At 47.1% G+C, this 57,671-nt stretch carries 43 protein-coding genes, 2 tRNA genes and 3 pseudogenes (1 of these 48 running past the window's edge); 28 read left to right on the top strand and 20 right to left on the bottom strand.

The window, feature by feature from the left end; all coding sequences use genetic code 11:
• Nucleotides 1-71: 71 nt before the first annotated feature.
• Complete coding sequence (pntB, locus tag ACPXXB_RS10940) at nt 72-1,463, bottom strand: Re/Si-specific NAD(P)(+) transhydrogenase subunit beta (RefSeq protein WP_423911139.1); 1,392 nt, start codon at nt 1,461-1,463, stop codon at nt 72-74.
• 24 nt (nt 1,464-1,487) lie between these two features.
• On the bottom strand, nt 1,488-3,056 hold the full coding sequence (locus tag ACPXXB_RS10935) for a Re/Si-specific NAD(P)(+) transhydrogenase subunit alpha (protein ID WP_423907383.1): 1,569 nt from the start codon (nt 3,054-3,056) through the stop codon (nt 1,488-1,490).
• Between the two features lie 230 nt (nt 3,057-3,286).
• Here ACPXXB_RS10935 and rnr point away from each other — a divergent pair, with 230 nt between their 5' ends.
• Nucleotides 3,287-5,686 carry a ribonuclease R gene (rnr, locus tag ACPXXB_RS10930; RefSeq protein WP_423907381.1) on the top strand — a complete coding sequence of 800 codons (2,400 nt, stop codon included), beginning with the start codon at nt 3,287-3,289 and terminating at the stop codon, nt 5,684-5,686.
• A 9-nt stretch (nt 5,687-5,695) separates the two neighbouring features.
• The gene (gene rlmB, locus ACPXXB_RS10925) at nt 5,696-6,460 is read left to right on the top strand and encodes a 23S rRNA (guanosine(2251)-2'-O)-methyltransferase RlmB (protein WP_423907379.1); all 765 of its coding nucleotides are present in this window, start codon (nt 5,696-5,698) and stop codon (nt 6,458-6,460) included.
• A gap of 66 nt (nt 6,461-6,526) precedes the next feature.
• Here the strand turns inward: rlmB and msrA are convergent, their stop codons facing one another.
• Nucleotides 6,527-7,702 carry a peptide-methionine (S)-S-oxide reductase MsrA gene (msrA, locus tag ACPXXB_RS10920; protein ID WP_423907377.1) on the bottom strand — a complete coding sequence of 392 codons (1,176 nt, stop codon included), beginning with the start codon at nt 7,700-7,702 and terminating at the stop codon, nt 6,527-6,529.
• An 89-nt stretch (nt 7,703-7,791) separates the two neighbouring features.
• Entirely contained in the window at nt 7,792-8,169 is a 378-nt protein-coding gene (locus ACPXXB_RS10915; RefSeq protein WP_423907376.1) for an Mth938-like domain-containing protein, read from the bottom strand.
• Nucleotides 8,170-8,271: 102 nt separating this feature from the next.
• Here ACPXXB_RS10915 and ACPXXB_RS10910 point away from each other — a divergent pair, with 102 nt between their 5' ends.
• The 5 genes from ACPXXB_RS10910 (at nt 8,272) to ACPXXB_RS10890 (ending at nt 13,975) form a co-directional block, all read left to right on the top strand.
• Nucleotides 8,272-9,582 carry a homoserine dehydrogenase gene (locus ACPXXB_RS10910; RefSeq protein WP_423907374.1) on the top strand — a complete coding sequence of 437 codons (1,311 nt, stop codon included), beginning with the start codon at nt 8,272-8,274 and terminating at the stop codon, nt 9,580-9,582.
• Between the two features lie 175 nt (nt 9,583-9,757).
• Entirely contained in the window at nt 9,758-11,512 is a 1,755-nt protein-coding gene (gene recJ, locus ACPXXB_RS10905) for a single-stranded-DNA-specific exonuclease RecJ (RefSeq protein ID WP_423911136.1), read from the top strand.
• A 206-nt stretch (nt 11,513-11,718) separates the two neighbouring features.
• Nucleotides 11,719-12,294: an RNA polymerase sigma factor RpoE gene (gene rpoE, locus ACPXXB_RS10900; RefSeq protein ID WP_423907372.1), complete on the top strand. Its 576-nt coding sequence runs from the start codon at nt 11,719-11,721 to the stop codon at nt 12,292-12,294.
• Nucleotides 12,295-12,418: 124 nt separating this feature from the next.
• Complete coding sequence (locus ACPXXB_RS10895) at nt 12,419-12,976, top strand: sigma-E factor negative regulatory protein (protein WP_423907370.1); 558 nt, start codon at nt 12,419-12,421, stop codon at nt 12,974-12,976.
• Between the two features lie 30 nt (nt 12,977-13,006).
• Nucleotides 13,007-13,975: a MucB/RseB C-terminal domain-containing protein gene (locus ACPXXB_RS10890; RefSeq protein WP_423907369.1), complete on the top strand. Its 969-nt coding sequence runs from the start codon at nt 13,007-13,009 to the stop codon at nt 13,973-13,975.
• On the opposite strand, the gene ACPXXB_RS10885 is transcribed toward ACPXXB_RS10890, so the two are convergent.
• From ACPXXB_RS10885 to ACPXXB_RS10875, 3 genes are all read right to left on the bottom strand, one after another.
• On the bottom strand, nt 13,911-14,315 hold the full coding sequence (locus tag ACPXXB_RS10885; RefSeq protein ID WP_423907367.1) for a GNAT family N-acetyltransferase: 405 nt from the start codon (nt 14,313-14,315) through the stop codon (nt 13,911-13,913). The two genes, ACPXXB_RS10890 and ACPXXB_RS10885, sit on opposite strands and share 65 nt — an antisense overlap.
• Nucleotides 14,316-14,435: 120 nt before the next feature.
• Nucleotides 14,436-15,167, bottom strand: coding sequence for a GNAT family N-acetyltransferase (locus tag ACPXXB_RS10880; RefSeq protein ID WP_423907366.1), 732 nt, complete (start codon nt 15,165-15,167; stop codon nt 14,436-14,438).
• A gap of 55 nt (nt 15,168-15,222) precedes the next feature.
• Nucleotides 15,223-16,422, bottom strand: coding sequence for a trans-sulfuration enzyme family protein (locus ACPXXB_RS10875; protein ID WP_423907364.1), 1,200 nt, complete (start codon nt 16,420-16,422; stop codon nt 15,223-15,225).
• 211 nt (nt 16,423-16,633) lie between these two features.
• On the opposite strand from ACPXXB_RS10875, the gene ACPXXB_RS10870 reads away from it, so the two are divergent.
• The 4 genes from ACPXXB_RS10870 to ACPXXB_RS10855 all read left to right on the top strand — a co-directional run bounded on the left by ACPXXB_RS10870 (nt 16,634) and on the right by ACPXXB_RS10855 (nt 20,320).
• Complete coding sequence (locus ACPXXB_RS10870; protein WP_423907362.1) at nt 16,634-17,449, top strand: cyclase family protein; 816 nt, start codon at nt 16,634-16,636, stop codon at nt 17,447-17,449.
• A gap of 119 nt (nt 17,450-17,568) precedes the next feature.
• The gene (sucC, locus tag ACPXXB_RS10865; RefSeq protein ID WP_423907360.1) at nt 17,569-18,762 is read left to right on the top strand and encodes an ADP-forming succinate--CoA ligase subunit beta; all 1,194 of its coding nucleotides are present in this window, start codon (nt 17,569-17,571) and stop codon (nt 18,760-18,762) included.
• Nucleotides 18,762-19,634: a succinate--CoA ligase subunit alpha gene (gene sucD, locus ACPXXB_RS10860; protein WP_423907358.1), complete on the top strand. Its 873-nt coding sequence runs from the start codon at nt 18,762-18,764 to the stop codon at nt 19,632-19,634. The genes sucC and sucD overlap by 1 nt, the downstream gene beginning before the upstream one ends.
• 155 nt (nt 19,635-19,789) lie before the next feature.
• On the top strand, nt 19,790-20,320 hold the full coding sequence (locus tag ACPXXB_RS10855; protein ID WP_423907357.1) for a hypothetical protein: 531 nt from the start codon (nt 19,790-19,792) through the stop codon (nt 20,318-20,320).
• 178 nt (nt 20,321-20,498) lie between these two features.
• On the opposite strand, the gene ACPXXB_RS10850 is transcribed toward ACPXXB_RS10855, so the two are convergent.
• Nucleotides 20,499-21,014, bottom strand: coding sequence for a CinA family protein (locus ACPXXB_RS10850; protein ID WP_423907355.1), 516 nt, complete (start codon nt 21,012-21,014; stop codon nt 20,499-20,501).
• A 37-nt stretch (nt 21,015-21,051) separates the two neighbouring features.
• Nucleotides 21,052-23,949: an insulinase family protein gene (locus ACPXXB_RS10845; RefSeq protein WP_423907354.1), complete on the bottom strand. Its 2,898-nt coding sequence runs from the start codon at nt 23,947-23,949 to the stop codon at nt 21,052-21,054.
• 160 nt (nt 23,950-24,109) lie between these two features.
• Between ACPXXB_RS10845 and hsdR the strand changes: the two genes are divergently transcribed.
• From hsdR to ACPXXB_RS10815, 6 genes and pseudogenes are all read left to right on the top strand, one after another.
• Nucleotides 24,110-26,494 carry an EcoAI/FtnUII family type I restriction enzme subunit R gene (gene hsdR / locus ACPXXB_RS10840; RefSeq protein WP_423907353.1) on the top strand — a complete coding sequence of 795 codons (2,385 nt, stop codon included), beginning with the start codon at nt 24,110-24,112 and terminating at the stop codon, nt 26,492-26,494.
• The gene (locus ACPXXB_RS10835; protein WP_423907351.1) at nt 26,484-27,533 is read left to right on the top strand and encodes a DNA cytosine methyltransferase; all 1,050 of its coding nucleotides are present in this window, start codon (nt 26,484-26,486) and stop codon (nt 27,531-27,533) included. The genes hsdR and ACPXXB_RS10835 overlap by 11 nt, the downstream gene beginning before the upstream one ends.
• The gene (locus tag ACPXXB_RS10830) at nt 27,530-29,473 is read left to right on the top strand and encodes a BbrUII/HgiDII family restriction enzyme (RefSeq protein ID WP_423907349.1); all 1,944 of its coding nucleotides are present in this window, start codon (nt 27,530-27,532) and stop codon (nt 29,471-29,473) included. Before ACPXXB_RS10835 ends, ACPXXB_RS10830 begins: the two co-directional genes overlap by 4 nt.
• A pseudogene (locus ACPXXB_RS10825) lies at nt 29,470-30,897 on the top strand (N-6 DNA methylase). The gene ACPXXB_RS10830 and the pseudogene ACPXXB_RS10825 overlap by 4 nt, the downstream one beginning before the upstream one ends.
• Nucleotides 30,898-30,978: 81 nt before the next feature.
• Entirely contained in the window at nt 30,979-31,239 is a 261-nt protein-coding gene (locus ACPXXB_RS10820; protein WP_423907347.1) for a type II toxin-antitoxin system VapC family toxin, read from the top strand.
• A 317-nt stretch (nt 31,240-31,556) separates the two neighbouring features.
• Entirely contained in the window at nt 31,557-32,912 is a 1,356-nt protein-coding gene (locus tag ACPXXB_RS10815) for a restriction endonuclease subunit S (RefSeq protein ID WP_423907345.1), read from the top strand.
• A gap of 207 nt (nt 32,913-33,119) precedes the next feature.
• Here ACPXXB_RS10815 and ACPXXB_RS10810 read toward each other — a convergent pair.
• The 6 genes from ACPXXB_RS10810 to ACPXXB_RS10785 form a co-directional block, all read right to left on the bottom strand.
• Nucleotides 33,120-33,196: transfer RNA gene (locus ACPXXB_RS10810), tRNA-Glu, on the bottom strand.
• A gap of 214 nt (nt 33,197-33,410) precedes the next feature.
• Nucleotides 33,411-33,486, bottom strand: a tRNA-Ala gene (locus ACPXXB_RS10805).
• Between the two features lie 51 nt (nt 33,487-33,537).
• Nucleotides 33,538-34,956, bottom strand: coding sequence for a glutamate--tRNA ligase (gene gltX / locus ACPXXB_RS10800; protein ID WP_423907343.1), 1,419 nt, complete (start codon nt 34,954-34,956; stop codon nt 33,538-33,540).
• 84 nt (nt 34,957-35,040) lie between these two features.
• A complete protein-coding gene (locus ACPXXB_RS10795) occupies nt 35,041-35,805 on the bottom strand; it encodes an aspartate/glutamate racemase family protein (protein ID WP_423907342.1) in 765 nt (254 codons plus the stop codon).
• A 94-nt stretch (nt 35,806-35,899) separates the two neighbouring features.
• Entirely contained in the window at nt 35,900-36,043 is a 144-nt protein-coding gene (locus ACPXXB_RS10790; RefSeq protein ID WP_423907340.1) for a hypothetical protein, read from the bottom strand.
• Nucleotides 36,018-36,251, bottom strand: a complete 234-nt coding sequence (locus ACPXXB_RS10785) for an FCD domain-containing protein (RefSeq protein WP_423907338.1) — start codon at nt 36,249-36,251, stop codon at nt 36,018-36,020. Before ACPXXB_RS10785 ends, ACPXXB_RS10790 begins: the two co-directional genes overlap by 26 nt.
• Before the next feature lie 1,039 nt (nt 36,252-37,290).
• On the opposite strand from ACPXXB_RS10785, the pseudogene ACPXXB_RS10780 reads away from it, so the two are divergent.
• The 5 genes and pseudogenes from ACPXXB_RS10780 (at nt 37,291) to ACPXXB_RS10760 (ending at nt 43,225) form a co-directional block, all read left to right on the top strand.
• A pseudogene (locus ACPXXB_RS10780) lies at nt 37,291-38,922 on the top strand (thiamine pyrophosphate-binding protein).
• 59 nt (nt 38,923-38,981) lie between these two features.
• Nucleotides 38,982-40,238, top strand: coding sequence for an NAD(P)/FAD-dependent oxidoreductase (locus ACPXXB_RS10775; protein WP_423907336.1), 1,257 nt, complete (start codon nt 38,982-38,984; stop codon nt 40,236-40,238).
• A gap of 46 nt (nt 40,239-40,284) precedes the next feature.
• Nucleotides 40,285-41,281: pseudogene (locus tag ACPXXB_RS10770) on the top strand (TRAP transporter substrate-binding protein).
• Nucleotides 41,282-41,348: 67 nt separating this feature from the next.
• Entirely contained in the window at nt 41,349-41,897 is a 549-nt protein-coding gene (locus ACPXXB_RS10765; protein ID WP_423907334.1) for a TRAP transporter small permease, read from the top strand.
• Between the two features lie 14 nt (nt 41,898-41,911).
• Nucleotides 41,912-43,225: a TRAP transporter large permease gene (locus ACPXXB_RS10760; RefSeq protein WP_423907332.1), complete on the top strand. Its 1,314-nt coding sequence runs from the start codon at nt 41,912-41,914 to the stop codon at nt 43,223-43,225.
• A gap of 436 nt (nt 43,226-43,661) precedes the next feature.
• Here ACPXXB_RS10760 and ACPXXB_RS10755 read toward each other — a convergent pair whose 3' ends face one another.
• Together ACPXXB_RS10755 and ACPXXB_RS10750 are read right to left on the bottom strand one after the other, a co-directional pair.
• Nucleotides 43,662-43,970, bottom strand: coding sequence for a hypothetical protein (locus ACPXXB_RS10755; RefSeq protein WP_423907330.1), 309 nt, complete (start codon nt 43,968-43,970; stop codon nt 43,662-43,664).
• A 211-nt stretch (nt 43,971-44,181) separates the two neighbouring features.
• Nucleotides 44,182-44,337: a hypothetical protein gene (locus ACPXXB_RS10750; protein ID WP_423907329.1), complete on the bottom strand. Its 156-nt coding sequence runs from the start codon at nt 44,335-44,337 to the stop codon at nt 44,182-44,184.
• Nucleotides 44,338-44,391: 54 nt separating this feature from the next.
• On the opposite strand from ACPXXB_RS10750, the gene ACPXXB_RS10745 reads away from it, so the two are divergent.
• From ACPXXB_RS10745 to ACPXXB_RS10720, 6 genes are all read left to right on the top strand, one after another.
• A complete protein-coding gene (locus ACPXXB_RS10745; RefSeq protein WP_423907327.1) occupies nt 44,392-47,415 on the top strand; it encodes an ABC transporter transmembrane domain-containing protein in 3,024 nt (1,007 codons plus the stop codon).
• Between the two features lie 60 nt (nt 47,416-47,475).
• The gene (locus tag ACPXXB_RS10740; RefSeq protein WP_423907326.1) at nt 47,476-48,444 is read left to right on the top strand and encodes an ArsR/SmtB family transcription factor; all 969 of its coding nucleotides are present in this window, start codon (nt 47,476-47,478) and stop codon (nt 48,442-48,444) included.
• An 87-nt stretch (nt 48,445-48,531) separates the two neighbouring features.
• The gene (locus ACPXXB_RS10735; RefSeq protein WP_423907324.1) at nt 48,532-50,880 is read left to right on the top strand and encodes a carboxy terminal-processing peptidase; all 2,349 of its coding nucleotides are present in this window, start codon (nt 48,532-48,534) and stop codon (nt 50,878-50,880) included.
• A gap of 162 nt (nt 50,881-51,042) precedes the next feature.
• A complete protein-coding gene (locus ACPXXB_RS10730) occupies nt 51,043-52,359 on the top strand; it encodes a valine--pyruvate transaminase (RefSeq protein WP_423907322.1) in 1,317 nt (438 codons plus the stop codon).
• A 35-nt stretch (nt 52,360-52,394) separates the two neighbouring features.
• Nucleotides 52,395-53,603 (top strand): ATP cone domain-containing protein, encoded by a 1,209-nt coding sequence (locus tag ACPXXB_RS10725; protein WP_423907320.1) that lies wholly within the window; start codon nt 52,395-52,397, stop codon nt 53,601-53,603.
• Nucleotides 53,593-54,909: an alkaline phosphatase family protein gene (locus ACPXXB_RS10720; protein WP_423907318.1), complete on the top strand. Its 1,317-nt coding sequence runs from the start codon at nt 53,593-53,595 to the stop codon at nt 54,907-54,909. Before ACPXXB_RS10725 ends, ACPXXB_RS10720 begins: the two co-directional genes overlap by 11 nt.
• A gap of 118 nt (nt 54,910-55,027) precedes the next feature.
• Here ACPXXB_RS10720 and ACPXXB_RS10715 read toward each other — a convergent pair whose 3' ends face one another.
• From ACPXXB_RS10715 to ACPXXB_RS10705, 3 genes are all read right to left on the bottom strand, one after another.
• Nucleotides 55,028-55,654: a hypothetical protein gene (locus ACPXXB_RS10715; RefSeq protein ID WP_423907316.1), complete on the bottom strand. Its 627-nt coding sequence runs from the start codon at nt 55,652-55,654 to the stop codon at nt 55,028-55,030.
• Between the two features lie 258 nt (nt 55,655-55,912).
• Nucleotides 55,913-56,815 carry a DNA-methyltransferase gene (locus ACPXXB_RS10710; RefSeq protein WP_423911133.1) on the bottom strand — a complete coding sequence of 301 codons (903 nt, stop codon included), beginning with the start codon at nt 56,813-56,815 and terminating at the stop codon, nt 55,913-55,915.
• A gap of 169 nt (nt 56,816-56,984) precedes the next feature.
• Nucleotides 56,985-57,671 carry the 3' portion of an arsenite methyltransferase gene (locus tag ACPXXB_RS10705; protein WP_423907314.1) on the bottom strand. The gene runs 117 nt beyond the window's last position, so only the last 687 of its 804 coding nucleotides appear in the window; its start codon lies beyond the right edge, outside the window; it ends in the stop codon at nt 56,985-56,987.

Below are 57,671 nucleotides of genomic sequence, written 5' to 3'. Positions count from 1 at the left end.
AGATCAATCACAGAAAATCAACCACAGAAGCCGCCTCCATGATTTCGGATTTTGCAGCGCTACCCAAAACTTTAAAGCGCCCCAAGCACTTGTTCGATGCTTTCCTTAGCATCTCCAAATAACATTCTGGTATTTTCTTTATAGAATAATGGATTTTCAACCCCGGCATATCCGCTGGCCATACTGCGTTTTAAGACGACAACGTGATGTGCATTCCAAACTTCTATAATCGGCATTCCCGCGATAGGGCTATCCGGTGATTCTATGGCTGAGGGATTGACAATGTCGTTTGCTCCGATTACCAAGACAACATTTGTATCGGCCAGTTGTTTGTTGATTTGATCCATTTCAAAGACGATGTCATAGGGGATTTTGGCTTCTGCAAGCAATACATTCATATGCCCCGGCATTCGGCCCGCCACCGGATGAATGGCGAAGCTTACCTTGACTCCGCGTCCCTCCAGTTTCTTTGTTAATTCGGAAACTACATGTTGGGCATGAGCAACCGCCATGCCGTATCCCGGAACGATTACCAGTGAGTCGATGTTGCTCAATAATTCACCAGTCTCATGGGCATTGATCGCAACCACTTCGCCCTGAACTTCCTGTGCACCGCTGCCGCTGGAGCGGGTAGCGCCAAACCCGCCGATGATGACGCTCAAGAAATCTCGATTCATGGCCCGGCACATGATGTAACTGAGTATGGCGCCGCTTGAGCCGACCAGTGCGCCAGTGACAATTAGCAAATCATTGGAAAGCATAAATCCTGTTGCGGCAGCAGCCCAACCTGAGTAACTGTTTAACATCGATATCACTACCGGCATGTCCGCACCACCAATGGCCATGACCATGTGTATGCCAAATAGACATGCGAGCAGGGTCATAATCAGTAACCGGCTTAGTCCGGCATCGATTTCATCGGCGCGAACAAATTCAAACCCCAAATAGATACAGGCGACCAGAATGAGTAAGTTAATCCAATGTCGAGCGGGCAACATTAACGATTTGCTGCCAATTATTCCTTTTAACTTTCCGAACGCAATGACCGAGCCTGTGAATGTTACTGCGCCAATCAGCACCCCTAAATAAATTTCGATATCATGGATAGTTTTGGCAACACCGGTGTAGTGAACATTGGTATCCAAGTAAGTTGAAAACCCAACAAGCACCGCTGCCAGCCCAACGAAACTGTGCAAAATCGCGACCAGTTCCGGCATCGATGTCATTTGTACTCGCGCAGCCAAAATTCCCCCAATGACTGCGCCTGCCGCCATTGCTGCGGCGATTACCCCGTAACTCTGTGCCACATTGCCCCATAACGTCGCGGCGATTGCCAGACCCATTCCGGCCATGCCATAAAGATTGCCACGTTGCGAGCTTTCCTGACTGCTTAATCCCCCCAGACTAAGGATAAAGAAAATACTGGCAACGATGTATGCTCCAAGGGTAATGCCACTGGCCATGCCGATGCTCATTATCGCGCCTGATTATTTTTTAAACATGTTTAACATGCGTTGAGTGACCAAAAACCCCCCGGCAATATTTATAGAGGCAATGACTACCGCTGCCATTGCCAACATCGATCCAATCGGCGATGAAGAGCCGATTTGCAAAAGCGCGCCAATAACAATGATGCCGCTTATCGCATTGGTCACACTCATCAAAGGCGTATGTAATGCCGAGGTAACATTCCAGACTACCTGCCATCCTACAAAACATGCCAAAACAAAAACAGTAAAGTGATTCATAAATGCTTGGGGAGCCACCGCACCAACGCCAAGAATTGCCAATGCCCCCATTGCAACGCCGACCAACGTCTTAAAAGCCCGGTTTCTTGCTGAGGGTGTTTCCGCAATGGCAGGCGCTTTTTTATCGCCCATATGATCGCTTGCGCGACCGGTTGCGACGCTCAGCACTGGAGCTGGAGGCGGCCAGGTAATCTCTCCGTTATGCACGACCGTTGTTCCTCTGATAACGTCGTCGTCCATATTGATATTCACGACACCGTTTTTTTCAGGCGTTAGATCGCTGAGTAAGTGCCGGATATTTGCGGCATACAATTGGCTCGACTGTGTCGCCATTCGACTGAGCAAATCGGTGTAGCCAATAATGCTGACTCCATTTTGTTTGACCACACCCCCCGGTTCAGTGCACTCACAGTTTCCTCCCTGCTCCGCGGCGAGATCGACGATCACACTTCCTTGCTTCATGGAGTCCACCATACCCTTTGTTATTAATTTCGGGGCAGGTTTACCGGGGATCAATGCGGTAGTAATAATGATGTCAACTTCCCGTGCCTGCTCTGCAAACAGCGCCATTTCGGCTGCAATGAATTCATCGCTCATTACCTTGCCGTAACCGCCTTTGCCAGCGCCTTCTTCCTTGAAGTCGAGTTCAAGAAATTCAGCATTCATGCTTTCAATTTGCTCTTTGACTTCCAGGCGAGTATCAAATGCGCGCACTATCGCGCCGAGATTCACCGCCGTACCGATCGCGGCCAAACCCGCTACGCCAGCGCCAATCACCATAACTTTCGCCGGGGGAATCTTCCCGGCCGCGGTGATTTGGCCGGTGAAGAATCGGCCGAAGTGCTGCCCCGCTTCGATTACCGCGCGGTAGCCCGAAATATGTGACATCGAAGACAAGGCATCCATTTTCTGCGCTCTGGATATTCTTGGAACCGAATCCATGGCCAGGACGGTTGCCTTTGACTGTTCAAGTTGTCGCATCAAAACCGTATTTTGGCCCGGCCAAATAAAGCTGATTAAAGTCTTGTTTGAGGTAAGCCAGTCGGCTTCATGAATGCCAAGCAGTTGATGTTGTTCCGGTGGGCGGACTTTGCAAATTAAATCTGCCTGTTTCCATAGTTCAGGTGTATCATCAACGATTGAAGATCCGGCGGCTTGGTACTCTCTATTCAGGTGCCCCGAAGCTAATCCAGCATCTTTTTCGACTAGAACGTCATAGCCGAGTTTAATTATTTTTTGGGTTTCTTCTGGCGTACAGGCAACCCGACACTCATCGACGTGAATTTCTTTTGGGATGCCTATTTTCATCTTGTTTTATGATTAGTCTCGATTAGTAAAGTTATTTTCTGTTGGAAAATTGGTTTGAGCTTAAAGTGCAGACTGCTGACACACTTCCGGGTTAACCCAAGAATTATATATTAGTTACTCTTACTGCCAGATATATTTTTTAGTGAATAGCATTTAATTATGGTGTTTAATTATGCCTCATATCAACATGTTTGATGGTGCCAGATGTCTCCTGCAGGAATAAAAAAGGAATGAAAGAAAAAGCAGCTCAGGATTCCACTAAATCGGGTTACAGATCAGCAGACTCCAGCGGAGCGCCTGTTGCTTCGAGATTGCAGATACTTGAATATCTTTCCCACAGAAACCAGCCTGCTGCGCTTCAGCCTATTTGTGAACACTTCGATATTTTAAGTCAGGAAGGGGTCAATGCCCTGTCGGGACGGTTAAACAGAATGAGTAAAAATGGGTATCTATTGATTGATCGCAAAAAACGATACGGTCTGCCCGAAAAAATGGATATTGTGGTTGGAAGGGTGGTCGGGCACGCAAAAGGGTTCGGGTTTGTCATTCCTGACCAAGGACCAGACCAAGGCGGTGGCGACCTGTATTTGCATCACAATCAAATGCGAAAAGTATTGCATGGTGATCGAGTGTTGGCGAAAACCAAACGTATTGACAATCGCGGACGAAAAGAGGGGGTGATTGTCGAGGTATTAATGGAGCGGGACCGTGAAATTGTCGGGCATTTTCATTTACAAGGCGGCATTGGATTCGTAGAGCCCGATGACCTGCGCTTTGCGCGAGATATCAGTATTCCTGATAATCGCTTCAATGGCGCAAAAAATGGAGATATTGTGGTCGCTCGAATACGCAAGCATCCGATCGAGCATCAGCATGCCGTTGGAGAGATTATCGAAGTTGTGGGTCGAGATTTAGCTCCGGGCATGGAAATCGAGATCGCGTTGCGAAAACACGAAATACCCCATAGCTGGCCCCGAGCAGTGGATGAGCAACTGGATGCCATGGGTGATTTATTCAAGGATAATGTAAGCGGGGCGAGTCCTGAATCGAACAGAAAGGATATTCGAGATTTACCGCTGGTTACTATCGATGGCAGTGACGCACAGGATTTCGACGATGCGGTTTACTGTGAGCCGCTCACTTCGGGACGGCGGCTGGCAGGATGGCGGCTGGTCGTTGCCATTGCCGATGTGAGTCACTATGTCAAGGCAGACAGTGCGTTGGATAGTGAAGCCTATGCGCGTGGCAATTCGGTGTATTTTCCAAATCGGGTGGTGCCGATGTTGCCGGAAAATCTGTCCAATGGTATTTGTTCCCTTAAGCCTGATGAAGATCGATACTGCATGGTTTGCGATATGCAAATAGCCAATAATGGTGCAGTGAGGCATTTTCAGTTTTATCCCGGATTGATGCGCTCACAGGCCAGATTAACCTATGAACGGGTAAATGCGATTGTTGTTGAAAAAGATCGAAATCAGCGGCGGGCATGGGCATCGATGACCCCACATCTTGATCATCTCTATCAAATGAGTCTGTGTCTTCGGAAAAAACGTGATATTCGAGGCGCCGTTGAGTTTGAATTTCCAGAACCCTACATCGAATTCGATGATAAAAAACGGATTAGCCGGATATCTGTCCGGCAAAGAAATGATGCGCATCGATTGATAGAAGAATGTATGTTGGCAGCCAATGTATGTGCCGCAGAGTTTTTACAAGCCCATGAAGGCGACAATGCAATTTATCGCAACCATGAAGGCCCGGAAATTGATGCGCTGCATAATTTGCGAAAGTTTCTTGGCGGGTTGGGGTTGACCCTGGACGGAGGCGACCGACCCAAAACCAGGGATTATTCCAAACTGGTAGCCAGTGTGGCCCACCGAGGTGATATTGCGGGGGTGGTGCAAGCCGTCTTGTTACGCAGTTTGAGTCAAGCTGTGTATAGCACAGACCAAATCGGTCATTTTGCACTGGCCTTTCCGATTTATTGCCACTTCACTTCCCCCATTCGCCGATATTGCGACTTGGTAGTTCACCGACAAATTAGCCAGGTTTTAAGCCGGGTTTTAAATAAGGGTAAAGCCCGGAAGATTGGACCAGCCGGAATCAGCATCAGTCAAATTGGTGAACATTGTTCGTTTACCGAGCGCAGGGCAGACGATGCCACCCGAGATGTGATTTCCTGGCTGAAGGCGGAATTTATGCAGGAAAAAGTTGGACAGGAATTTGAGGGAATAATTTCCGGGGTAAAAGAGTTCGGAATATTCGTTCAGTTAAACGAAATATTCGTGGACGGTTTGGTGCATGTTACCGGCCTGGGAAATGATTATTACCATTTTGATCCCGCTCGATATCAATTGTTGGGTGAGCGTAGTGGTCGGCGTTTTCGTCTTGGAGACCAGGTAAGAATCCGTGTGGCACGGGTTGATCTCGATGAAGCAAAAATTGATTTCGATTTAATTTCGCACACCGCATCCCTGGATAGCAATGCGATACAAGGCAAGAGTCAGAATAAAAAATCATCGGGTAGAACCGCTAGGCAGGCCCGAAATAAAAAGATTGGCAAAAAAAGTCCCGCGGATTCGGATAATAAGCACAATACCAAAAATACAATTGCACGGGGTCGCAAATAAGGCATGGCAATGAAACGTCATCATCAACGATCAAATATTGCGTACGGTTTTCATGCCGTGGAGGCCATCGTGAAACGCAATCGAGAGAAAGTGGTGGAGGTGATTATCGACCGGCAGAGAACCGACCAACGAACAAAAAATATTGTGGCCCTGCTGGAGAAATCGAAAGTTTCATTTCGATTTTCTAATCATGAAGAATCAAAAATTACCAGTGATGGGGTAAATAATCAAGGAATTGTCGCCATTTTGAAAGATCGGTCACCGGCTAAAGGCGAAAAACTGGAAATTATATTGCATGGGTTGACTCAGGGACTGGTGTTGGTGCTTGATCATATTCAGGATCCCCATAATCTGGGAGCCTGTTTAAGATCGGCTGAATGTGCCGGGGTTGATGCCGTTATCATGCCTCGAGAGGGCGCCAGCCCAGTTAATGATACTGTTCGAAAGGTAGCGTCAGGGGCGGTTGAAAACGTTAACATTGTTTATGTTGCTAATGTGGCTCAAACCCTGAAAAAACTTCAGCAGTTGGAATACTGGATAATCGGGGCGGCCGATCAGGGAAATATGACGCTGTATGATTGCGATTTCACCGGCAACATCGCCATAGTCATGGGTGCGGAAGGCAAGGGGCTTCGTAGATTAACCACAGAGCACTGCGATTATCTGGCCAGGATTCCAATGCTTGGCGCGGTATCCAGCCTGAATGTATCTGTTGCGACCGGCGTTTTTTTATTTGAAGCTATGCGGCAACAGCAACGCGAATCCAACTTTTAAGTGCAACAGTCAAGGTTGTATTTGACAAGGCTGTATTTGAATGAATCATAGTCTCCTTTGAGCTTGTTATTCCGAGAATAACGCCAGGTAGTCGGCGTAGCCCTGGTCTTCCATTTTTTCTTTCTTGACAAATTTCAGTGCGGCAGAATTGATGCAGTAGCGTAGGCCGGTAGGCGCCGGCCCATCATTGAAAATGTGCCCCAGATGGGAGCCGCCATACTTGCTTTTGATTTCTGTTCTTGGTCGCAGCAACTTGTAATCTACGTTTTCTACAATAAAGCTCTTATCAATCGGCTGCCAGAAGCTCGGCCAACCAGTGCCAGATCGAAATTTAGAAGTGGACGAGAAAAGGGGTTCACCGGAAACAACATCGACATATATTCCGTGTTCTTTGTTATTCCAGTATTCGTTCTGAAAAGGGGGTTCCGTGGATTCGAGCTGAGTGACTGCGTACTGCATTTTTGAAAGCATCGTTTTGAGAGCTTCATCGTCAGGTTTTTTATACATTTCATATGCGGGATGCGTTTCGGAGGGTTGACTAACCGCAGAAGTTTTTTCGCCGTATTTCAGATGTAGCTGGTCGCCCCAAATTTTTTCAAGATATTGATCACGACCAGAGCCGTGACGGTAAACCTTATATCGCAAGGGGCTTTTCTTGTAATAATCCTGATGGTAATCTTCGGCATCGTAAAACTTGTCGAATGGTACGATTTCTATAGATATCGGCTTGCTATAGCGCTGGGTTGCTTCCAATTCATCGCGTGCCTTTATCGCAATTTCTTTTTCCATCTCATTGTGATAGAAAATCGCAGGTCGGTATTCGCTTCCCCGATCGACAAATTGGCCGTCGGCATCGGTGGGATCGATATCTTTCCAGAATTGGTGCAGCAACGCTTCGTAAGACACCACTTTCGGGTCGTAGAAAATTTGTACGGATTCAGTATGCCCGGTGTTTCCGCCTCCGACTTCACGGTAGGTTGGGTTGTCCGTATGACCGCCGCTATAGCCGGATACCGCCTCACTAACGCCCTCCAGTTTTTCAAATGTAGACTCAATGCACCAAAAACAGCCGCCAGCAAAGGTCGCTACTGCCAACCCCGAGTGATCGGTGTTTTTTTCTGTAGTGCTGCTATCCGGTTCGGTTATGACCTGGGCGGTGATGGATTCAGATTGACTAGTCGCCAATTTGATCAATGCCAGCGCAGCAACCACGAAAGCGAGTACGATAAAAATTCGTTTCATAATGTATAAGTGTGTGGATTTAATTTGCAATATAGAACACATTTACAACCGAGAGTTCAATTTAATGCGCTAATGGAGTCTGGATCGTTTTAGAGCATCAATCCCGCAACGACGCTACGCCCATCGCTGATGAGAATATTGTAGGTTCGGCAAGCGGCTGCGGTGTCCATTACCTCCATACCAATGCCTTTCTCCATCAATGCCTGGGTAATCACCGGGTCAGGGAAAACCATAGTGTTTCCGGTTCCAAGAATCAGGACTTCGGCGCCAAGATTTGCAAAATGCACAAAATCCTCATTTTTCAAATCAGAAACCTGAGATATTGGCCACATTTCCAGTTTTTCCGATGTTAAAATCATGCTCTCTTGGTAAAGTGTATCGCCAATCCTGATTTGATACCTATGCCCGCTTTTTTCACAGGAGCGGATTATTTGAAATTGATCGGGATTGTTAAGCAGAAGTTTCATTCTAAAATTGGCCTAAAATTTGGACTGAGGGATAAAAAATTAAAGCCACAGTTTACCAACTATTCAATTTAATTCTCCCGCAAGGGGATACTTAAAATAATTGTGAAAGCAGTAAATATCGGCCTGATTGGTTTAGGCACAGTCGGTAGCGGCACGTTATCAGTACTGCAACGAAACGCCGAAGAGATCACCCGACGAGCGGGGCGGCAAATCCACGTAATCGCGGCAGCAGTGCAAGATATCTCAAAGCCACGTGCGGTTGACACATCCGCGCTGCACTTGACCCGGGATCCATTTGAGATTGTCAATCATCCCGATATTGAAATTGTAGTTGAACTTGTCGGCGGGGACAACATGCCTCTGGAAGCGGTGATGACCGCATTAGACAACGGCAAACACATAGTGACCGCGAACAAAGCGTTAATTGCGCTACACGGCAATGACATTTTTGAAAAGGCTCAGAACAAGGGATTGGTAGTGGCTTTTGAAGCCGCAGTGGCGGGCGGTATTCCGATAATAAAATCCATTCGCGAGGGATTGTCGGCAAACCGTATTGAATGGCTTGCGGGCATCATCAACGGCACCTCCAATTACATTCTGACCCAAATGGAAGAGAGCGGTCGGGACTTCAATGATGTTTTAGCTGAAGCGCAAGCATTGGGGTATGCAGAAGCTGATCCTTCATTCGATATTGACGGCACTGATGCGGCCCACAAACTGACCATCCTGGCATCCATCGCATTCGGGATATCCCTGCAATTTGAAAATGTCTATAGGGAGGGCATTACGGAAATTAGCAGCGAAGATATTACCCATGCTCGGGAGCTGGGTTATCGTATCAAGCATCTGGGTATCGCCAGAAAAACGGATAACGGCGTGGAATTGCGCGTGCATCCGACCCTGATACCGCAAAAACGGCTTATCGCCAATGTCGATGGCGTGATGAATGCGATATTGGTTCAATCCGATGCTGTCGGCCCTACATTATATTACGGTGCTGGCGCAGGCTCAGAACCCACTGCATCTGCGGTAGTTGCTGATCTGATAGATGTTGTACGAACGATCACGACAGACCCGGGCAACCGGGTACCGCATTTGGCGTTTCACCCGGATGCGATAATTGATTTGCCCATATTGCCGATGGATGAGATTGAAACGGCGTATTACTTGCGTATGAGCGTAATCAATCAGCCTGGGGTGATGGCATCCATCGCCATGATATTTGGCGACAGCGATATCAGTATTGACACAATTTTACAAAAAGGCAGTGGCCAGCCAAATGAAAATGTAACCATAATCATGCTCACCCAAAATACCCGGGAGCGCAATCTGGTGAAAGCGCTCAAGCAGGTTGAAAGCCTGAATACGGTGAATGGCAGGGTTATGCGAGTCCGAATTGAACAGTTATCCTGACCTGTTATTCCATGAATGTGCGTGTTACCTTTACTCGATAATTTGATTCATAAGCCCTGTATTATTCCCTATACTTTCACGAAAGCACCTAGTTATTTAAATGGATTGGCAGGGTATGAGAAAGATTTGCCGCCGGCAGTTCGATTCCAAGCTAGCCGATTCTAAACAAGAAACCATGCCAGTCGATGAGGCCGACGCTATGTTGTCGCCCTTGCTGAAGCGAATATTCGAAAACCGAAATCTAACCGATCCAGCCGAGTTGACCTATCCACTGGCAAGGATGCTGCCGCCGGATACGTTAAAAAATGGTGACCTGGCAGCGGAATTGCTGTTCTCGGCGTTAAAAAGCCAACAGAGTATTTTAATCATTGGCGACTACGATACCGATGGCGCGACCGCTACGGCACTGGGGTTGATTTGCCTCACAGCAATGGGAGCGGACAATATCAATTACCTTGTGCCCAATCGGTTTGAATTTGGCTACGGCTTATCGCCGGAAATTGCAGAAGTCGCGGTGCAAAAAATGCCTGATCTGGTTATTACGGTGGACAATGGAATTAATAGTGTGCAAGGGGTTTCGGTGCTAAAACAAAGGAACATCTCGGTCATAATCACGGATCATCACCTGGCCGGCCCAATACTCCCCGAGGCCGATGCAATATTAAATCCAAACCAACCCGGCTGCGGTTTTTCGAGCAAAATGCTTGCCGGGGTTGGTGTGATGTTCTATTTGCTTTTGTTGTTGCGCGCAAAATTAAAAGCGGCTAACTGGTTTGAAGACATGAATTTAACCTGCCCCAATCTGGCCGAGTATCTGGATTTGGTGGCGTTGGGTACGGTTGCTGATGTGGTGCCATTGGACTACAACAATAGAATATTGGTTGCTCAGGGTGTCGCCCGAATCAAGGCCGGGAGAGGCCGGCCGGGAATCCTCGCTTTGATGGAAGTTGGCGCGAGGGACTATCGCAATATTGTTTCCTCAGACCTTGGATTCGTTATCGCGCCGAGATTGAATGCGGCCGGCCGACTGGATGACATGTCCATAGGCATTGAATGTTTGTTGACCAATGATAGCGTAAGGGCTCGGGAATATGCTCAGATGCTCAACGAAATTAATCTTGAACGTCGAGCGATTGAGCAAAAGATGCAATCCCAGGCGATGAAGATAGTTCGAGGTATTGTTAATTCCGCCAAGCAAAATGAAGCCAAGCAGAATAAATCTAAGCAAAACAAAAATGAAAACGGATCAAACTTGAATGGATTTTGTCTGTACGAACCCGATTGGCATCAGGGGATAACCGGATTAGTTGCCTCCAGGGTAAAAGACAAAACCGATCAACCGGTGATTGCATTCGCGCATACCCTAAATAACAAACTGTCTGGCTCGGCCCGGTCAATTTCCGGATTGCATATAAAAGATGTGCTGGAAAATATTTCATCCGAATATCCTGAACTCATCGTGAAATTTGGCGGCCATGCGATGGCGGCGGGATTGACCATTGACGCTGCAGATTTTGATGCATTCAAGGTTATCTTCCACAACCACGTAGCCGGTCACTTCGATAGCGCGGGCGCAACGAGTGTTATCCATACCGACGGCGATTTGTCTGAAAATGAAATCACCTTGGATAATGCCGAGCAATTGCGCGTGGCGGCGCCTTGGGGGCAGGGGTTTCCCGCGCCGCTGTTTGATGGCGTATTTATAGTAACGGCGCAAAAAGTGGTAGGGAAACATCACCTTCGTTTTACATTGCAACCACCTGATGGGACTTGCCGCTTTGAAGGAATCGCATTCAGGGCAATCGAGCCGGGACAGCCGATACCGCAATTAGAGCGAATACACGCCGTGTATCAGTTAGACGTTAACGAATTTAGAGGCAGGCGATCATTGCAGTTGATTATTGAGCATTTTCAGCCAACATCGGCGTAGTTTTGACCATGGCAAACTATTATTTTCAGGAAACTTGTACCTGGACACCGCCGTTTTCCAAATGAAATATTTGAACAAAATCAAACAGGAATCCAACCTAGCTATTTTGGATGTTGTTGCTCCGATAACGCCAGGATGGCATTATTCATAACTTCCACAATATTAAAATCCCCGACGCTCTGAACTAGCCTGACACTTTGAATCAGATGGACCAAGACGAAAACGACATTGTGCTGGTAGAGCGCGTTCAAAATGGCGATAAGCAGGCGTTTAACCTGTTAGTCCAAAAATATCAGTTTCGAATTAAACATTTAGTCAGTCGGTTTGTAAAAGATTCGTATGAACAAGAAGATATCGTTCAGGAGTCATTTATCAGGGCGTACCGGGCAATATCACGGTTTCGTGGTGATAGCGCGTTTTATACCTGGCTCTATCGAATTGCCGTGAATACCTCTAAAAATTATTTGGTGGCCATGGGTAGGCGGCCACCGGCTCAGGATGTGATTGCAGATGAGATGGTACACACCCGTGGCGCCGAACGGTTGGTAGAGTCAAATTCGCCGGAACAAATTGCACAAAATGACCAGTTGGTAGAGGCGATTAAGCAATCAATAAGCGCACTGCCCGAAGAGCTTAAACAGGCGATCCAGCTCAGGGAGTTTGATGGTTTAAGCTATGAAGATATCGCGGTTGCGATGAATTGTCCAATTGGAACGGTGCGCTCACGAATTTTCAGGGCCAGGGAAGCGATTGAACAAGCGATAGCCGATTTGGTGGAATAATTAACATACTTCGCACCCCTAAAAAATTATCACGAAAAGATTAAAAAACGCGCTTTTTTGTGAACTATCATTAATATTTTAACACTAAACCCATAGCAAATTAATACCCTGTCGGAAACCAACAATGAATGAAAAAATCTCACAACTAATAGACCAGGAGCTGAGCCCGGAGCAGCGGAATGCGCTACTTGAATGGCTCATAAACAATGACGCGAGCAACAATGACACAGCAAGGAAGTCCTGGAAGCGCTATCACTTGATTGGCAATGTGATTCGCGATGAGGTGTCCAGTACGGGCAAGGATTTATCCGCGCTGGTTCGGGATAAACTGGAAAAAGAACCGACCGTGTTAGCGCCGTTAAGTATCAAGAAACCGGTTTCCAATGACAGAAAAAATGAGAGAAAACATGAGAGCAAAGATGTTTGGAAGTCGATTGGATTATTTGCGATTGCGGCATCGTTGGCCGTTGTTGCTGTGGTGACTTTAACGCCGGTGAAATTCGATGGCATAGCGGGTCAATTAACCGCAAGCGGCAAAGCATTTAACTCAAGTCAGGCGACCCAATTTTCCCATGAGTTTGATGAAATGCTGGTTGGGCATGCAGAGTTTACCGCTTCGCCCGGAATGAATGGCTTGATTGCCTATGCCAAGTTAGTCAGCGCCGAGCAACTACAACAATAATTACAATTTGGTATCCGGCTGATTAAAATAATGGCTACTTCATCTATTACTCCAAGGTTAATTACATTTCTGCTGATTGCATTGCTATCCGAAAATGTTGCGGCAGATGCGACTGACTGGTTGATGAAAATTAATTCAGCCGCTGCCGAGGTGAATTTTGCCGGCACATTCGTTTATATCCATGATGGAGAAATTGAAGCGATGGAAGTTGCCCGCCGCGTTAAAGATGGAATGATGCAAGAGCGTCTGTATTCACTGAACGGCGCGCCGCGGGAAGTGATTCGAGGGATGGACAAGGTTTGGTGTTATATTCCTGACCAAAATGTCGTAGTGTACGATTATCGACAGATATCCCAGAGCGGGTTTCCGAAAATACTTCCTGGTGATTTTGAACAACTGAAACGTAACTATCACTTTGTGGAAGGTTCTGGTGGCCGAATTGCCGATCGCCCGGCACACCAAATTAATGTCATACCCAACGATGCCTACCGCTATGGATACAGTCTTTGGGCGGATAAGGCCACGGGATTGTTATTGAGGTCAGATTTAATCAATCAACAGGATGAGATTTTAGAACAGTATTTATTTATCGATGTCGAAATTGGAGGCGATATTACCGATGAGCAGCTAGTCGCGGTGAGCGACCAGGATGAACTTCAGTTGTTCGGAAACAATACGCCAATTACGGCTTCGGTAGATTCTTCTGATTGGCTGCTCACGCAAATGCCCGACGGTTATACATTGAGTAAACATATTCGAAGAATGTCGCCCATGAATGCCGGGGAAGTTGAGCATCTGGTGTACACCGATGGGTTATCTTCGGTGTCCGTTTTCATCAAGGAAATACGCGAAGGGCAAAGCAAAATGAGCGGTTTAAGTCGAATGGGCGCGGTACACGCCTACCGCAAAACCTTAAATAATCACAGAATCACGGTTATGGGCGAGGTGCCCGCCGAAACTGTGGAATATCTTGCTCTGGGCGTGGAATATTCCAACTAGATTTCCATCTCGTATGTATTCCACATCGTCTTAACGGATAGTTTGTCGTACAAGCTGCGGGCGCGGTAATCCATCGAATTTTTGGCCAGCCTTTTTGTTTTGCATGGTTGTTCAGCGCTTTAAATAATGCTTCACCTATATTGTTGCCACGCGCCTGCGGAGCAACGAACAGGTCATCAAGGAAGCCGATATCGGCGCCGCGCAATGGACTTGGCATACGCCGTACATGGGCCAGTCCGCAGGGTTTGGATTGTCCTTTGATGAAGGCCAGAAATCCTTCGACCTCATGATCTTTATCCAAAATCCAGTGCCATAAATTTCCGAGAATCTCTTCATTCATCGGCACTTTATAGAATTCCGCATACCCTCGGTATAAGTTGCACCAATCGTCATGGTTTTCAGGTTGCGTTGGTTTTACGATTATCTGAATTGAATTGGTCATATTCTAAATTCCGGTTGTCTATTGGAGTGCCGCCAAGGCATCTCTGGTCAAAGCAGATAAAGCAATTTTTTGCTGGGCCTGATCATCAAAATTATCCGCACAGAGCCATTGCTGGAAAGCTTTTTCGATTACCGGCCACTCTCGGTCGAGCAGGGAATACCACGCAGAATCCCGGTTTCGGCCTTTCACAACCAGCATCTGTCGAAATGTGCCTTCATAAGTGAAACCAAGGCGTTTGGCTGCATTGCAGGATTCTTTGTTTAAGGCATTACATTTCCATTCATAACGTCGGTATCCCATATCAAATGCATTCTTCATCATTAAATACATTGCCTCTGTGGCAGCAATGGTACTCTGGCATTGTGGGGAATAGTTGATGTGCCCAACTTCAATCGAGCCCTGGATCGGTTTGATTCTCAGGTAACTGGCCACACCGATCGCCTGCTTGGTAACATTATCCACAACGGCATAAAATTTGGGGTCGCCGTTAAAGCAGGTTGTATTCATCCAATCGCGATAGCTGCCGATGTTGTCAAAGGGTCCGTAGGGCAGATATACCCATACACGATTTTCCAGATCCTGTTTATAAGCGTTGAATAGCTGATCGCTGTGGCGTTCCAGGTTTAATGGTTCGCAACAACAATACTTGCCCTGTAGAACATTATCGTTCGGTGTTTGAGCGCAGTCCCAATCTTTTACGTCAAAGCCAATGGCCAAGCCAAGCTCATTGGTTTGGTTTTCAGGTTGCACTATTTATGGAAGTCGCAAAATTATCTCAGGATAAATTAAAGAACCGAGGGATGAATCAAAGCACATTGTCGAGATCGGCGATCAGGTCTTCTGCATCCTCCAGCCCAACCGAGCATCGGAATAACCCTTCGCCCGCACTCGATTTGTACTTTTCCAGTTCCGCGCCTTCCAGTCGATAGGATGATTCGATCAGGTCTTTAGTATCCATAAGAAAAATCAAACTGCGATGATGACCAACAGAGACTGCGTAGTGAATGACTTTCAGTTGTTTCATCATCTTCTCGGCAACCGTGGCAGGATTTTTCACTTTGAAAGACAGTATGCCTGAATAGTTGTCCATTTGTTTTTTCGCAACATCATGCTGCGGATGGGACGAGTGGCCCGGATACAAAACGTGTTCAACCCGAGCGTCCTGATGCAGGAAGTTCGCGATTGCCATAGCGTTTTCCTGATGCGCGCGCATACGCAGCGGTAGCGTCGCCGCGCCTCTCATAATAAGCCAGGCGTTGAACGGGCTGAGGGTGCCGCCGTAGTGCAACACCCCTGATTCTCTTAATCGGCTTACAAGCGCCACGCTACCCAGCACCGCGCCGCCCAATGCATCGCCATGCCCACCGATATACTTGGTGAGGGAATGCACCACCAGATCAGCGCCCAATTCCAGCGGGCGCGTCGCTATCGGGCTGGCAAACGTGGAATCGACCACCAGCAGCGCATTATGCGCATGAGCGATTTCCGCAACTTTTGCGATATCTATAATATGAAGCAACGGATTCGAGGGCGTTTCAATCCATATCATTCGCGTTTTTGGCAGCATCGCTTGTTCGATCAGTTTCAACTCGGTGGTATCCACCGGACTGACATCAATGCCTTTTTTGGGTAGCTGGTCTCTTGCGATTTCCGCTGTGCCTGGATAATTGGTATTGCTCATTATCAGGTGATCGCCGCTGTTTAATTGGCTGAACAAAATTGCCGAGGACGCCGCCATACCGGAAGCAAAAGCAAGGCATTGATCGGCATGTTCCAGCAGCGCCAGTTTGATTTCCAGTTGGCGGGTGGTGGGATTCGACCAGCGCGTATACATGTACGGCGTGTTTTCGTCGACGTTGGTTACGGAAAAACTGATCGGCTCATCAACCACGAATGTGCTGGACATCACAATATTGGGCGCAGTCGCACCGGTTTTCTGGTCGGGGGACTCGCCGCCATGTATCGCGGTGGTTTGAATGCCTGTTGATGTTGATTTTTTATTCATGGCGGTTTTTACAGAGTGACAGAAATACACTAAATCCAGAGTGCATGGAAGTAAATTGTATAGAAAAAAGTATAGATGGGGTGATAAATATGCAGTTTGCCGTATTCATAACAAAGGATTTATAGCCCGGATTTACAACAAAACGTGACTTTGCAACGTCGTTTCAAGTTATCATTGAATGTAATCGTGGCAACAAACAGGAGAAAGTCAAATGAAACATCCAATCAATTTGTCGAAGTCGCTGGCGCTTGGCATGGCCCGGGCAATGGCATTGGCAATGGCGTTGGCAATGGTACTCAGTGCCGCCACTGCCCAAGCGATAAGCCCCATTCAACCGTTCACGGCCAGCAAGACAATCGACCTGACCCAGCCAATGCACGATGATATGGTTTTCTGGCCCGGCGGGGTGCCGTTCAAGAAAGAGCGGTTGGTGGACTACGACACTGGCGGCTACCAGTTGCACAAGTTCATCATGGGCGAGAATACCGGCACCCATGTCGATGCCCCGTTGCACTTCATCAAAGGCAATAAACCGATCGATCAGCTGGCGCTTGAGCATCTGATTCTTCCGATTGTCGTGCTCGACGCGCAACATGCGGTCGCTAAGAATAACGACTATGAACTGACCCCGGCGGATATTAAAAACTGGGAGGCGGAGCACGGCAAAGTGCCAGCCAATTCGCTGTTTGTCATGAACACTGGCTGGCACAAGCGCTTCGACAGTCCGCAAAAATATATCAATATGGACGGCGATAATGTGATGCGTTTTCCCGGCTTCTCGGTTGCCGCCGCCAAGTTGTTGGTGCGGGATGTGGCGGGGATTGGCATCGATACATTGAGCATCGACCACGGGTCTTCCAAAACCTTTGCCGCGCATGTGGTGATGCTTGCCGCCAACAAATACCAAGTGGAGAATATGGCGTCGCTTGATGCGCTGCCGGCGACCGGTGCTACCGCCGTCATCGGCGTGCTGCCGGTGCGCGGCGGCTCCCAAGCGCAGGCGCGAATCTTTGCATTGTTGCCATAGCGCGCCATAAGGCTGTTTCAGCGCCCCATAAGGGGGAGCATAACTGAATAATAAAGCCGGGCGGCGCATGGCTTTGTTTGATATATTATGCCCAACCCTAAAAAGATGAAAAAACAATCATGAACATCCATGAATCTCAGGCCAAGTCATTGTTGGCACAATATGGCGTCACGGTACCGAAGGGTAAGGTGGCATTTAATGTGGACCAAGCGATGGCGGCGGCTAGGGATTTGGGCGGTCCGGTATGGGTGGTCAAGGCGCAGATTCATGCCGGTGGAAGAGGCAAGGGCGGCGGGGTCAAAGTGGTGGACTCGCTGGAAAAAGTGGAACAGGCTGCCAGCGATATTCTGGGGATGCAGTTGGTTACTCACCAGACCGGACCCGCGGGCAAGGAAGTCAAGCGCATTTATATCGAGGACGGTTGCGATATTGTGCGCGAGCTTTATTTGGGCATGCTGGTTGACCGCGCCAGCAGCCGTGTAACGGTGATTGCTTCTACCGAAGGCGGCATGGAAATTGAGGAAGTCGCCGCCAGCACTCCGGAAAAAATCATCAAGGTGGCCATAGACCCGGCCATTGGTCTGCAGCCTTTCCATGCTCGAAAACTGGCTTTTGGACTTGGGCTCACGGGCAATCAGGTGCGCTCGGCGGTTGCCTTTCTCAGTGCCATGTACAAGGCGTTCACTGAGTTGGATGCGAGTATGGTTGAAATTAATCCATTGGTGGTGACCGGAGACGGTGAATTACTGGCACTGGATGCGAAGATGAATTTTGACAGCAACGGATTATTTCGCCATCCGCAAGTAGAGGAATTGCGCGATCTGGATGAGGAAGACCCGGCCGAAATGGAGGCCAGCGAACATGAGTTGAACTACATCAAACTGGATGGTTCGATTGGCTGCATGGTCAATGGCGCCGGCTTGGCCATGGCGACCATGGATATTATCGAGTTATACGGCAGCTCGCCGGCGAATTTTCTCGATGTCGGCGGCGGCGCCACCGCCGAGCGGGTAACCGTGGCATTCAAGATAATTTTGTCCGACCCCAATGTTAAAGGCATACTGGTCAACATATTCGGCGGTATTATGCGTTGTGATGTTATCGCTGAAGGGATCGTGGTTGCGGCAAAGGAAGTGGTGCTCAATGTGCCGCTGGTGGTGCGGCTGGAGGGCACCAATGTCGAACAGGGAAAAGCCATTCTGGCGGATTCCGGTCTGCCGATAGTGTCGGCGGATAATCTTGGGGATGCCGCCGAAAAGGTGGTAAAAATCGTCAAATCCGGCAAATCTATTTTTGGCGGGGAGGCCGCATAATGTCCGTACTAATAGATAAAAACACACGATTACTCTGTCAGGGTTTCACCGGCGCCACGGCCACGTTTCACAGCCAACAGGCAATCGAATATGGCACTAATCTGGTCGGCGGAGTCACCCCTGGAAAAGGCGGCCAAACGCACCTTGATTTACCCGTATTCGACACGGTCACGGAAGCGGTCGAAAAAACCGGCGCCAATGCCTCGGTGATTTATGTGCCGCCGCCATTTGCCGCCGATGCTATCCTCGAAGCCATTGATGCCGAAATCCCGCTGGTGGTGTGCATAACCGAAGGCGTGCCGGTGATGGATATGATCAAGGTGAAAAGAATGTTGGAAAATTCGGCGACCCGCCTGATCGGGCCAAATTGCCCAGGGGTAATCACCCCAGGAGAATGCAAAATCGGAATCATGCCCGGCCATATACATATGAAGGGGTCGGTGGGTATTGTTTCCCGCTCGGGCACCTTGACTTACGAGGCAGTGGCGCAAACGACGGCGGAAGCAATCGGGCAAAGCACCTGCATCGGCATTGGCGGCGATCCGATAAACGGCACGAATTTCATCGACTGTTTGGAGATGTTTCTGGCCGACCCAGCGACCGAATCAATGGTCATGATTGGAGAGATTGGCGGCAGCGCCGAAGAAGAGGCTGCGGAATTTATTAGCCGTAACAAAGTGAAGAAACCCACCTGTGGTTTCATCGCCGGATTAACCGCACCACCGGGCCGACGAATGGGTCACGCCGGCGCGATCATCGCCGGTGGCAAAGGCAGTGCCGAAGACAAGATCGAAGCCTTCAAACAAGCCGGTATCGCAGTGGCAGATTCGCCGGCATCGCTGGGCAGCACCTTGAAAAAAGCGCTCGGTTAATTTATTTGTATTTGGTTGTAAGTGTGTTAACAAGGCATTTTTCCGTGATTTTACTGAATTTTGTTAATATTTACAATTTAATTTACAAATTAACTTTATTTTACATAAGTTATATGTTAACCTATTTACTCTTTAACAATTTAGGGTAAATGACAATGAATGATTCAGTCGAAATTTTTATTTCCACGCGTACCTACGCCCGTTTAGAGAAGCATGTAAAGGGGTTTGAATCACCCGACAATGTGGTAGAGAGATTGCTAGACCACTACGAAGGTGTAGATGCAACAAGACGCTCTGGACGGGATTTTGAATCTGGACCACAATCTCGACCAACGAGGAGGTACGACTACACCAAGTACATTTTCAATGATACACGATATGGGAAAAGCAGACTTGTTTTAGCAGTGGTTAAAAAATATGTGGAAGAAAATCCGGGTATATCGTTTTCCAAACTACTCGAGATATTTCCCTGCCGCCTTCAAGGTTCGCTTGGTGTTTTTGTAAAGTTACCATGCGCCCAAGAAATCTATGAACGAACAAGTCACAAAAGACATTTTATAGAGCATGATGAAACCATTAAATTACCGGACAGCGTTATTGCAGTATGCAGTCAATGGGGCAGGTCAAATATTATTGGATTTCTCAAACTAGCAGAAGAAATCGGCCATACAATAACACCCGTATAAAAATGAAATGGCTTGCGCCGTGGGTCTTCACGGGATTATCGGGTCAAACCCGATAACGACGGCCGGGGGCAGTGCTATTCGTATCATTTCTGATACGCACAATCCGGACTGCCGCCAAGTAAATCAAAGGTAAATCAAAACCGTGCGGCATTAGTCCATTATCCGCACTTGTTATTTATCATTGATTATTTGCGGATTGTGCGTTCTCCAGAATTTTTAACAGCCCGGCAAGGGAATGCACTATGGTTTGGCAACGCACATCATTCCGGTCCCCTCGAAATATTATCTTTTCCGCCTGAACATAGTTGTCTGGCCCTGCCCAACCGAAACAAACTGTGCCCACCGGTTTATCTTTAGTGCCGCCATCTGGACCGGCAATGCCCGTAACCGACAATGCATAATCAGCATCGGCATGTTTCAGTCCACCCAAAGCCATCGCTTGCGCGACTTCGTTGCTAACCGCGCCATATTTTTCGAGTAACGCTTCAGGTACGCCAACCATTTCAGTTTTTGCGGCGTTGCTATAAGTCACATAGCCACGCTCGAACCAGTTTGAGCTTCCCGAAATCGCCGTTAAGGAATGAGCGATCCCGCCGCCGGTGCACGATTCAACCGTGGTCACTGAACGGCCCAGTTGAACCAGCCTTTTGCCAATAATGGCGACTAACTTATTTGGAATATTTGCATTGTTCATAGACATAAATTCCCGATATAAATTTCATGCGTCAATGTCACTGAATCGATTGTCTGAATCGGGTGGCATCCGCAGTTTCGACATAGCCTTGCGATGGAATGCGGCCCATGCCAATATCGACATCTAGGCCCCACGATTGAACCAACAACTCACCTGCGCGATTCACAATATGATTTTTGTAATATGTCTGCATGTCTTGCAAGGTTAATGTGGTTACCGCATCAGCAAACTGCTGTCGGCTATCAAATTGATATTCCTCAAGATCGATTTCACGCCAATAGCGTTGCGATCTTGCGCTTAAATTTTTGTCCTTGCGTAGTATCTTGGCTGCCAATCCAGATTTTAATTGATCGAATTGTGGTTCGCTCATTTCATCCAGGGTTTCACTGAAGTCACCAATAAAGGCATCGTACAGTTTGTTGATTTCTACTGGCGAATGGCTTGGACTCTGAACTGAAAATAACAACCCCGGAGTCTGGTCTATTTTTAATGTGCTGGCATGAACGAGGTAGCCGACACGGTTAACAGTGCGAAGTTGGTTATAAAAAGAAGGCTCCAGCAAGTGCTTGAGCAACGAAACTTTTGCCCGTTCAATTCTGGAATCATCGTTACCCTGAAAATAGGCGGCCAATGCTGAATCGGAATGGTCTATATCGAGACTACGCAAATAGCGTTTTGCGCGATCCAGCTTGCGTATTTTTGGCTTCTCTATCGGGTCAATGAACACACTGTTTTTCAGCAATTTATTGAGCATCTCGCTACGCGCTATGGAATCCTCCAGGCTAACATCCCCATGCGACAATACATTTACAGTAACTTGATTGAATAATTCAGGCACAAATTTTGCGACATCGTCTATGGTTACAGAATCAAGCGCCGCAATCCTTTCTTGTTCAGTCCAATACGGCCGCATTAAAAGTCGATATATTTCATGCACAACCTGAGTGGATGGAGAATCTTTTGAAATATTGCCTAACTCACGAAGCAACCCGGCTTTTATGACATTGAATCTGTCTTCATCGTACTCGGGATTTTCCAACGCATCAATGATGATGCTGAGGAATTCCGATTGCTTATCCTCAAACCCACTAATACGTACCGAAATGCCGCGTGCGTGGCGATACAGGCTATAGTTCAAATCTGCCAGATAGGCGGGATAAATTATTTTATTTAACTGGCTATTGACTAGCCGAACATAAAGTTCCGTCAGCACCAAATTTTCCGCGCTACTATTCGCTAGGGGCGACATAATGTTGAAATAAAAATTGGCCCGCGGCGTTGCGAATTGATTGTCTGGTTGATACCAGAGGGTAACCCCGGCTGCTGTTGAAAGTTGTGCCGCTGAAATTTCCTCAGGCGCTTTTTGTTCTGAATCAATTTCAAGCAAATCCAGCCGCTCCGGTATAAACGGATTTTCTGCAGGCAATTGCAGACTTTCGTGAGCTATTTTAGTTTTCCATAGATTCAGGGTTTCAGGTTCAATGGGAGTCAACGAATACGCTACATCGTAGTACTCGGAAATTTTATCTGTCCCCAGAGACTGCGCTAAAGACTGTGAAGAGACGTGCAAATTAACGTTATCCGGGCGCAAATAATCCAACAGTGTTTTGGTTCGGTTTGGCGTAAACGATTCCATCAGATATGGTCCCTGCAATACATCTTTTGCCGGATAACGCTGAAGCCTGAACGCCAGCGACTGCACTAATCGCCCTGGGTCACGCTCCTGCTCAAATCGAAAGGCAATTTTTGCCAACTTGCTTTGTTCCTGAAAACGCCATTCATCAATTTCTTTTTGTTTTATTAAGTTGATTGTCTGGAAAACCAGATTACCGATGTCTTCAATATGATTCATTCCCGCTTTTGTCAGGTTTATGCGGATGCTAAATTCACCCTGCGTTTGATCCATATATCCTTCTCCAGCACTCAAACTCTCAACCCAACCACGATCTTTTAAAAGAGAGTGCAAAGATCCAGTACCTTCGTGGCCGAGCAAATTTGCAATATAATCCAGCGGCTTTGACCGGTACTCTTCATATGTAGAGGGAATGGGAAACACAAAGCGTGCAGAATTTTGCTGTTTCTCCGGGATGGAATTCAAACGCACTGGCATTAATTCAGCGTCCATATATTGCTGGGTAAATAACGGTGGCGCCACACCGCGATCCGGGATTTGCGAAAACCGATCAGATACCATTTGCTCAAGCTGATCCAGAGACTCCTTGCCCAAAACGGTCAACGCCATTATATTCGCTGAATAATATTGGTTATAAAATTTGATTAATGTTTCTCTGGCGCTGGCCTCCTCCCTATCGCGCAGGGTCTCCATTGAGCCTACCGCGAATCTGGAAAAAGGATGGTCTTTATTCAACCACTGCTTTTGCACATCCCAGAGTCTGCGATGTTCATCTTTTTTCCTCGCTTGATACTCCGAGTGAATGATTGATCTCTCCCGAGCGACATAGACTTCATCGAAAGTGGGGTCGATGAAGAATCGCGAAAATCGGTCCAGTGCGGGTTCGAAATGATCGGCGGCAATACTGAAATAGTAATTGGTGTGGCTAAACGATGTGAAAGCATTATTGTTGCCGCCATTGTTTTTTATGAACGCTTGGTATTCACCGGTGGTCGGATACTTTTTAGTTCCAAGAAAAAGCATATGTTCAAGAAAATGCGCCAGCCCCGGCCAGCCCTTGGGGTCAGATCCGCTGCCGACATAAACGTCGAGCGCGGCCGCCGACTTATCGGTTTCGCTATCAGAAATAAGCAATACCTTTAAGCGATTATCTAACTCTAAATAACGATATAGTTTTTGATCAATTGGACTTTTGGTCACGACATCCTGTGCGACATCTTGCGCGTTGCCGGCATAACTTATGCTGGCCATAAAAACAAGGCCGGTTATAAAAATCAGAATGGGACTGGATATTCTGGGCATATTGAAATTCAAAGGGTATGATAAAATTTCATGGCATGGCGTTCAAATCGCCAAAAGCGTAAATTTGCGTAACCGGTTTTTTGCTTTTCCGCCATCATTTTTAATTCTGATTATATGACGACATTATGGCAAGTTGGAAACTATACTCCAGTGGCAGCCCATGACCTCTAAAAAAGACCTGTCGGAAAGAGACATTTGCACAAAATACATCCAGCCGGCTTTGGAAAAGGCAGGTTGGAACCCGCTTACCCAAATTCGGGAAGAAGTTACTTTTACCGATGGTCGAATCCATGTCAGGGGTAATTTGACAGCCAGGGGAAAGCAAAAAAGGGCGGATTATATCCTTTACTACAAACCTAATATTCCGATTGCCATTATTGAAGCGAAGGACAATAAGCGCTCGGTTAATGCAGGTATTCAACAAGCCTTGAGTTACGCGGAAATTCTGGATATTCCATCCGTTTACAGCAGCAATGGCGATGGATTTTATGAGCATGACCGCACTTGTACGGATGGTAGGATAGAAACAGAACTAAATCTTGATGAATTCCCCTCGCCAGAAACGCTCTGGCAACGCTACAAAAAATACAAATGCATCACTACCGAAGCGCAGGAGCGTATCACCGCACAAGACTATTTTTTCGATGGCAGTGGCAGGGCGCCGCGCTACTATCAACAAATTGCTATCAATAGAACAGTAGAAGCCATTGCCAAAGGGCAGGACCGTATCTTGCTGACCATGGCAACAGGCACCGGAAAAACCTATGCCGCATTCCAGATCATTTACCGCCTGCGGAAAAGCAACACTAAAAAACGCATCCTGTTTTTGGCAGATAGAAATGTATTGATAGACCAAGCTAGAAGCAATGACTTTCGTCATTTCAAAGACAAAATGACGGTCGTAAAGCAAAAGAAAATAGATAAATCCTACGAAATCTATCTCGCGCTCTATCAAGGCTTAACCAACTACGATGAAGATAAAGATGCTTATCGGGAATTCAGTCCAGACTTCTTTGATTTAATCGTCATTGACGAATGTCATCGTGGCAGTGCCGCCGAAGACAGCGCGTGGCATGAAATTCTCAGATATTTTTCAACCGCCACCCATATTGGCTTGACCGCAACCCCAAAAGAAACAGATAGCATCTCCAGCAGCGAATATTTTGGCGACCCGATTTACACCTATTCTCTCAAGCAAGGCATACAAGACGGTTTTCTTGCGCCTTATAAAGTCTTGCGGGTGGGTTTGAATGTTGATTTGGAGGGATGGCGGCCCGAAAAGGGCAAAACCGACAAACAAGGCTTGCTCGTAGATGACCGCATCTACAATCGCACAGATTTTGATATAAACCTGGCCATTGATGAGCGAACAGAAACCGTTGCCCGCAAAGTGACAGAATTTTTAAAAAAGACCAATCGCTTTGATAAAACCATTATCTTTTGTGCCGATATTGATCATGCTCAGCGGATGCGCGCCGCCATCGCCAATGAAAACAACGACCTGATGGCGCAAAACAGCAAATTCGTTATGCAGATTACCGGTGATAATGACGAAGGCAAGCGAGAACTGGACAACTTCATCAACCCTGCAGAAAAATACCCGGTCATCGCCACTACTTCAAAATTGATGACCACCGGGGTTGATGCTCAAACCTGCAAGCTCATTGTGCTTGATAGCAATATCGGCTCCATGACTGAGTTCAAACAAATCATCGGCCGCGGCACGCGCATCAATGAAGAGTTTGGCAAAAAGTTCTTTACCATTATGGATTTTCGTGGTGTGACTGATTTGTTTGCCGATCCTGCTTTTGACGGTGACCCGGTCCGAGTCAAGGAATTAGGTCAAGATGACGAATTCGAATCGCCCGAAGATGAATTAGAGGCGAATGAACCTATCACTGATGAAGATGGCGAAGAGATTATTTTTGTCCCACCAACCGATAATCCGGGCATCATTGATGGCGGTGACATCATTGCCGAACCCAGGGAGAAATACTATGTCAACGGCGTCAATGTGGCGGTGCTCAACGAGCGTATCCAATACATGGATGGCAACGGCAAACTCATTATCGGTAGCCTGAAAAATTACACCCGTCAAAAAGTGCGCGAACAATACCAATCGCTGGATGACTTCCTGATAAAGTGGAACCAAGCCGACAAGAAGCGGGCGATTATTAACGAGTTGGTGGAGCAGGGCATTGTTTTTGAATCGCTCAAGGAAGCCATCAACAAAGAGATGGATATATTCGACATGATCTGCCACACCGCCTTTGACCAACCGCCGCTAACCCGAGCCGAACGAGTCAATAATGTGAAAAAACGTGATTACTTCACCCAATACGGCGAGCAGGCACGCAAGGTATTAGAAGCCCTGTTGGATAAATACGCCGATGAAGGTATCGAGAACATTGAAGATATGAAAATACTGCAAGTTAAGCCGTTAAATCAGTTTGGGTCGCCGCTGGAAATTGTTAAACTGTTTGGTGGTAAAATGCAATATCTCAAAGCACTTGCGGAATTGGAGAAAGAAATTTATGCGGCGTAATCGAGTTCTAAAAATAGAAGCCATTGATTTGTTCTGTGGAGTGGGAGGTTTGACTTGTGGCATGCAGCAAGCAAAAATCAAAGTTCTTGCTGGGCTTGATAACGATGCTTCGTGTAAATATCCGTATGAAAAAAATAATCAAACCATATTTATAAATGCAGATATTTCTAAATATAATTTTAGTAATCTAGCAAATCTTTACTCAAATGATAGCATTAAAGTTCTGGTTGGTTGTGCACCTTGCCAACCCTTTTCTTCTCATACCTTTAAGGTTAAAAATAAGGAACAGGATATTAGATGGAATCTAATTGATTATTTCGTTGAAGCAATAAAAGCAATAAACCCACATATTATATCTATGGAGAATGTTCTCGGTCTTGTAAAAACTGATATTTTTCAAAAATTCTTGGTTAGTCTTACTAATTTAGGTTACATGATAGACCATAAAGTTGTTTATTGTCCTGATTATGGAATTCCTCAAAATAGAAGCCGACTAGTTATATTAGCTTCAAGGTTAGGCGAGATAAAAATACCTAAGAAAACGCATAAAAAAGAAAAATACGTCACTTTAGCCAATGCGATACAACATCTTCCTGCAATAAAAGCTGGAGAGATTAGCACCGATGATCCTTTGCATCGGGCTAAAAATCTTTTCCCAATTAATTTGCAAAGAATAAAACAATCAAAACCTGGAGGTACGTGGCTTGATTGGGATAAAAAGTTATTGCCTAATTGTTACAAAAAAGAAAGTGGCAGGACATACACCGCTGTATATGGAAGATCTAGCTGGGATAAGGTCTCTCCAACGATTACAACCCAGTTTTTCAGTTACGGCTCTGGTCGATTCGGTCACCCGGAACAAGAGCGCGCTTTTTCAGCACGTGAAGGAGCATTATTACAAACTTTTCCTCGTAATTATGATTTTGGCGAATTAACGTCACTGGCAAGAATAGGTCGTCATATCGGCAATGCAGTGCCACCTCGGTTAGGTTTTGTTATAGGAAAATCAATTTTAGAACATTTGGAAAATATTTTATGAGTAAATATGAATTAAAGATAAATCTAAATGTTTTAAATCATTTGGGTCTTAATTTATACAGCAATGTTCCAGCAGTATTATCAGAATTAATTGCAAATGCTTGGGATGCAGACTCAACAGAAGTAAAAATAACAACTTCAAATAGTGAAATCAAAATTGAAGATAATGGTTGTGGGATGAGCGCAGAAGATCTGAACACTAAATTTCTAAATGTAGGATATCAGAGACGAAAAAAATCTAATGATGATTTAACGCCAGAGTTAAAGAGAAAAGTAATGGGTAGAAAAGGAATTGGCAAGTTGTCCATTTTTTCTATTGCTGAGCATATTGAAATATATACAAAGAAAGAAAAGACACTGGGTATTTCAATGAAAGTTAATGATATACGAGAAAAGATAGAACAAAAGAAACCATACCATCCAAACGAGATCGAAATTAATGAGAATAATGAAATAAATAATGAAACAGGAACAACAATTGTATTGAAGCAGATAAAGAAAAGAGTGGGAATTTCAATTGATAAAAATATAAAGAAACGGGTTGCTCGGCGGTTTGATATTTGGTCAGATCAATTTAAAGTTTTTATGAATAATGAAGAAATAAGCATTGCAGATAGAGACTATTTCCATAAATTGGAATTCGCTGTTACATATGGGGATTATTCTAGAGGTGATTTTTCAAAAATTGATAAGAATAAACTCTGCCCGCGTGACATTTCTTCATTAAAAAAAGATGAAATCAGTGGTTGGATTGGTTTAGTAAAACAATCTGGCGGGCTACAAGATGGCAATGACAATTTAAATAAAATATCTGTATTGGCTAGAGGAAAAGTGGCTTTAGAAGATATATTGGATCTATATAGAGAAGGAGGTCTTTATACGAAATTTCTAATTGGTGAAATTAGGGCGGATTTTTTAGACCTCACTGAGAAAGATGATATCGCAACTTCCAGTAGGCAGGATTTCATTCAGAGTGATGAACGATTTATTAAGTTAAAAGATTTTATCTTTAAAGAGCTGAAATTCATACAAAAGGCTAGGGCTGAATATAAAACAGAGAGTGGAGCAAAGAAAGCAGAGGAAATTCCTGCTATTAAAGAGTGGCTGGGTAAATTAAAAGGAGATACCAAAGTTGCCGCAAAAAAATTATTTGGCCGTATTAACTCTATTGCAACAGATGAAGAACATAGAAAAACGCTTTATAAACATGGCGTATTAGCGTTTGAGCATTTATACCATAAAGAAAAACTTCAGCAATTAGATAATCTTGAAGTAGACAGTCTTAAAATAGCGGTTCAATTGTTTTCTGAATTGGACGATATAGAAGCATCTTGGTATTACCAAATAACCGAAGGTCGGTTGGAGGTTATAAGGAAATTAATAGAACATATCGAAAAAGATAAACTTGAAAAAATCATACAACAGCATATATACGAGCATTTATGGTTGCTTGATCCATCATGGGATAGAGCGACTGAAGTGCCTGTCATGGAGAAATCCATAAAAAATCGACTTGACGAGTTGCGATTAACAAAAGTTGAAAAGGGTGGAAGGTTAGATATTCGGTATAAAAAGATTTCTGGTAAGCACATTATTATTGAATTAAAGAGAGATTCGGTAAACCCTAAAGTTGGAGAATTAATGGATCAAGTTAAAAAATATAAAAAAGCAGTCAAAAAAGAACTACAAGCACACGATGAAGAGGTCTCAATTGAAGTTATTTGCTTGGTTGGGAGTGGACTTTCAGGATGGGAAGACATCGAAAGCAAACAGAATGATGAAAAATCATTATCAGCACAAGATATTAGAGTGATTACTTACCAACAGTTAATTAAAGATGCCGAAAATAGTTATCAATCTTATTTAGAAAAAAGCAAAGAAAAAGGACGTATTCGGAATCTATTGCAATCTATCGACGATACTGTAGAGCAAAAAGCATGACCAATCTCTCCGGCATCGTTAAATCCATCCGTAACATCATGCGGCAGGACATTGGCACGGGCAGTGATGAACTGCGGATTCTGCAACTCGGCTGGATGTTGTTCCTGAAAATATTCAGCGACAAAGACAAGGAACTGGAGCTCATACAAGACGGCTACACCTCACCCATTCCACAAGAATTGCATTGGGATGAATGGGCGGGTAATGACGAAGGCATGACCGGCGATGAACTACTTGCCTTTGTCGATCAAAAACTCTTTCCCGCGTTGGCGAACATTAACCTCTCTACCAACAACAAACGCGCCGTGCTGGTGCATGAAGTCTTTGCCAATAACTACAATTATATGAAATCCGGTATTCACCTGCGCCAGGTGATTAACAATCTTAACAAAATTGATTTTAACAACAGCAAGGACAAACAGATTTTCGGGCAGATTTACGAGACCTTTTTAAGCGAACTGCAAAGTGCGGGCACGCTGGGTGAATTCTATACCCAGCGCGCCATCACCGAGTTATTAACCGAACTGACCAACCCCAAAGCGAATGAAAAAGTACTTGATCCTGCGTGTGGCACCGGCGGGTTTCTCACCGCCGCATTGGAGCACCTCAAAGCCAAGGCAAGCACTGTCGCAGACCGCGAAGCTATCCAGCAAAATGTTGCAGGCTGGGAATACAAACCCCTGCCTTATTTGTTGTGCAATACCAATTTAATCTTGCACGACATCAATCTGCCGAACATTCGATACGATGATTCGCTGGCACGGCCGCTAACCGAACACCGCCAAAAAGACCGGGTGGATGTGATTATTACCAATCCACCCTTTGGCGGCGTGGTCTCCAATAACAACGAAAACAATTTCCCGCAAACCTACCGCACCAAAGAATCGGCAGACCTGTTTTTAATCCTGATGATTCATCTGCTCAAAGACGGTGGCAGAGCGGCTATCGTCTTGCCGGATGGTTCGCTCACTGGTGATGGCGTCAAACAGCGTATTCGCCAAAAATTGTTGGAAGACTGCAACCTTCATACCATTGTCCGCTTGCCTAATTCTGTATTCCAACCATATGCCTCGGTTGCCGTCAATCTGCTGTTTTTTATAAAAGGTGAACCAACAAAAAGCGTTTGGTATTACCAGCATCAACTGCCCGAAGGCTACAAGTCCTATTCCAAAACAAAACCGATACAGTTAGCAGAATTTGACAGTTTGAAAAAGTGGTGGCACAAGCGAGAAGAAAACGAACAGGCATGGTAGGTGGACATCAATACTATTATCGAAAGCGGTTATAATCTCGATATTAAAAACCCGCACCAGCCGGAAGAGGAAAAATCATATTCCAGCACCGAGTTATTAGAATTGTTGCATCAGTCTTTCAATAAAAGCGATCAACTCATCAATCAACTCAAACAGGAGTTATCAACATGAACACAATTACCAAACAAATACTTGACGATGTGAAGAGCCTGCCGGACCAATGCAGAAAGAAACTTTATCACCAGACTGGAGGTGCTCGGCTATCATCGTCTCAAGGAGGAAGACAACAAAAGTTTCCAAAGACTGTTCGCGTTCGCTGTAATTTGTCCTATCTTGTTATCTATCATTGAGTTGGCAATTAAACTGCGCCGGGGGAAAAGCATGTCGTTGGCTGATGCTGTTATTGCCGCCACCGCTCTGGAGCATCGTCAACCTCTGACTACTCGAAATCTCAAGGATTTTGAATGGGTGGAAGGATTGACAGTGGTGGGTCCGTTGGTTGACGCAGATTAAGAAAGAGTTGGCATGATGGAAAATCTCTACACGCCGTGTAGAGAATTAAGAGCGGGGGTAGCCGCACAAAAAAACAGCCGCGTTAGTGGCGGCTGTCGGACCGAGGCTCCTACTTAATTCGGCACACCATCGGTGGGGTTAGCCGCTATTGTACAGGATTTGTGCAAGGAATTGCATAATTATTTTTTAAAAACGATAAATATCGTGACTTATAGAAAAATGACATTCATTGCTGACTATGAAACCAAGTCAATTCCCAAAGAGTTGTTGCGTAAAAATCTGAATGAGTTTTACGTTTTGTTGGAAGGCGGGGCAGAATGATGAGCGATTGGGAAACAAAAAAACTAGGCATATTGCTTACCCAAAGAAAAGAACAAGTAGTACTTGATCCGGATATTGAATACATCCTTGTCACTATTTCCAATAAAGGCGATGTAAAGCTACGAGAAAAAAAGAAAGGGGCGACCATATGTGCCAAAAATGGTTACATTGCAAGAGCCGGCGATTTTATATATTCCAGACTTTCTGTGCATACTGGAGCTTTTGGCATCGTACCACCAGAGCTTGACAATGCACTTATCACGAATGAGATGCCATGCTTTGAAATAGATGAAGATCAGATATACCCAAAAGTCTTGGTGGATTTAGTCGGATTACCTACTTTTCTGCGTCAATTAAAACAGCTCACCAAAGGAATGGGGCGAGTGCGAATTAAAGAAAGTATGATGCTTTCATTGTCCTTGGTTCTGCCACCGCTTACAGAGCAGAGTAAATTAATCAGAAAGATTGATCACATAAAAACAAATCGGTCCATCTTGAATACTGAAATCACCCACCAACAAACTCTACTAAAAAAGCTCCGCCAACAAATACTGCAAGAAGCTATTGAAGGCAAACTCACCAAAGATTGGCGAGCAGAGAATCCAGATGTTGAATCTGCCAGCGAATTATTAAAACGGATTCAGGCAGAAAAAGCGCAACTCATTAAAGACAAAAAAATAAAAAAGCAAAAACCGCTGCCTCCAATTGATCAGGAAGAAAAACTCTTTGCATTACCTAATGGATGGAAGTGGTGTCGGTTGGGTGAGATTTCAATTAATTCGTTAGGGAAAATGCTTGATACTCAAAAAAACAAAGGCGAATTAAAACCATATCTGCGAAATCTGAATGTACAGTGGTTTGAGATTAATACCTCAAATCTAAACGAAATGCGTTTTGAAGAACACGAAACACAAAAATATTCAGTACTAAAGGGCGACATAGTAATTTGCGAAGGCGGCTATCCTGGTCAAGCTGCTATATGGAGTAGAAATGAATCTATCATGTTCCAAAAAGCGTTACATAGAGTACGTTTTATTTCGGAATGCTTTTCTTCCGTGCTATTTGTCAATCTATTGTGGTTGTGGGCTACCAAGGGTGAAATTACTAAATATTACACTGGCGCAGGGATTCGACATCTAACGGGGAAGTCATTAAATAAAATGATCATTCCCATCCCCCCACTCCCCGAACAAAAAGCCATCGTCGCCAAAGTCGAAAAACTCCTCACCCTCTGCGACCAACTACAAACCCAAATCACCACCAACCAATCCCATGCCAAACAACTGATGCAGGCGGTGTTAAAAGAAGCGTTTTCACAAAACAGTCAAGAATCAAAACAAACAGCAATGTAAGGTGGATTCTACCTACCGAGCGGGTGCAAGCTACTGTTTTTGATCTTGAAATGGTGGGTCAAACCCACCCTATATGATGTGCAAATAAAAAGGGAACGGGTTTAAATCGTTATAGCAGGGCTATAAACCCCTCCTCTACGAGGGTGGAAATAAACCATCCCGCACAAAAGCCAAAAGGATTGGTTTTTACGCCAACCCTTTATTTTATGGCGTCCCCAAGGGGATTCGAACCCCTGTTGCCGCCGTGAAAGGGCAGTGTCCTAGGCCGACTAGACGATGGGGACAATTAAATTGTCGATGGATATTACTTCACACAAATTATTATTTGAGACCTTTGCATAATTACCGGAAGTGCGGCTTTAGCCGCGCAAGATGATTGCCGATGGCGGGACTAAAGTCCCACTTCCGATAGTATTTTGAATTATGCAAAGGTCTCTATTCGTTACTCACTTTATCCAAGAATCGGTAATCCAGGAATCGGTTGCTGGAAAGAATAGTTGGTGGAGCCAGGCGGGATCGAACCGCCGACCTCAACACTGCCAGTGTTGCGCTCTCCCAGCTGAGCTATGGCCCCGGAAGAGGGTGCGTATTCTAATGGCTGGTGTAAGTGCAATCAAGGGTTATATTAGCAGGATTGTTGAAGGCTTTGTGCTATGAATTTAATGGCTTTTTCGATGCGCTCCAGCGTTCGATGCTGGCCCACTAATTTCACGGTCACATCAATTGATGGGGTTGCTGATGAGCCTGATATAGCGATGCGAAGGGGTTGCGCCAAGTTGCCCAGTTTAACGTTTTCCGTATCCATAACATTACTGATTGCCTGATTGATGTGTGCTTCGTCCCATTCATCTATCCCCGCTAATTCGCTATGCATAACCGATAGCAAATTCCCTGATTCCGGTTTTATATTTTTTTTCACTGCTTTGGGGTCGTAGCCGTCAAAATCTTTATAAAGATACGTGATTTTATCTGCCATTTCTTCCAAGGTTTGCGCCCGTTCCCGCATCACTTCGACTACTTCATTCAGGTCCGGGCCATCGCCTAACCCGATGCCCCGACGGTTCAGAATTTTCGCCATTTCTTTCGCCAGGCGCGTCTGATCCGCGTTGACGATGTATTGTTGATTGATCCATAACAGTTTTTCCAGGTTAAACGCGGCCGGTGATTTATTGATATCAGCAATATCAAATAGTTCGATCATTTCATCGATATCAAATATTTCCTGATCGCCGTGCGACCAGCCTAAACGAATCAGATAGTTCAGTAATGCTTCAGGCAAGATTCCCATGGCGCGATAATCCAGAACGCTGACCGCGCCGTGGCGCTTCGACAAGCGTTGCCCGTCTTTGCCGAGAATAAGCGGAACGTGAGCGAACACCGGCAAATTCGCTTTTAGCGCATGAAAAATATTAATTTGCCGCGGGGTATTGTTGATATGATCCTCGCCGCGCACGACATGGGTAATGCCCATATCAATATCATCCACCACCACGGTTAAATTATAGGTCGGCGCGCCATTGGTTCTGGCCAGAATTAAATCATCCATCTCTGCGTTTGCAATTTCTACCCGACCGCGCACAACATCATCAAATACTACCGCGCCTTGTGACGGATTTTTAAATCTTACTACGGCATCTTCGTGGTGGTCGGGAATACGATTTAATTCTCGACAGCGACCGTCGTATCTCGGCTTCTCTCCATTTTTCCGTTGCGCGCCTCGAACTTCCTGCAATCTTTCCTTGCTGCAAAAACAATAATAAGCATCATCCTGTTTGAGCAATTGGTCTATTATTTCGCCATATCGATCAAAGCGCTCAGTCTGATAGTACGGGCCTTTATTCCAGGTTAGGCCGAGCCATTTCATAGATTCCAGAATAACGTCAATCGCTTCCTGAGTGGATCGTTCTTGATCGGTATCTTCAATTCGCAATACCATTTCTCCGCCGGTTTTGCGCGCGTATAACCAGTTGAATAACGCAGTGCGCGCGCCGCCGATGTGGAGATAACCTGTCGGACTTGGCGGAAATCGAGTGATGGTTTGCATTAACGGTAATTATCTCTGCGGCTTGGATAATCCGGCGGATTCTACTTTATCGCGGCACCGACGAGAAGGGATATAATACCCTACTTAGGGTGAGGGGTAAGGCGTGCCTTGATCGACTAATCGTGGGTCGAAAACCCGTGGCCTCAGGCCGGCCTGGAACCAGGTCACGAAGCTATAGATGCTGTAAACAGGCAGGCCGAGCGTTTGCCGTAAATCCGCAGCATATGGCACCATGTTGGTACACTCAAGGACGATGGCGCCCGTGTCCGGGAACGCCGTAACAAGTTGACGCCCGGCATCGATCAAGTCGGCGCGCGCCAATTCCACATCAAGCGTCGGTTCGTCATCCAATATTGCCCGGCTGAATTCCCGACCTTCATCGGTGCCGGCAATCGGGGTATCCATCGGTACGCCGGAAGCCTTCAGCAGCTCGGGTGTTAAAGTCGCTTTTGAAATGGTTAGCACCCCTACGCGCTGGCCCGGCGGCAAAATATTTTGCACCAGAGGCACCTGCATTAGCGAAGACGAGGCGACCGGGACACCGACAGATTGTGCCAGTTGATCCTGAAACAAAGCCAGGAAACCGCAGGTTGCGGTAATCCCATCAGCGCCATCGGCGACCAGTTCGCGGGCGGCGGCGATGAACCGCTGGGCCAGTCCCTCGGCGCCGTGGCGCACCATATGATCGGGTGATGCGCCGCGGACCACCTTGTAGAGTACCGGGAATGGCCAGGTTCCTGCATTGCCGATGTCGCCTGGAATGCGCGCAAACCGTGTGTCCAGCATCAAGATGCCGACGGAAGCGCCATAAACGGTCTTGCCGCCGACAACCGTGGAATTTTGCCTCATTTCGCTCCCCGGTACGCTAACTAACCCGATAAATTCGGGAATAGCGCCTTAATAGCAGCGGTAATTTGATCTAGTCGCTTATCAATATGTACATTTAATGCGCCGCCAAATTTGCGTCTCGTGCCATAAGCGCACCAATCTTCTGGTGTTCTTGTTGGGTTCCCTTACGCTTCGAATCCATGTCGACCCAGCGAAAATACTTGATTCTGGCATTAATGTTTTCTAGCGTTCTGCACATCTCTATATTGCGGCTTAGTGCCATGATCTTCTGGTGGAAACATTCGTTCCAGCGCGACTAATTCCACGCTACTGCGGCCACCATCTTCGGGGCCTGTTTTGTCCAGGAAATGGGCGATGTCCGCGACCTCTTGTTCGGTCGCTTGCTCGCAGGCAAGACGCACACCGACAACTTCCATGAGCGCACGAAATTGGTAGAGTTCGGACATTTCGCGGGGTTTCAGATCACGGCAAAAGAACCCGCGCCCCTGCTTCATCACCAAAAATTCTTCCGCCACAAGCCGGTTAAGGCCCTCGCGCAGGGGAGTCCTGTGGTACCCAAGCGGCGGGCGAGATCGACCTCGTTTATTCTCTCGCCTGGCTTGAATTCGAACGCTATCGCCATATTTTTGACGATGGGATAAATACCTTTGGCGACGCCAGCATTTTATTTTCAGGTTCACTCATGCAGGGAGAACTCATAAACAAATGTCTCATCATATAAATTGTATACAGAAAATAAGTGTATGGCATATTGCCGAGTTTGGCAACTCAATATAAGTCCACCGCATATTGCACTTTTTGTTGTTTTCTGTGAATCTACCGAATCTATCCACCCAAGTAAACTTGTGGTTTCTTTCAATAAACTCAACAGCCTTTTCAATGTAGAGACTAATCTCAGAGTCAAGAGTATTCCCTCTACGCAAAGCGCCTTTGATTAGTAACTTTAACTCAGCTTGGTTCATTTCTGGTCTGTCCGCCAGGCGGGGTATTGTCCCACATGGCGGACATCCTTGTCCCTATTACTCAATTATCTTAAGTATCCTTTTTTCCAGAAATCCAATTTTTCACAAGATAGTGGGTCTTTGGATGCATAACCATTAAAGCACAATCAGTCATAAACCCTGCCCTCCTACCATCTCGGTCATTTTCCTCCAAGTTCTCCATCCACTGCGTGTCTCTTCCTGATTTGTAAATGACAGCCTGAGCCGGTGTTTTCAGTTCAAGCCCTTTATGCGGTCGACTGCAACACCGGCTTGCCCCATCATGGCCTCGGCTTGCAATCTCCTGCAACTTCCTCATCCATAATCAACCAGAGCGCCAAAGGGGGTGGACTTATACACGCCATTGACAGCTTGAGTACGGAGGTTCATAGTTGAATACATCACTTCATACAACGTGTATATAGTCCAAAAATCAGCCAAGCATAAGGTTAATTTTATGCAGCAAACTCAAGACAATGTTATGGGCAATGTCATAGGCAATGCTATGAATGGCGCTGCAGCCATGGTGCGCCTGTTGCAGGCGCATGGCGTGAAACATATATTTGGTTTATGCGGGGTGCGACTCTGCCATTCTACGATGCCCTTTACCGCCTCGATCACGGTATGCAGCATATTTTGACCCGCGATGAACGTTGCGTGGCTTATATGGCGCGTGTTACCGGGCGCGTTGGTGTCTGCGAAGGCCCCAGTGGAGGCGGCGCCACTTATATTCTGCCGGACGTGGTTGAAGCGAATGAATCGTCTGTCGCTGTTCTGTCGATCACCTCGGATGTATCGATTACGGCGCACGGACGTTACCCGCTGACGGAACTCGACCAGACCAGCCTGTTCCGCCCCCTGACAAAATGGAACGGTGTCATTGACAATGCAGAAAAACTGCCCCAGATGGTGCCCCGGAGCGGCGCCTCTGGGGCTGCCCTACGATATTCAAACAGTGTCTGTTGACCCTAGCGGTATATTGGTCCAGACCGATTTTGCGACATTCCCTGCCTGGCCGGGCGCGCCCGGTCAGAAAGTGATTGAGATGGCTGCGGATGCCATTGTCGCGGCTAAAAAACTGGTGATTGCGCGCGGCGGCGTTGTTCTCGCGGGCGCGGAAGCAGCCTTGCAGGCACTGGCGGAAAGATTAAACATCGTCGTCGCGACCACAGTCAGCGGTCAAGGCAGTCTGGCAGACAATCATGCCAATCATCTTGGTGTGGTCGGATCGAACGGCAACGTCCCGGCCACTCGTGCAATTGTCGACCAGGCTGATCTTGTCGTCTATGCCGGTTGCAGGGCCGGATCGGTGACCACAGAACGCTGGCGGTCGCCGTCAAGGGGCGTGAAAATTGTCTATATCGCTAGCGACCCCATGGCCATATCGGCCAATTATCTGACTGACGTGGCGGTGGTAGCGGATGTTCGTCCGGCGTTTGAGGCTTTGCACCTTGTATTTGAGGATGTGGATACGGACAAGGTCAATTTTGGTGGTGCGGAAAAAGTTGCGTCGGCTTTGAATATTAAATTCGCAAACTTTTATGAACTGGCCGCCAGCGACGACAGTCCGATAAAGCCGGAGCGGGTGATCGCCGAATTGAACCAGATATTGCCATCCGATGCGGTGATCGTCGCCGATCCTGGAACACCGTGCCCTTATTTCTCCGCATTTTATAGCATCCCCCACGCCGAGCGATATTTTATTTCCAATCGAGCGCATGGCGCACTCGGTTATGCCCTTTCGGCGGCGGTTGGAGCGCAGATTGGACGACCCAAATCCAGGGTCGTCGCAGCCATGGGGGATGGAAGTTTTGGTTTTACGGTCGGGGAACTCGAAACCGTTACTCGCCTCAATCTTCCGATTATGTTTCTGGTATTTTCCAATCGTGTTTACGGCTGGATCAAGGCGGGTCAGAAAGCGGGGTTCAAGGAACGCTACTATGCCGTCGATTTCAACCGTACCGACCACGCTGCCGTGGCCGAGTTGTTTGGGGTAAAAATCTGGCGAGTTGAAGCCACGGCTGACCTGCGGCGGGTTTTCAGGCTGGCTATCGAACACCATTGGCAAACTCTGGTCGATATTATCAGCCAACCGCTACAGGATAGCCATGCTCCGGTAAGCGAATGGATTGCATGACGCACAACTTATGACAAGCCGAGCGTGACTGCTGCCAAGTGATGGGCAATTCAGCTTCCATGAACGGGCAAAAATCACCGCATATCGCCGTCGTCGGCGCCGGTATAGTCGGCGTCTCCTGCGCCTTGCATCTACAGCGCCTGGGCGCGTCGGTCACGATGATCGACCGCCAGCAACCGGGTGGCATTGCGGCCGCCTCCTATGGCAACGCCGGTGTTTTGGCACGCTGCGCGGTAGTCCCGGTGGCAACGCCGGGCATTCTGCTCAAGGCCCCGGCCATGTTGTTTGCCAGCGATGGGCCTTTGTTTATGCGCTGGTCCTATCTGCCGCATCTGCTGTCCTGGCTGATTCCCTACATTCGGTCATCGAGCCGCAAGAAGGTTGAATATATTGTACGTAATCTGATTCCACTGCTGTTCGACAGCGTCGACGAGCACCGCGCCCTGGCGCGAGGAACCGATGCTGAGCGCTGGCTACGCGCGTGCGAGTATCTGTATCTGTATGCAAACCGCGATGCTTTTGAGCGCGACGCATTCGGCTGGGGGTTGCGCCGTGAACACGGTTTTGAATGGGACACGCTGCAAGGCGAGTCAATACGAGAATTCGACCCAGCCCTGTCAAAGAAATATGAATTTGCCGTGCTCTTGAAGGATTATGGCATGATCGCCAATCCTGGAAACTACGTCAGCGACCTGGCCAAAGGTTTTGCCGCGGCCGGGGGAGAAGTGGTTCGGGCCGACATTAAACGAGTGGACACGCGCCATGACGGTGTCGTTCTGAAAGCTGATGACCGTGACATCAAGGCTGACAAAGTAGTCATCGCCGCAGGCGCCTGGTCGCATAAGCTGGCTGCAAAATTGGGCGCTAACGTACCACTCGAATCGGAGCGCGGCTACCATCTGGAGTTGTTGCACGCGAATAAGCAACCATCGGTGCCGGTTATGGATGCGGCGCGCAAATGCGTCATCACCCCCATGCAGGGCAGCTTGCGCCTGGGCGGGGTTATCGAATTCGGCGGCCTGGATGCGCCGGCTTCAAAAGGCCCCCTGAAATTATTGTTGCGCGCAGCCAGGGCCGTGCTGCCGGGGTTGGAATACGAAACGAAACGGGATTGGATGGGGCACCGGCCGGCCACGGCGGACAGCTTGCCGGTCATCGGGCCGGCGCCGTCCAGCTGCCAAGTCTATTTCGCCTACGGACATCAACATGTTGGCTTGACCGCAGGGCCCAAGACCGGCCGGGTCGTGGCCCAGCATATGATGGGACTTCAGCAAAATGTCGATCTCGACGCGTATCGTTGCGACCGGTTTAGCTGAAGGAGTCGAAATTATTAATCATCAAGTTATGAAAGAGGAAAACAATATGCGTAATACATTCTTAAAAACCCTATTGGCGATTGCGTCAATTATCTTTGGCGTGTCAATCGTTTTGGGCGGCGGCAGCGCCAATGCCGAGAAGTGGGATATGCCGATGGCTTATGCCGATAGCAACTTTCACACCCAAAACGGCAAGGCATTTGCCGAGGCCGTAACCCTCGCCACCAGCGGCAAGCTCGAGATTATCATTCATGGCGGCGGTTCGCTGTTCAAGGGCAATGAAATCAAACGCGCGGTGCAGACCGGACAAGCGCCCATTGGCGAGCGATTACTCTCCGCGCACCAAAACGAAAACATCTTGTTTGGCATCGATTCAATTCCTTTTTTGGCGACTTCCTATGCGGCATCGGCCGAGTTGTGGAAAATCGCCAAGCCGAAACTCAGCCAGATTATGGATAAACAAAATCTTGTCTTGCTGTACTCGGTTCCGTGGCCGGCCCAGGGGCTTTATTTCAAGAAACCGATTAACTCCATGGCCGACACCAAGGGCATCAAGTTTCGCGGTTATAACGCCGCAACCAACCAATTGGCCGAGTTGATGGGCATGAATCCCGTTCAAATCGAGGCCGCGGAACTGGTTCAGGCATTGGCCACCGGTGTCGCCGAAGCGTTCGTTTCTTCCGGTTCAACCGGTTATGACCGCAAGGTTTGGGAGCATCTGACCTATTTTTACGATGTTCAGGCCTGGTTGCCGCGCAATTATGTTTTCGTCAACAAAGATGCCTGGAACGCACTCGACCCGGAAACCCAAAATATTGTCAAAGGCGTGGCAATGATGGCCGAGGCCGCTGGAACCGCAAAATCGGAGCAGCTCAGCAACTGGTATTTGAGCCAACTCGCCGCCAATGGCATGAAAGTTCAGCCGGCCGGGCAACAACTGTCGGCGGATCTTAAACAGGTTGGCGCCACCATGACTGCATCCTGGCTGGAGCAAGCCGGGCCCGGAAGGCAAGGCGATCGTGGACGCCTTTAAGGCGCGGTAATCAGCATCTATAGCCGGTCCCGATAAATCACGAGGCCGGTATTTTCTTTTTCCGTTATGAGGAAATAATGGCCGCGCAAGTGTCAGGCACACATCATCCGCTGAGAAAGGCGTTGGACGCTATTTATCAATTTAGCGGTTTTATGGCTGCGGCGTTCCTGCTACTGCTACTGGTCATTATTGTCGCGCAAATGGTCATGCGCTGGTCCGGCGGCATCTTCATCGGCGCCACCAATTATGCGGGATATTGTATGGCAGCGGCCACTTTCTTCGCCTTGGCCTACGCGCTCAACCAAGGTGCGCATATTCGGGTTGGGCTGCTGTTAAAGCACTTGGGCCGCTATCGCCGTTTTGGTGAAATATGGTGTTTCGGCATCGGCTCGGCCTTGACCACCTACATGGTCTATTACGCTTTTAGAGGCGTTTATTGGTCGTACAAGCTCAACGATGTCTCTCAGGGCCAGGATGCAATGCCGCTGTGGATACCACAAATCCCGATGGCCATTGGCGCCAGTATTTTTGCGTTGACTTTTCTGGATCATCTCATTCGGATCGTCTGGTTCGGCCTGGATGATATCGGCGACGATGCCATATCCGCGACAGAACACGCGGCATAAAAAAGGGAATCGTCATGGAACAGTTTGTTGCCGCCGGATTATTCCTGTTCGTTCTTTTCTTCCTGTTGGGTAGCGGCGTCTGGGTCGGCCTGGCGTTGATGGGGGTCGCCTTTGTTGGTATGGAGATGTTCACTAGCCGCCCAACTGGCGACATCCTGTTCACTACGATCTGGTCGTCATCGTCCAGTTGGTCGTTGACCGCCTTGCCGTTGTTTATATGGATGGGGGAAATCCTGTATAGGACCAAACTCTCCGAGGATATGTTTCGCGGCCTCGCGCCGTGGATGGACGCATTGCCCGGCAGGCTTCTGCACACCAATATCGTCGGCTGCACCATTTTCGCCGCGGTTTCGGGATCATCCGCAGCGACCCTGACCACAGTCGGAAAGATGTCCATCCCTGAGCTGCGAAAACGCAATTACCCGGAAAAAATGATCATCGGCACACTTGCTGGCGCGGCCACGCTCGGCTTGATGATTCCGCCATCGCTGACCTTGATCGTTTATGGCGTGACCATCAACGAATCAATCTCCAAACTGTTTATGGCCGGCATTTTACCGGGCATACTGTTGGCGGGTTTGTTTATGGGTTACATTGTCCTTTGGTCGTTCTGGAAGCCCGGCGAAGTGCCGGCCCGCGAACCCAAAATGTCATTGACTGCCAAGCTCTATCAATCCCGTCTGCTGATTCCCGTGATTCTTCTGGTGCTGTTCGTCATTGGCTCCATGTATCTCGGTTTTGCGACCGCGACCGAAGCCGCTGCATTCGGCGTCGTCGGCTCGTTGATTTTGGCGGGGGTGCAGCGTTCGCTGACCTATGAGACGTTTTTTGCCAGTTTGATGGGGGCGACCCGGACCTCGGCGATGATTGCCTTGATCCTGATGGGGGCATCGTTTCTGTCACTGGCCATGGGCTTCACCGGACTGCCCCGAGCCCTGGCGGAATGGATCGCAACTCTCGGACTTTCGCCCATTTCCCTGATTGTCGCCTTGACCGTGTTTTATATCATTCTCGGTTTCTTCCTGGATGGCATCTCTTCCGTTGTGCTGACTATGGCAGTCGTGGAACCGATGATACGCCAGGCCGGAATCGACATTATCTGGTTCGGCATTTTTATCGTGGTCGTGGTCGAGATGGCGCAGATTACGCCCCCGGTCGGGTTCAATCTGTTCGTCGTTCAGGGCATGACCAATCACGATATGAACTTTATCGCAAAAACAGCCATCCCGATGTTCTTTCTGATGGTGCTGATGGTGGTGCTGCTGGTCGCCTTCCCTGAGATCGCGACCTATCTGCCGGAAAACATGAAGTCACCCAGAGCGGGTTGAACGACAGCAATGAAGACATCTATAGGTTACGGAACTATATCTCTAACTTGGCAAACACGAATAAATCAGCGCCGCAGCTTGGTTGCGTCCGATTGCATTTTTTTGTTAGAAGGCGGCTGCGAGAAGTTCAACACTATTAGCGGTCCGATGTTGTAATCCTGCACCCTTGACGACTGATTTTGCTTTCTTTTTTAATCTACTCTCGCCAGTTATTAGATATGCTCGTTTCAGGTAATCAATAGCTAAAACAGGATTGCGATCTAATTGGTCCGCAACAATTTCATAGTGTTTAGCTTGCTCCGTAAGATCAGTCAGGTATTTTGAGAAATTATTCGTAAATTTATCATTAAGGGTATGTATTCGGTTCTGATGAAGTCTGAGGGAATCTTTCCTTTTGGACTCTTCACGATTAGGGTTTCTTTACCTAGTGCCTGGGCTACACCAAGTTCGTAAAAAATATTGGCTTGTGTTGATGGGGAATAGACTCATGGACTACTCCAACTGCAATTGGAGAAGAAGCAATCATTTTCCAAATTTTGATTAGAAAATCTCGTCCAGTTATCCGTGTTCCAGCATCGATAGCCACATACTTTTGGTTGTGACAACATTTTTTAACTTCAATCCCAATATCCTTAACCATCTGTGGCACAGGGCTGCCGAGCCGGGTCATTAAAAAACAGTGCTTCGGAGTGCTTTTTATCGTGGTAGTGAACGCATCTCCATCCGCTGGATTGTAAATAATCATTCCCTTTTACGTTCCACTCTTTTTGCGGGCGACCGGAATATCCTTATATGGCCCGGAACTTCTTTTATGTGCAACAATCTTGCCTACGGAACGATCTATTTTCACATATCTATTGGTTCGAGGATTTTTGACTTGGACGACATCTCGTTTTTTAGCTACCATGCGCATAGTTTACCATATTGAAAAATAATTAAGGAGGCACAACACTTAATCAAAGTGAGACACCGGCGGCGCAAGTCACACCATCGGCAACGACGAAAAGGGATTTACGCCCCCCCAACAGGCCGTCAGCACGCCGCATCAATCCGATGCCGGTTTCGCAAATGGATATTTCACGCCACGATACCGCCCGATCAATGTTGTTCAAGCGAACAACATATACTTTATACTTGCTATATCCTTTTCACTATCCGGTTTTTGCATGAACTCCAGTTTACTGAGATTTGTCTGGCAGCATAGTTCCAGGCAGCAACTTGTTATTGTCGCCTTTACCTGCCTGTCGTTCCCGCTGCTCTACCTGACCCTTGAAATCCCCAAGATAATCATCAACCGGGCGCTCTCCGGTGGCAATGAGATACTCCAGCTGGCGGGCTTTAGCCTGCAGCCGGTGTACTACTTGCTGGCGCTTTGCATCGGTTTGCTGGCGTTGATCGTCATCAACGGCTTGTTAAAAATGAAGATCAACACCCTCAAGGGCATCACCGGCGAGCGCTTGGTGCGACGGCTACGTTTTCAGCTGATCGATCGCATACTGCGTTTTCCGCTGCCGCATTTCGCGCGCGCCTCCCAGGGGGAATTGATCTCCACGCTGACCGCGGAAACGGAGCCGCTGGCAGGCTATATTTCGGAATCCATCGCTCTGCCGCTGTTCCAGGGCGGCACTATGCTGACCATCATGGTTTTCATGTTCATGCAGGACTGGGTGTTTGGGGTCGCTTCGGTGGCGTTGATTCCGGTGCAGGGTTATGTCATCCCCAAACTGCAACAGCAAGTCAATACACTGAAGAGGGATCGGGTGGTACGCATCAGGAAATTGTCCGAGCGCATTGGCGAAACCATCAGTGGCGCTGAGGAAATCCGCTTGCAGGGTACCCGCCGATACATCCTGGCCGAGTTCTCGCACTGGCTCGGCGGGCTGTTCCAAATCCGGCTGCAGATATTCAGGAAGAAGTTTTTCATGAAATTCCTGAACAACACCATCGGGCAGATCACCCCATTCTTGTTTTACCTGTTCGGCGGCATTCTGGTAATTCAGGGTGATCTCACCATCGGCGCGCTGGTGGCGGCATTGGCGGCTTACAAGGAACTGACCTCTCCGTGGAAAGAGCTGTTCAACCACTACCAGGCGCATGAAGACGCCAAGATCAAATACCAGCAGATCATCGAGCAGTTCTCGCCCAAAGGGCTACTGGAGCATCGCGACCAGGACGAGGCCGCCAGCGCGGTCGATGGCGACCAATCCCTCAGAAAGACGCTGACCTTGAGCAATGTTTCGTGGAGCAACGAGGCCGGCGAAAAGGTGATAGCGGGAATGAACCTGGAGGTCGAGCCCGGGTCGTGGATTGCTATTGTCGGGCAAAATGCGATGCAGCGGCTAAGGCTGGCGCAACTGCTTGCCGGGTTGGAAAGACCTGTCTCTGGCCGCATCCGCATCGGCGGAATCGATCTCGAACGGATCGAGCGCCACTTGTTGCGGACGCGGCTCGCCTACCAGGGCCCGGACCCGTACATATTCAGCGGCACCGTCACCGATAATTTGCTGTATGGCATGAACCACTCGCCGCCGGTGGATGACAACCCCGATCGCGCCCGCCGGGAATGGATTACGGAATCGCTCGCATCGGGCAACAGCACCGACGTGTTCTTCAGCAATTGGCTCGATTACCGCCTCATCAATGCCGACAACCACGAGCAATTGCTGGATTGGTTTTTCTTCATCGCACGCGCCATCGGCACCGATTCAATCATGTACCAACGCGGCCTGCTGGAGATTTTCGACCCGGTCGACCATCCCCAGCTGGCTGATAATATCCTCGAAGCACGAAAGCGGATTCGCAACACACTGCATGAGCGGAAACTGGAGCGTGTGGTGGCGGAATTCAATCCGGACACCTACAACCGCAACGCCACTGTGGCGGAAAACATTCTGTTCGGCGTGCCCAGAGATGAAGATTTGCGCGGCCGCAATCTGGCCGCCCATCCGATGCTACAACAGACCCTGGAAAAACTCGGCGTCCTCGAATTGGCGATTGATATCGGCGGCAAAGCCTCGTTGCGGCTGGCCGGGCGCATTCAGAAGTTGCCCAAGGGACACAACCTGCTCAACCAGTTTGATCTGGAAAGCGATCAGGAAATCGCGGCGCTTACGGATATTGCCGAGCGCCTGAGCGGGGACGGCATTGATCTGAGCGAGGATGAACGCGCCGACCTGCTCGGCATCTTTCTGCACCTGATTCCCGAACTGCATGCCTTTGGCTTTATCCATGAACGCGTGGCCGGTAAATTGTTGCAGGTACGGCATGAATTCTTCCTCAACCTGCCGCAGGATTTGAAGGGCAAAATCATCCGCTTTGACAAATTCGCCTATCACCCGAAATTAACCATCATCGACAACCTGCTGTTTGGCAGGGTGGTGGCCACACAGCCGGCGGCTGAGCGCAAGATTGCCGAGATTGTTGAGCATACCTTGGAGCAAATGAATATCAAACGAGCGATCATGCTCCTGTTCGCCCAGTCTGATGTCGGCATCAGCGGGTCACGCTTACCGGTGGTCGCCAAGCACAGAATCTCGGTCGGTCGGATGCTGATGAAAAAACCGGATATAATGATTTTCCACGATGCGCTGGCAGCATTCGATGTTCAGGAAAAGCGCGCATTGCGCCACAGCATCCACGAATTGCTGCCGCAAGCCACCATGATCTGGATCGACCGCGAGATCGACAATGCGCGCGAATTTGATCGCACCTATACGCTCACCGACAACGGCGGCTTGCTCGATGCCCGCGCGGTCAAACCGTCGCCGCAGAGCCTCGGCGATGTCAATGTCCTGATCGGTCAATCGCGCCTGTTCGGCGCCCTCGAGGCGCGCACTCAGCAACTGCTGGCGGAACACAGTCGGCGCATGACCACCGATGCCGGGGAATTCGTCTATCGCCGCGGGCAGGCGAGCAAGAATGTTTATCTCATCATCAAGGGCAATGCCCACTCGCTGCGCGATGCCGACGACCCGCAGGCCATCGCCGGCAATCTGGTCGCCGGGGAAGGGTTTGGCCTGATGGACTTGCTCGCGCTGCGCCCCCGGGCGATGTCGGTGGTGGCGGTCACCGATCTCGAATTGCTGCGCATCGATGGCGAGATCATTCAGGAAATCATCGAGAACGACAGCGCGGTCATGCAGAACCTGTTGCGGGCGATCACCGAACAGTGGTCGTCGATATCGCGGTAATATCCGAATCGGTAATCCCTTTCAAAAAACCCGGGGTAACAGAGCGACCGCGACCGAAGCATGACAAAACTACTCGTAGCATTGCGCGCCGCGGCTGAAATAACTCGACTGCGTATTTTGTCAGTTTTAAGCAGCAGTGAATTAACCGTATCGGAATTGATGCAAATCCTGGGTCAGAGTCAACCCAGGGTTAGCCGACATCTGAAGTTGCTCTGTGACTCGGGGCTATTACAGCGCTCTCAGGAAGGCGCCTGGGTATTCCATCGAATTACGGATAGCGGAGAGATGGCCGATGTCGCCAAGGGCGTTTTGAGTATGCTCGATATCAACGACCATGAATTGGCCCAGGATCAACACCGGTTACAACAAATCAAGCAGATAAATATTGAACGCGCATTGGAATACTTTGGGAAAAATGCCGCTGAATGGGACAACATTCGAAAATTAGCGGTGCCGGATACCTGCATTGAGAAAAAACTGATCAATTGCCTGAATATCAATCGCCCGGAGTTATTTTTGGATCTGGGCACTGGCACCGGCAGAATCCTGGAAATATTCTCTCCTTATATCAAAAGGGGAATCGGTATTGATCTGAGCAGAGAGATGTTGCTGGTCGCTCGTTTCAATCTTGATTCCGCAGGCGCGACAAATTGCTCGGTGCGTCAAAACGACATCAATAAACTGAATTTTGACGATGGCAGCGTCGATGCGATAGCCATTCATCAAGTCTTGCACTATCTGGACCAGCCGCAACGAGTAATTAAAGAAGCCGCCAGGGTGTTAAAATCCGGGGGGCAGCTGATTATCGTTGACTTTCTGCCTCATAATCTTGAATTCCTGAGAGAAAAACATGCCCACCGAAGACTGGGCATCTCCGAGCAATCGATCGCTCAATGGGCGGACGCTAATCAACTGTCGCTGGTGACCTGTGAAAAGCTGGTCTCGGAGAACCCTGAAAACAGCAGGCATGAAAATAGTGCGCAATTGAATGTGGGATTATGGAGCTTAACGAAATCGTGTGAACGCTGAATATCTGACAAAAGAGTGATATTATTCGCAGCTTACCATGCAATTTTACTATGCCAATTATGGAGCAGTAGCGGGACAGTTCGGCAAATGGCTAAACAATTAACATTCTTCAGCAACAAATTTCGGGTAACGCGGCGGACTGGCTATGCCCATGAGAATCATATGCACCATCGCATTGTGCATCAATTGAGCTGCGGAATTTCAATTCTCTCCTCAACGATCGCACTCCATGTCATCGTGGGGGTATTGGTTTGCACTTTGGCAGCGATTACCCCCACGATGACATGGAGTGCGACTCTGGATGGTCTTGAACAGGCCATTATGCCGGAGAGTTTCGAAAAACAATCCAGAACAGTAAAGTTGATTAGCTATCTGGTCGATAAATCTTATTTTAGAAAGGTTCCATTGGATAATCGTTTTTCCGAAAAAGTGCTGAACAGGTTTATCGATAAACTTGATCCCGCCAAAAGTTTTTTTCTACAGGAAGATATCGATCGGTTTGAAACCATCAAATATGAGTTCGATGACTATATTAAGCGCGGCGCCCTGGAGCCTGTTTACGCGATTTTCAAAGTTTTCAGGAAGCGGGTAAATCAACGCATCGAGTATGCATTGCAAAGACTCGAACAATCTTTTGACTTTACATTAAACGAACAGTTTTTGCTGGACACGCAACAATCTGCGTGGGCGCAAAGCGAACAATCGCTTAATGATTACTGGCGAAAGAGAATCAAGAACGACATTATCAATCTTCGGCTCGCCAAAAAATCCGGCGCCGATCCAGACAATAATGATTCAGACGATATCAACAAAACTTTAAGGAATCGTTATGCCCATATCGCCAGAAGAACGCGGCAATTCAATGCTGATGATGTATTCCAAAGTTTTATCAACGCCTATGTAACGACTATTGAACCACACGCAAGTTATTACTCTCTTCGTGGCGCGGAAAATTTTAAAATTCATATGCGACTTTCTTTAGAGGGTATCGGTGCAGTGTTGCAAACCGACAATGAATACACCTTAGTTAGAAGAATTATTCCCGGCGGCCCGGCCGATATCGCTGACCAACTTAAATCCGGCGACCGGATCATTGGCGTTGGTCAGGAAAATGAAGATATTGTCGATGTCATTGGCTGGCGGCTCGACGATGTGGTGGATCTCATTCGCGGACCGAAAGGCTCCACTGTCAAACTTGACATCCTGCCTGGTGAATACGGACTGGAAGGAAAGCCGGAAACAATTATCATCCTCAGGGATAAAATCAAACTTGAAGAGCAGGCCGCAAAAAAACGTCTGCTTAAGGTCGAGACTGAGCAATCTCAATCAACCATTGGCGTTATCGATCTGCCTTCTTTTTACAGTGACTTTGACGGCAAGAGTGTTAGCGACCCGAACTACAGGAGTACTACCAAGGATGTCAGGAAGTTACTGATTGAATTAAAAGATGAGAGTATTGATGGGTTGATTATCGATCTTCGCGGAAACGGGGGCGGCGCGCTGACTGAAGCGATTTCGTTAACCGGTTTGTTTTTCCGTAAAGGTCCGGTAGTACAAGTTCAAAATTCCAATGGTCGCATTCAAATTGATCAAGACCCAGATCCTGACATAGTTTACGACGGCCCGCTGGTTGTTCTGGTCGATCGGCATAGTGCGAGCGCTTCAGAAATTCTTGCGGGCGCTATTCAGGATTACAAACGTGGATTGATAGTTGGCGAACCCACTTTTGGAAAAGGCACGGTTCAGAATCTGGTTAGCCTCAATCGATTTGTTAATACCGAGGAAGATTTGGGACAACTCAAGGTCACCATAGCGCAGTTCTTTAGAATCAATGGAGATAGCACCCAACACCGAGGCGTGATTCCCGATATAATCTGGCACACCGCGGAACGGGAAACGGATTCAGGAGAGAGAGCTTACGAAAATGCGATTCCATGGCGTCAAATAGATAAAGCATCATTTGTTCCTTTTCAACTTTCACTGGATGCACAGGTTTTAAATCAAACACTATCCAGACATTTTTCACGAGTCAAAAGCGATCCTGAATTTGCATATGTTCTTGAGGTCAATAAAATAAACAAACTCAATCGTGAAAGGAAGTTCACCACTCTCAACCAGGATAAACGGCGTGAAAACCGAAAGCAACGGGATTTGGAGCGCTTGACGCTTGAAAATAAAAAACGAAAAGCGCTGGGGCAATCCACATTTGAAACCGTCGAACTTCTCGATGCTGAGCAAGACAGTCGTGATGAAGATGCCGAAAACGAAAACTTTATAGATCAAGGGCATGATGCTTTTTTAGTTGAGAGCGGAAAAATATTAACTGATTTTGTCTATTATAAAAATCTATCTAAGGATAATTCTCCAAAGACGGTTGTTGATACTAAATTAGTTAATCAAAATTTATTGGATTCCATCGAACCGATCAATAATTGACATCTTGATTGCAGATGTTTTTCTAAGTGCGGCTTTTCTATTTGCGCTGCCATTGTTAGATAGACAGCAGGCCTGGATTTTTGTCGAATAATCTGTCAACAACTCGAGTAATTATTCTCTTCAGACTATTCAAATACGGCACATCCAGGTCAACTACATTCAATGAAATTTTCAAATTTTTCCAATCATTTCAACCAGGATAGCGGCATCTTGCGGCTTATGAACGATCTTGGACATGCGCTCAATCTGGACCAGGAAATTTATATGTTAGGCGGTGGAAACCCAGCGGCTATTCCGCAGATTGAAGTCTGCTACCGAGCAGAAATGATTCGACTTCTGGAGAATGGAAACCAGTTTGAAAAAATGGTGGGAAACTACGATCCCCCACAGGGAAACCAACGCTTTATCGAAGTGCTTGCTGAGTTGCTGAACGATACTTGTGGCTGGTCAGTCACCTCAAAAAATATTGCCATTACCAATGGCAGTCAGGCCAGCTTTGGTATTTTATTCAATCTGTTTGCGGGTCAATTCGCTGACCGAACAAGCAAGAAAATACTGTTGCCGATGACCCCGGAATATATTGGCTATAATGATGTGGGACTTAATGAAAGTGAAATATTCCGGGCAAATCGTCCGGTTATTCAGATCGATAAAGATGACCGCCTGTTTTTCAAGTATCAAGTCGATTTCAGTGCAATTGATATCGACGATGAGTGTGGCGCAATCTGTGTTTCCAGACCAACGAATCCAACTGGAAACGTAATCACTGACACGGAACTCACGAAATTAAATCAACTGGCAAAGCAAGCAAGTATTCCTTTAATCCTCGATGGTGCGTATGGTCTCCCTTTTCCTGGCATTATTTTTACCGATGCCATGCCTGTTTGGGATGGTCATATGGTTTTATGTTTGAGTTTATCAAAGTTGGGGTTGCCTGGAGTCAGGACCGGCATCGTTATTGCAGACGCGGAAATCATCGACATGATAACCCGTTGCAACGCCATATTTAATCTTTCTCCTGGACGATTCGGGCCTTCTTTGCTGACCCGATTGGTCAAGAACAAAGATCTCATATCGCTGTGCGATACCATCATCAAACCCTATTACAAGCTGCGCGTCGATCAGGCCGTGAATCTGGTGCGAGAATATATGAGCGATCTGCCGGTTAGAGTCCACAAACCTGAGGGGGCCATGTTTTTGTGGCTGTGGTTCGAAGGCTTGCCGGGTACCTGTGAGACACTCTATCAAAATTTAAAAAAACGAGGCGTCTATATCATATCCGGCAGCCATTTCTTTCCGGGATTGAAAGAAAACTGGGAACACAAACTGCAATGTATCCGCGTATCTTATGCGGGCAATGAGAAGCAAGTGGAACAAGGGTTAAAAATCATTGCACAGGTGGTTCGCGCAGCGTATCAGGGCGCGCACCATGAAGCAGCACGCATTAAAGCGGTACGCATTAAAGCAGCAAAGGCCTAGATGATTAATGTCAATCCTGAATTTTTATCCTGACCATGTCTAAACTAATAGTCGTCAACCAGGAAAACGACACGCGGATTCCGTTCCTGCGAGGTATGTTGGTTAAGTCATTACAGGAAGCCGGATTGGAATTTGTGGATGCCTACAACGTAGCCAGCGACCTCCGAGATGATTTGGATGACAGCGACGAAGTGACTACCGATGAATTACGCGAGCGCATAACAGAAATTCTCACCGATGACCATCCGGGCACGATACCCAAACAATACCGCAAGGAAGGCATATTCCGTGAAAACCTCATCGTTATCGGCGGCGGCGGAAGCAAAGACCCGTTTTCTCGCGGGTTGCATGTCCAACGACTTGAAAGCTGTTCTATTGCAAGCGCTCAATGTATATCAATTACACGAAAAATTCACAGTCATTTAATTAAGAACAAAATAAGGGAAATAACTTCTCGCCGATTAACGTCATTGACTTATTCGGTTATTCGAAAAGAAGTGGATCAGCAACACGCCGATTACTATTTGGTATGGCGAGATTTTCTCAAGAACAGCTACCCGCTGCTACTGTTTATTGGCGGGGTTCCCGGCAGCGGAAAAAGCACCATCGCAACCGAAGTTGCAAATCGTTTGGGCATAGTTCGAACCCAGTCAACCGATATGTTGCGTGAAGTCATGCGAATAATGATTCCCGAAAAATTGTCCCCGTCATTGCATGCCTCGTCTTTTAAAGCAGGAAAAGCCATGCACATTCCTGATCTGTACAACAATGCAGACGACCATCTGTTTTATGGTTTTCAAATGCAGTCAGAAATGGTCGAAGTCGCATGTGAAGCGGTCGTTCAACGCGCCTTGAACGAAAATGTTTCAATGATTGTTGAAGGTGTCCACATTCGTCCTTCTCTGCTTGGGCGCATCGAATCATCAGAGGCGGTAGTCGTGCCGATATGTTTGGCGGTATTGAACAAGAAACGCCTTATCCGTTTTATCAAAGGCAGGTTCAGTGAGAACAAACAAAGGAGAGCCAAACGATATTTGGAAAATATCGATGCAATCCTGCAACTGCAAACAATGCTTTTATCAGAAGCGGATAATGAAGACATCGAGATTATTGACAACAAAAAAGTGGCTGATACGACATTGGATATTATTAACATCATCATCCAAACGATTTCGGTAAAGTACAAAAACAGGATCGTTGCCTTGCGGAAACAATATAGCGGAAATAATATTCATGACTCGTAATCGATTCAAGGGTTTGGTCATTATTCTCGATGGTTTGGGGGATCGCCCATGCCCGGAACTCGATGGTAATACGCCGCTGGAATTTGCCGACACTCCAGCGCTTGATCAGTTAGCGCAAAGTAATCAATGCGGATTGATGGATCCATTGTTGCCGGGATTACCGGTTGACACCCATACCGGGGTCGGCATTTTATTTGGATTACCCCCAGGTGTTGCCTCTTGCCTTTGTCGCGGACCCATTGAAGCGGCGGGAATTGGGCTGGATTTGCACGTTGGAGATCTGTTATTCCGGGCAAATCTGGCGACTGTTGAAAAGCATGCATCCGATTTTCATATTAAAGATCGTCGGGCCGGACGCATTAGAGAGAACGTGGATAGCTTATGTAGCGCACTTGAGGATATCGATGTCGGCTCCGATATTCTCGCGTCGCTGCACCCCGCCACTCAGCACCGTTGTGTTTTACGTTTGCGAGGCTCTCATTTATCCGCACAAATAAGCGATACCGATCCTGGGGGAAAGGGAATTGACCAGAGAATATTAATGTCCAGGGCGAATAATAGCGAGGATGAAATCGCTCAGCGCACCGCCGCCGCCGTCAATCGCTTTACAGAAATATCGCATGCTGTTTTGTCATCCCACCCGGTTAATCAGAAAAGAATACAAGGCAACCAGTTGCCCGCTAACGGGATCATTACCCGAGGCGTCGGCGCACACCAGAATTTTAATAATATCCTCGCCTATCTCAATCTGAAAGTTGCCGTTATTGCTGGTGAAAGCACTATTCTCGGACTTGCAAATTTGTTCAGTTTTACCACGACGACTGATTCAGACTTTACCGCACTACCCGATACCGATCTGGACAAAAAACTGGCTTTTGCAAAAACGGCGTTAGCAACCCATGACTTGGTTTACCTGCATATAAAGGCCACCGATACCACAGCCCATGACCGCAACCCGCGTGCAAAAGCAGAGGTTATCAATCGATTTGATACGGCCCTGGGTGAAATGATTTGGGGCGAAATGAGCTCGGCTAAAATTAATCTGGAAGACACCATACTCGGCGTTTGCGCTGACCATTCAACCGATTCGTACCGGGGAGAACATAATGGCGACCCGGTGCCGGTTCTGATTCACAATCCCCTTGGGCGCAAGGATCGGGTCAACCGATTTAACGAAACGGATTGCGCAACTGGCGCACTTGGAAGGCTAACCGCTCAAAGTTTCCTGACCTCAGTGCTTGACGCTATGGGGTGTTTGTCAAACTACAAGGCTTCGGAGATGGAATACTATCGGTTAACTCACTGACCCCATTTAGAACTGCAATTATTGATATCGCTATGGGCAATTGCATTTGGAAATTATTTCTTGTTTCTCTAACACCGAGAAGGATGAGCGTCGCCTTTGATGTCTTTGTTAGGCGATTTTATTCCAAAAACCTCCAAATATCAGTGAATACAAAATTATCAAATGCCTTTATATGATCTTTTAATATTTTTTCAGTAACCATGTTAGGGCGAATATCACAATAATATACGTCATCAAGTGGATTTAATTTGACAGTGTAGCCCTTAAAATGACCAGTAAGGAACGTAGCATTAATACCATATTCCCCCTCTTTTCCTTTCCTTTGCACGTCATTCAAAAAAATTGCAAAATGCGGGGTACTTGTATCCGTTAATTTGTTGTACAAAAATTTGTCGATAAATATTTTATCTATTCTATCTTTACTTGATGTTTTCACGGAACCGATAGCTTTTGTTTTTGTACCGTCCTGAACTATCAAATCATGCTGGTAGTTCATTTTAAATGTTATTTCACCATCTATTTTAACAGGTACAGATATAGTTCCTTCAATAACATTCACGCCAATGTCAGATATTACTAACCGAATGAATCGTTCAAAAAGATCACCATTAATTTTACGTGCTGTATTCGACTTTTTAGCTGGAAGCGCATCAAGTGCAGCACCTATACATTGTTGAGCGGTGTAAATTGTTCGATTTACTATATTCCTATTTTCCTCGCTGTCACTGCCTCTTATATCACCCATGATTTTTAGAAATTCTGTACTCTCTTTTTCAAACTCTTCAAGATTATATAAAAGATTTGAGTTGATAGGTCTTGTTACATTATAAGTTCCATCTTTTTTGTATTGGAATAATTGATAATGATTTTCATTTCTTGAAACAATAACGGCTTGTAAATTTGTTTTTATGAACTCAAGATAGCCGAGAGCGAAATCAATATAGTCACTTATCTGAATAAATCAGTTTTTTTTCGCAAGCGCCGACAACAAGTTTATTGAGATTCATCTAATAGAGTTCCTTCTTTTTTCATTGGCTTTATCAAACTTCATCCATTCGTCTTTTGTCTTTCTTTGGGCGCTTTCCAGTCGGTTGACGGCCCACTCGTTGTATTCTGGTTCAACTTCACAGCCAAACCATTTTCGATTTAGTTGTTCAGCGACTACTATTGTGGTCCCTGAACCTGAAAATGGATCAAGCACAATGTCGCCTTCGCTTGACGATGCAAGCACAAACTTTCTCACTAATTCCTCTGGTTTTTGTGTTGGATGTGATGTTGTTTCTCCCATACCATTGCATGTGGTAGGTACTTCTATAACATCTTTAGGTTTTGCACCTCCTGGATGAGGCACCCATACATCTTTTCGTTTTCCATTATTACCATACTGACTTGATTCAGCCTGTGGATGTGATGGGTATTTCAAAGTATGCTTTCCATAAGGTATGCGGACATCATCAACATTAAAGGTCTGTTTCCTGTTTTTTCTAAGGTGTAACAAACTTTCATGAGAGCGCCCCCAATCATTGCCTAGATTAGCTTTATTTTTATAATACCAAACGATCCATCGACAAGACTTAAAATACCTCATTGAGGGGTGTTTTAAATCAGCTAGAATCTCAGAAAAGCCACAGACATAAAGCGTTCCATCCTTCTTTAAGACCCTTGATGCTTCACTAATCCACTGCATAGACCAATCAATATATCTTGTTTGACTTTCAAACTTATCCCAATCGGCTTTATTAATGTTGTAAGGTGGATCAGCAAATATCAAATTCACACTTTCTGATTGAAGTGATTTTAGCCATTCGATACTGTCGCCTTGATAAAGATTCCCATTTTTATGCTCATAAACCAAACTAAATGGCTCCGTTTCTTTAACAGTATGTAATTTATGCTGTAAAGGCATATCAAATGATTTTTGTTGCATTGTCTATGGCTCATATTGTACTTGATTTCATGCTTCCCAACTTGGTTTGGTTGGAGCCTAACACCTAGTTTATCGACTGCCAAAATATGGTGCGGCTGTGGCATAACGGAAGCCATGCCGTTTTTGGTGGTCCGAGTGCAACGCCTGGTTATGCCTTTGGTTTGATTGCCTCAATGGTTGCAGAAACAACATAATCTTCGATCTTGCTATCCGGCACCCAATTTCGGATAAAATCCCTGCTCTCATCCTTTGGTTTAATCGCTATTTCATCAAACCCGGCATCTTTGAGCATGGTTTCAATAGCTTTGATTGATGAGGCCCCAGACATACACCCGGTAAATAACGCCATGTCATTTTTGAACTTTTCCGGCAACTCAGCGGTCGCCACGACATCTGATATAGCAAGTCGTCCGCCAGGCTTCAGCACCCGCAACGATTCCCGAAAAACCTTTGCTTTTTCCGGCGATAAATTAATCACGCAATTGGAAATAATAACATCCACGCTCGAATCGGCTACCGGCAGATTCTCTATTTCACCGAGCCGAAAATCGACATTGCCATAACCTGCATCAGCCGCATTTTTTCGTGCCTTGCTCAGCATTTCATGGGTCATATCAACGCCTATAACTTGTCCTGATTCTCCCACTTCCCTAACGGCGAGAAAGCAATCAAAACCACCGCCGCTGCCCAAATCTAAAACCGTTTCCCCGGGTTTCAGCGAGGCAATTGCTTTTGGGTTGCCGCAACCCAGGCCCATGTTTGCGCCGTCCGGCACTTCACAAACATCAGTGTTTGAGTAGCCGAGTTTCATTGAGGTCGTTTTGGCATCGGAACT

Source organism: Candidatus Spongiihabitans sp. (assembly GCF_965237845.1).
Taxonomy (GTDB): Bacteria; Pseudomonadota; Gammaproteobacteria; order Arenicellales; family Poriferihabitantaceae; genus Spongiihabitans.
This window is presented reverse-complemented; position numbering and strand designations above follow the sequence as displayed.

Excerpts from the sequence above, each read along its gene's own strand:
- pntB (WP_423911139.1), bottom strand. The coding sequence starts at position 1,463 with ATGGCCAGTGGCATTACCCTTGGAGCATACATCGTTGCCAGTATTTTC.
- ACPXXB_RS10935 (WP_423907383.1), bottom strand. The coding sequence starts at position 3,056 with ATGAAAATAGGCATCCCAAAAGAAATTCACGTCGATGAGTGTCGGGTT.
- rnr (WP_423907381.1), top strand. The coding sequence starts at position 3,287 with ATGAAAGAAAAAGCAGCTCAGGATTCCACTAAATCGGGTTACAGATCA.
- rlmB (WP_423907379.1), top strand. The coding sequence starts at position 5,696 with ATGAAACGTCATCATCAACGATCAAATATTGCGTACGGTTTTCATGCC.
- msrA (WP_423907377.1), bottom strand. The coding sequence starts at position 7,702 with ATGAAACGAATTTTTATCGTACTCGCTTTCGTGGTTGCTGCGCTGGCA.
- ACPXXB_RS10915 (WP_423907376.1), bottom strand. The coding sequence starts at position 8,169 with ATGAAACTTCTGCTTAACAATCCCGATCAATTTCAAATAATCCGCTCC.
- recJ (WP_423911136.1), top strand. The coding sequence starts at position 9,758 with ATGCCAGTCGATGAGGCCGACGCTATGTTGTCGCCCTTGCTGAAGCGA.
- rpoE (WP_423907372.1), top strand. The coding sequence starts at position 11,719 with ATGGACCAAGACGAAAACGACATTGTGCTGGTAGAGCGCGTTCAAAAT.
- ACPXXB_RS10895 (WP_423907370.1), top strand. The coding sequence starts at position 12,419 with ATGAATGAAAAAATCTCACAACTAATAGACCAGGAGCTGAGCCCGGAG.
- ACPXXB_RS10890 (WP_423907369.1), top strand. The coding sequence starts at position 13,007 with ATGGCTACTTCATCTATTACTCCAAGGTTAATTACATTTCTGCTGATT.
- ACPXXB_RS10885 (WP_423907367.1), bottom strand. The coding sequence starts at position 14,315 with ATGAATGAAGAGATTCTCGGAAATTTATGGCACTGGATTTTGGATAAA.
- ACPXXB_RS10875 (WP_423907364.1), bottom strand. The coding sequence starts at position 16,422 with ATGAATAAAAAATCAACATCAACAGGCATTCAAACCACCGCGATACAT.
- ACPXXB_RS10870 (WP_423907362.1), top strand. The coding sequence starts at position 16,634 with ATGAAACATCCAATCAATTTGTCGAAGTCGCTGGCGCTTGGCATGGCC.
- sucC (WP_423907360.1), top strand. The coding sequence starts at position 17,569 with ATGAACATCCATGAATCTCAGGCCAAGTCATTGTTGGCACAATATGGC.
- sucD (WP_423907358.1), top strand. The coding sequence starts at position 18,762 with ATGTCCGTACTAATAGATAAAAACACACGATTACTCTGTCAGGGTTTC.
- ACPXXB_RS10855 (WP_423907357.1), top strand. The coding sequence starts at position 19,790 with ATGAATGATTCAGTCGAAATTTTTATTTCCACGCGTACCTACGCCCGT.
- ACPXXB_RS10850 (WP_423907355.1), bottom strand. The coding sequence starts at position 21,014 with ATGAACAATGCAAATATTCCAAATAAGTTAGTCGCCATTATTGGCAAA.
- ACPXXB_RS10845 (WP_423907354.1), bottom strand. The coding sequence starts at position 23,949 with ATGCCCAGAATATCCAGTCCCATTCTGATTTTTATAACCGGCCTTGTT.
- hsdR (WP_423907353.1), top strand. The coding sequence starts at position 24,110 with ATGACCTCTAAAAAAGACCTGTCGGAAAGAGACATTTGCACAAAATAC.
- ACPXXB_RS10835 (WP_423907351.1), top strand. The coding sequence starts at position 26,484 with ATGCGGCGTAATCGAGTTCTAAAAATAGAAGCCATTGATTTGTTCTGT.
- ACPXXB_RS10830 (WP_423907349.1), top strand. The coding sequence starts at position 27,530 with ATGAGTAAATATGAATTAAAGATAAATCTAAATGTTTTAAATCATTTG.
- ACPXXB_RS10815 (WP_423907345.1), top strand. The coding sequence starts at position 31,557 with ATGATGAGCGATTGGGAAACAAAAAAACTAGGCATATTGCTTACCCAA.
- gltX (WP_423907343.1), bottom strand. The coding sequence starts at position 34,956 with ATGCAAACCATCACTCGATTTCCGCCAAGTCCGACAGGTTATCTCCAC.
- ACPXXB_RS10795 (WP_423907342.1), bottom strand. The coding sequence starts at position 35,805 with ATGAGGCAAAATTCCACGGTTGTCGGCGGCAAGACCGTTTATGGCGCT.
- ACPXXB_RS10790 (WP_423907340.1), bottom strand. The coding sequence starts at position 36,043 with ATGTGCAGAACGCTAGAAAACATTAATGCCAGAATCAAGTATTTTCGC.
- ACPXXB_RS10785 (WP_423907338.1), bottom strand. The coding sequence starts at position 36,251 with ATGTCCGAACTCTACCAATTTCGTGCGCTCATGGAAGTTGTCGGTGTG.
- ACPXXB_RS10775 (WP_423907336.1), top strand. The coding sequence starts at position 38,982 with ATGAACGGGCAAAAATCACCGCATATCGCCGTCGTCGGCGCCGGTATA.
- ACPXXB_RS10765 (WP_423907334.1), top strand. The coding sequence starts at position 41,349 with ATGGCCGCGCAAGTGTCAGGCACACATCATCCGCTGAGAAAGGCGTTG.
- ACPXXB_RS10760 (WP_423907332.1), top strand. The coding sequence starts at position 41,912 with ATGGAACAGTTTGTTGCCGCCGGATTATTCCTGTTCGTTCTTTTCTTC.
- ACPXXB_RS10755 (WP_423907330.1), bottom strand. The coding sequence starts at position 43,970 with ATGATTATTTACAATCCAGCGGATGGAGATGCGTTCACTACCACGATA.
- ACPXXB_RS10745 (WP_423907327.1), top strand. The coding sequence starts at position 44,392 with ATGAACTCCAGTTTACTGAGATTTGTCTGGCAGCATAGTTCCAGGCAG.
- ACPXXB_RS10740 (WP_423907326.1), top strand. The coding sequence starts at position 47,476 with ATGACAAAACTACTCGTAGCATTGCGCGCCGCGGCTGAAATAACTCGA.
- ACPXXB_RS10735 (WP_423907324.1), top strand. The coding sequence starts at position 48,532 with ATGGCTAAACAATTAACATTCTTCAGCAACAAATTTCGGGTAACGCGG.
- ACPXXB_RS10730 (WP_423907322.1), top strand. The coding sequence starts at position 51,043 with ATGAAATTTTCAAATTTTTCCAATCATTTCAACCAGGATAGCGGCATC.
- ACPXXB_RS10725 (WP_423907320.1), top strand. The coding sequence starts at position 52,395 with ATGTCTAAACTAATAGTCGTCAACCAGGAAAACGACACGCGGATTCCG.
- ACPXXB_RS10720 (WP_423907318.1), top strand. The coding sequence starts at position 53,593 with ATGACTCGTAATCGATTCAAGGGTTTGGTCATTATTCTCGATGGTTTG.
- ACPXXB_RS10715 (WP_423907316.1), bottom strand. The coding sequence starts at position 55,654 with ATGGGTGATATAAGAGGCAGTGACAGCGAGGAAAATAGGAATATAGTA.
- ACPXXB_RS10710 (WP_423911133.1), bottom strand. The coding sequence starts at position 56,815 with ATGCCTTTACAGCATAAATTACATACTGTTAAAGAAACGGAGCCATTT.